We start from the raw sequence: 51851 nt of genomic DNA on the forward strand, positions 1-51851 counted from the left end.
GGGCTACCCGTCAGTTGCTGTCCAAGATCATTGACGATTTCCAGCACATGCACCTTGCCATCGGCCAACTCCCAAGGCAGATCGATGCCAAATCCGTGGTCACTAGTGGCGCGGTACGCCAAGGCCTGGTTGTGCTCATTACATACCGCCCGACCAACCACTTGATCGCCTTCCCGTACCGTAACCTCCACATGTCGATCAGGTGCCTTTGGATCCCAGCACCAACCACCGACACGCAAGCCGCCTGTATGCCAAACCTGGGACGCAATCGAGGCACTGTCGTCACTGGGTGCTGCCGGGAGCGACAGTTGACCTTCCAATTCGAATGACTGGTTGGCGATGCGTGCGGTGATCAAGCATGCCTCGTCAAGCCAGCGCTGGCGCAATTGCACGGCAAAGCCATGGTACTGGTCGCCCATTGGCGCGTTAGGCTCATATTGGTCGGCGCGTGCCAGAGCAACGCTGGCTCCATCGATGAACACCTCGATGACAGGCCGGTTTTCCGGTTGCGTGTTGTCCATCGCCCAGCCGTGCAGTACGTCCCCCTGAAGGCCAAATATGGCGCCGCTGAAGGCGGGTAGGGCGACCGGCTGAGCCGTTTGCTTTTGATCCAGAAGGTGTTCGGTCATTGGAGCAGGCTCAGGGTGAAAGGCAAGGCGGTCAGGGCTGCGGCCCCTGTGTCGCTTGCCAACAAATTGGAGGGTGCGAACAGCGGTATACCCAGCTGGGCTGCCAAGCGAGGGGCCGCCCAGTCGCTGCCAGGATATTCAGCCAGGCTGAGCACAGCATCACATCCGGCGGCTTGGGCTCGCTCGGCCAAGGTGAAGCCATTCAAGTCGGGCAGCACATGAACGGAACCGGTGGCTTGCAGTTGTTTCAGCAGGGGGCCATCGCTTGGCGCAACCAAACGGATGGACAATTCCGCGCGTTTAATATGCCTTGCAACATCCAGCCAATGCTGGGCAATGCTGGCATCGCGCAGGCTGTCACCAATGACGAGTGATTGAGGCATATGCACAGTCAACCCGCTGGTTACCGCAGTCGCTTCTATTACTAACTTGGAATCTGGCAGCGCATCGCTGTAAACAGGTTGTAGCGCTGGCCATGGCAACTGAACGCTAGCCGCTTCGCGAGCAAAACGCCGCCAGTCATAATCACCCCGCGGATCGAGCAAGCGGTCGTCGTTGCACAGAATGCGGTACGGAATGTCCAGCATTGCCGGCAGATCACATAAGCCAATCGGGCAGCGGGCAAGGTTCTGGAACAACATTGCCTGCAATGGCAGGCTGCGCAGGCATTCGACCAAGTGAGTGAAATCGCCCGGCAGTTCGTACTCCAGATTCAGAGGCAAGGGGCACAATGGGGCGGTCAGCACTACCCAAGTTCGATGACTGTTGTGGTGATAAGCCAAGCTGAAAGCGGCATCGTCATTTGAGCCATCGTGAATGAAGAGCGTTCTGTCCTCACCCATCTGCCAACTGAGATTTCGCTCGCTCGCCGGTTTACGTACCAAGTGCTCTAGGCGCGCTTGCTGTAAAGCCTGGCGTGCAGGCTTGATAGGGTCGCGCAGGCAGAATGCTTGATAGCTGCTGGATGCGTCGGGGTAGCGTTGGCGCAAGGTTGCGTTGTTCACCGCCACCCGCATTACCTTCTCGGCACCGAACGAAATACCACCCTGGTGTGCCACAAACACGTTAGGCGCCCCCATGTGCCGCCAGCCGTGGCTGCGGGCGCGCAGGCACCAGTCGGTTTCTTCACCGTAGCCCCGTGCCAGGTGTACTTCGTCCAGGTAGCCTACCTGGTCGAGTGCGGCCCGCTTGATATAGAGGCAAAAGCCGCAGCCCGTCTCGATTTCAACGGGCGGGCTGGCCACCTGCCGGGCGAGTTCATCCAGTTCGGCCTGGGCCTTGGCGCTGGGCATTTCGTGGCAGATCTGGCTACGGGGGAAGCTCATCAGCTCGCCGTTATTGGTGAACGGCGTTACCGACGCAATGCGTTCGTCGCTATAAGCAACTGCCCGCAACCGATCCAGCCAGGCGCCGTGCACGCGGGTATCAGCGTTGAGCCACACCACGTCCTTGCTCGGGCTAAGGGCCATGGCGCGGTTCATGGTACGGATGAAACCGAGATTGACGGCGTTGTTGATCAACGTGATCTTGCCCTTGGCAGCAAGCACCTTGAGTGCCTTGGCCAGGGCAGGGACCGGCGTCTTGTCTTCGATAACCACCAGGCGGTGCGGGGTGCGGTTCAATTTGCGGGCGTCCAGCGCGCTGTTGATGCACTCCAGTGTTTCCTCAAGGCCGTTATAGACCGGAATCAGCACATCCACTGGGTTGTTTTCGCCGCCACCTACGCTAGCAGGCGGAACGAAGACCGGCATGGCGTAAACCGGGCTGCCTAGCAGGGGCATACCGTTGGCAAATTGAACGTGCACTGCAGGGGTCGGGTTAGGCACGCTCACCCGCAAACCACCATGGTTCGCTGGCAGCCCCGCTGCGCCAAGCAGCGGGTGGGCGGCGCTGGCAGTCGCGTTAATGCGAGCGCCATTGGCTTCAATCTGCAGCGCTGCGGGCGCTTGCAGATTCTGCAAGTCGATCGCCCAGCCCTGAATTTCCTTCTGTTCCGGCAGATAGCGCACAACACCAATAGTGCCCGGGGCGTCGCTTTGCGCCGCCAGCAGCTTGACTACCAACCCGAGCTCTTTACCTGTCTGGATATCGGGCAAGTGAGCCAGGATCGTGCGTCGCAACTCGGCAGGCGTTTCTGACCGGCTACGAGCCTCCCACAGGGTCAGCCGCAGCGCCAGATCGTTGGGTTGAAGTTTCCAGGCATTTGTAAGGTAGCGCGTGGCCATCTCGAAGTGGCCTTGCGCCAGTAGGCTGCGCCCCACCAACGCGTGAACGTCGGCCCGCTCGGGCAATGCCCTGGCGGCATTGGCAAAATATAAAAAAGCCAGCTCGGGCGTCTGCGGCAAGGCCGCGATGCCTTTCCATACGAGTGCTTCGGCCCGATACTCGGGAACCTGCAACGCACGTTCGAGTGCAGTTGCCGCCGCGTCATGCTCGTTGGCCTGACGGTGGCGGTGGAAGATGCCCATGAGCGTCTCTCGCCCATGGTCGAGTTGTCTGGACATAAGCTTGGCTTGGCTACAGATAATAAAAAGAGGGGCGACCCGAAAGTCGCCCCTTTGGCATATGCCCGGCCCTGAGGCCGGACATACGCAGCGCTACAGCAGGGCTAGTTACACTTGGCCGTGCAGTACAACGACGTTGTCGATGTGAGCGATAGCTTCGGCGGAACCAACGATGCCCAGAGCTACGTCGGCGTGGGTGCCGCCGTTCTCCAGTACAGCTTCCCAAGCAGCTTTGCCAGCGTCGTCAGCAGCACGGCCGGTAGCCGACTGGTACAGAGCGTCAATGAAGTCGCTGTTGGACTTGTCGGTAGCTTCAACCGAACCAACGATGCCTTTGGCAACGTCTGCGCGGCTGGTGCCGTTGAACAGCTGGGATACCCAAGCGTCCAGGCCAGCTTCGTCGGCTTCGCGGCCCAGAACGCTGGTGTACAGGTCACGGACGAAGTCGCCATTGGACTGGTCGCGGTCCTGAGCTTCCTCAGACACAGCGATAGCTGCAGCTACGTCGGCCAGCGAAGCGCCGTTGGCCAGTACAGCCTGCCATGCATCGGAGCCAGCTTCGTCAGCGTTGCGGCCCAGCAGGGTGTTGTACAGGTCGTTGATGCTGGCTTCGGTAGCAGCACCGCCGAACTCGGCAGAGTTCAGGAACTGGTTGGCGATGTCAGTCAGCGAAGTACCTTCGTTCACCAGGCCGGTGAATGCCTTGGCGCCTTCAAGGTCAGCGTCGCGACCCAGGATGCCTTGGTACAGGCGCAGGGCTGCTGCTTCTTCGTCGCTGTGAGCCAGGGCTACAGTGTCACCGTTGGCGAACGACAGGAACTCAGCGTTGCTGATAGCAGCGGTCTGGTTGCCGGTCAGGTTCACGGTGAAGTTGTTGCCGACTGCGAAGTCATAGTCTTCGGCAGAGCCGTCCAGTTGAACAACGTCGTAACCTTCGCCAGTGTTGACGATGTCAGCGTGGTCGCTGCCGCTCAGGATGACAGTGTCATTGCCCGAACCGGTAGTCACGTTGTTGTTGCCAGCACCAGCGATAACTACGTTGTCGCCATTGCCGGTAACGATGGTGTCGTTGCCGTCGCCAGCGTCGATCAGGGTGTTCTGGTCGCCTTTAACGGTGATTACGTCGTCACCGTTGCCGGTAGCTACTACCAGTTCGATAGCCGAGGTGTCGACCGCAGCCAGTGCGAAGGCTTGAACGTCGGCAGCTGGGGCAGCAGCTTGGCCTTCCAGGTTCACGATCAGGTTGGCGTCGCTCTGCAGGTGGTAAACGCTGGCGCCAGCAGCTTCAGCTGCGGCCAGGTCCAGTACCACGGTGTCGCCTTTAACGCCTTCAACAGTGCCTTGAACGATGCTGGCAGCACCGGATTCTGGCAGCTGAACGGTAGTGCCGGTGATACCAGCAACCGAAACGGTCTCTGCGTTATCCAGGTTCAGCAGGCTGTTGATGGCCTCGATGGTGGAGTCGGACAGGTTGGCGCTTTCGGCGGTCAGAGTAGCTTGTACGTCGCTGCTCGATACGGGATTATCGTATTGCATGGTGTATTCCTGTTACTTCAGGCCGGTTGGCCTGCTGCAATAGTAGTCTGCTCAGTTGCAGAGTTTTCCCACGGAGACTTAAGGCGGGCAGCGTTCATCTTCGTAACGGGGGTCAGGGCGATATGCAGCGCCACCAGCGGCTCGTTGCCGGTGGGGCCATGCATCATCTGATTGGCGACCAGGCGTTGTGGTTCGGCATTGCCGAACACCACAACGCCAGTCAATTCGTAGTGTTTGCGCAGAGGGCCGACAAGGCTGAAACCAACACACAGTAGTGGTAGGCCCTGCGCCTTGGCGCCGACGAACGTCCCCGTCGACACATTGCGACAAGGCCCTGAGCCAGCCACCATGCAGGTGTAGAGCAAATCTACGCCTACCGGTTTTTCAGCCCATTCGACGGCAAACGATTCAATGAAGTCTTCGGTACCGGGTGCACCTACCCAACCCTCATTGGAGGTTACCTCACCCGCCTTTTTCAGGTGGGCGGTAAGCGTGATGGGCAAGGGTTTGGCGCTGGCTGTAATGGCCTGGGCTGGCTCAGCAGTCGCGACAACGGCATAGGTGCGCATGATGGCCGGCGAGGTATCAATGCGGTCGATGCGAAGGTCGATCGGGTCGATCACTTCGTCGAACATGTGGTATTCGGTAATCAGAACGGTGGTTACACCACCTTTGACCCGAGCCACAATGGTGTCGCCCAGTTTGGTCAGCATGTTTTTGCTGACGCCCTCGGCGGGGAAGAAGTCGATGGAGCCTTTGCCCAATGGTGCTTGCTGTAGAGCGATGCACACCGGCTTGTCGGCAGGTGGCTGCGAGGCGTAGCGGAAGATGTACATGCCCGGCTCGAGCAGCGTAACCCGGGAACTGATTTTCAGGCCGTCAAGGGTCTGCGAAGGCATAGACATGGCGTTGTTAAGCTCCTTTTAAGCAAAAACACTGGTAGCTAACTTGCTCAAACCCGTGCGTGCACCAAGCGGCCGGTTAAGGCTCCCTGCGAGTGGCGAAGATGCCGTCCGAGGGAAGGGTTGTCAACCAAGAAATCTAAAAAAAATTTCATATCCTTCCGGAACTTAGCGCTGGCTTTCGCGCTCTCGAGGGGCTGGTTTTAGTACCCGACAAAAATAATAGGGTTACCCAGGCTGGAGAGAAATATCAGAAAAATCAGCAGCCTATCCAAAGCGCTACGCAGGTTTCGCCTCGGCCTGATTTTTTTGACTAAGCCTTTGCAGGAAGGTTTGACCTACTAGCCGTTTGTCGCCTTGTGTTGCGTCTGGCGAACGGTGGAGGTTCAGGGCCGGATTGCTCAGCAAACTTTCATGAATAATCGCGGCTGGTCGGGGAACGAGCTGGTTTCCGGATAATCTGAGAGCCAGACGTACCTATGCGGGTGTTACACTGCCTGCCGCTTCCGCCTTTCTCAGTATGGATACCATGAGTTCACAATCCGAAAATAATCTGCAAGCTGCCCTTAAAGCTTGTAAAAGCAGCTTCCTTTCGGTCGGTTTCTTCAGCTTCTTCGTCAACGCGCTGATGCTGGTGCCTACCTTCTTCATGATCCAGGTATCGGGTCGAGTCGTGCCCTCCAGCAGCACTTCAACATTGCTCATGTTGACGCTGATCCTGACCGTGCTGCTACTCACAATGGGGGCACTGGAGTGGGTACGTTCTCGCATCATGGTTCGTATCAGTAACCGTCTGGATGTGTTGCTCAGTCGGGATGTATACCGTGCAAGCTTCAAGCGCGCGCTGACCAGTGGTGGTGCGGATGCAACTGCGCAATCCTTGAATGACCTCACAGCCTTGCGCCAATTTTTTACTGGGCCAGGCTTGTTTGCTTTCTTCGATGCTCCCTGGTTTCCGATTTACACCATCGTGATGTTCCTCTTTCACCCGTGGTTCGGCTGGATGACGCTGGCGTGTGGTGCCGTTCTGTCGGTGCTGGCTGTCGTCAACCACCGTCTTACAGGGCAGGCGTTGGCTGCGGCCAACAAAGAGAACGTGGCTTCCAACGTGGTAACGACCAAGACGCTGCGTAACGCCGAAGTGATCGAGTCTATGGGTATGCTCGAGACGCTGATGAACCGGTGGGCTAAACGCCAACGCAACATCATGATGCTGCAGTCACAGGCCAGTGACAAAGGTGGGATCGTAAGCTCTACCTCTAAAACGTTCCGTATGTGGTCGCAGTCGATCATGCTGGCCATTGGCGCGTATCTGGTCGTTACCCATGAAATCAACCCCGGGTTGTTGATGGCGGGTTCGCTGCTGCTGGGGCGTGCGCTAGCGCCGATCGACCAGATGATCAGCAGCTGGAAAGGCTTTGTCGCAGCCAAAGTGCAATATGACCGCCTCAACAAAGTGATGGATGACCTGAACAATGAGCCTGAGCGTATGCCATTGCCTGCGCCAGAAGGCCACATCCAGGTCGAGAACCTGATCGTAGCGCCCCCTGGTGCCAAAGCTCCTGTATTGCGAAGCATCAGTTTTGTAGCGCCGGCAGGTTCAATCGTGGGCATCGTTGGCCCGAGTGCGGCAGGCAAATCCACGCTGGTGCGCGCATTGATGGGGATCTGGCCGCCGCAGCATGGCGTGGTGCGTCTTGATGGCGCCGATATTGCCAGCTGGGATAAACAGGCGCTGGGCCCGTATGTGGGCTATTTGCCGCAAGACATCGAACTGTTCGAGGGCAGCATCAGCGAAAACATCGCGCGGTTCGACAAGGTTGACCCTGAAAAAGTAGTGCAAGCCGCGCAAATGGCAGGTGTGCATGAAATGATCCTGATGTTGCCAGATGGCTACGACACGGTCATTGGTAGTGAGGGCGTGAACTTATCGGGCGGTCAGCGCCAACGGATCGGTCTGGCGCGCGCCATTTACGGCAACCCGCGCCTGATCGTGCTCGACGAGCCGAACTCCAACCTGGACGATGTGGGCGAGCGTGCATTGGGCGTGGCCCTGCAAAAGCTCAAGCAAACTGGCGCCACGGTATTTATCGTCTCTCACCGCCCCAATATCCTTACCCGCCTGGACCGTATTCTGGTAATGGCCGGCGGCACCATTTCGCTGTACGGCGAGCGCGATCGCGTTATCGCTGAACTGGCCGCCCAGCAAGCCAAGCTTCAGCAGCGTGGGGCGCAAGCGGCGGCTGCCCAGGCGCCTGCCACTGCGCCAACTGCTCCACCCGCGCCAGATGCTGCCCCTGCTGGGCCGGCGGCGGTTGTGCCCGCCACTACCAGTACTGGCGTTTGAAAGGACTTCTAGATGAGCAGTAAAGCAATTACAAATTTCGACCACAATTTCGATGACATGCCAACGTCGGACCGCGGTATACGCCGGATTGGTTTGACCATCGTCTTTGTCACCTTCGGCATTTTCGGTACCTGGGCGGCTTTCGCCCCTTTGAGCAACGCAGTGCACGGCACCGGCGTGGTCACCGTGCAGAACTATCGCAAAACCGTGCAGCACCTGGAAGGCGGTATCGTCAAAGAGTTGCATGCCCGGGATGGTGACCTGGTGAACAAAGGGGACCCGCTGATAGTGCTGGACGAGTCACAGCTCAGCGCTGAATACGAGTCCACCCGCAACCAGCTTATCGTTGCACGCTATAAAGAGGCACGCCTGCGCGCCGAGCGCGACGGCCTGGCGTCGATCCCTTCGGTGACGATGGAGGGCACCGACTCCAGTCGTGCCCAGGAAGCGTTGGCCGGGGAGCAGCAAGTGTTCAAGGCGCGGCATGATTCTTTGCAGGGCGAAATTTCTGTCAACCGCGAGCGCATCCAGCAAATGCAGCAGCAGATTGCTGGCTTGAACGACATGATTCGCACCAAGACAGGCCTTGAGAAGTCCTATTCGGGTGAAATCAAGCAACTGAAAGAGTTGCTGGCGGAAGGGTTTGTCGACAACCAGCGGTTGCTGGAGCAGGAGCGTAAGCTTGACATGCTCAAGACCGAAGTGGCTGACCACCAGTCCAGCATCACCAAGACCAAGTTGCAGATTGGCGAGACCGAACTGCAAATCGTGCAGTTGAAGAAGAAGTTCGATGCCGATGTTGCCAAGGAGCTTTCCGACGTACAGGCTCAGGTGTTCGACCTGCAGGAAAAGGAAGCAGCGCTTCGCGATCGCCTTTCCCGCGTAGTTATCCGTGCCCCTGAAAGCGGCATGGTGCTGGATATGAAGGTGCACACCATTGGCGGTGTCGTCAGTGCCGCAACGCCGCTATTGGATATCGTGCCAGCGCAGTCCGAGCTTGTAGTAGAAGCCAAAGTAGCCCCGCGGGATATCGACCGGCTGGAATTGGGCAAAACTGCGGACGTCCGCTTCTCGGCTTTCAACCAAGCCACTACGCCGATCATCGAGGGTAAGCTGACGCGCATTTCGGCGGACAGCCTGGTTGATGAGCGCTCGGGCGATCAGTACTACCTGGTGCGCGTTAAAGTCACCGAAGACGGCATGAAGAAACTGGCCGGTCGCAAGCTGCAACCTGGCATGCCGGCCGAAGTCTTGATCAATGCAGGCGACCGCACCATGCTGCAGTACCTGCTGAAACCGGCGCGCAACATGTTCGCTGAATCGCTGATTGAGGAATGATCGTGCTGCGTTTGCTACCGGGAGTAATATTGTGCATGGTCGCCTGGCAGGCGGTGGCCGTGGAGGGGAGGGGTGGCGAAGGCGTTGCTCCGAAGGGCGTGTCGGCTTCTACTTATGCGTTGGACCTGGCCGGGTTGTACCGGGAGGCGCGCCTTGAAGACCCGCGGGTGTTGGCGGCTTACGCACGGGCGCGCTCTGCGAGTGAGCAGCAGCGTGCCGCGCTGGGTGGGTTGTTGCCCCAGGTGTCGGCCAATGCCAACTCCAGCCGCATTCTGCGGAAGAACGAACTCGAGCGCGACATCTACAACACCGAAACCTATTCGCTCAGCTTGACCCAGTATCTGTACAACAAGCCGGCTTGGGAGCGTTACCAGAAGTCCAAGAGCCTCAAGGCACAGAAGGGGTTTGAGGCGGAGGATATCTTGGCGGAGGCCACGGTCGACCTGGCCAAGCGCTACTTCGTAGCGCTGGCGGCAGACGACGAGTTGGCCCTGGTCCAGGCGGAGCGCCGGGCCACCCAGAAAAACCTTGACCGCGTCAGTAGCATGTTCGACCGGCAAATGGCCAAGATCACCGACAAGCTGGATATGCAGGCGCGAGTAGACTTTTTGCTTGCGCAGGAAGTGGAAGCGCGCAACCAGGTGCAGGTCAGCCGCGAGGCGTTGGCCGAGATTGTCGGGCGCCCGATTACCGAGCCGCTTAGCCGGGTTCGTAATGACGTGGCGTTGCAGGCGCCTACCCGCCCCTTGCAGAACTGGGTCACTCAGGCTATTGAAACCAACCCGATGCTCAAGTCGTACCAAAGTGGAGCAGACGCAGCCACAGCGGCGGTGCGCGAAGGCAAGGGTGAGCACTATCCGCAGTTGGGCCTGAGCTTGACTGCGCAGCAGAACGACCAAGGTTATGACAACACCCAAACGCCGCGCAGTGACAGCTATGTAGCGTCGCTGGGGTTGAAAATCCCGATCTACAGCGGGGGTTCCACTTCTGCTCGGGTGCGTGGGCTGTACGATGATCAGCTGGCAGCTGAAGAGCAGTTGGAGGGCGTGCGGCGCCAGGTGGTCAAGGAAACTACCACTGCCTACCTTACCGCTCAGGCCGCTGTCGAGAAAATTCGCGCCAACCGCAATGCGTTGTCATCGGCGCAGCAGTCCAGCCTGGCGGCGCAGAAGGCATTTTCTTTCGGCGTGGTCAATGCCGTGGATGTGCTGACCGCAGTTCAGAACGAATTCAAGGCCCGGCGCGACCTGCTGAAAACTCAGTACGACTTCATCACCAACCTGTTTCTGCTGAACCGCTGGGCAGGGGAGTTGACCGAGGAAAGCGTCCACAATGTCAATGTCTGGCTTAGCCCGGTGCCTGAAACCAGCCTGCCGGGTGGTGATGTGGCGCGGGTCAATGCGCGCGGCTGATTGAGCGCCCGACGGCAGGCAGCGGTCCACATGGGCCCCGCCTTCCGTTTCAGACCTTTCCTACACGCTAGATGCTGGCAAGCCATTGCGCGGGTACTTATCCTTTAGCTCATCAGCTAGGTCGTTCATCCGTTGCACCTTCCCCAAGGCGCTGGCCGGCAAGCCGTAAATGGCTCAACCCGCCACGCGGTTATTTTGCGAGTCGAGTCCTCCGTCCGACCTATGTATACTTCCGCATCAAATCTTTACACGCGCGGCAGGAACGGCCCGCGTGGTTCCATCATTTATCCATGCCCGCACGGCACTATCGGAGTTGGTTAAGTCGCATGAAAGCAATCGTTACGGGGATCACTGGTCAAGACGGCGCCTACCTGGCGGAACTGCTGCTGGACAAAGGTTATACCGTTTACGGCACCTACCGTCGCACCAGCTCGGTCAACTTCTGGCGCATCGAGGAGTTGGGTATCCATACCAACCCTAACCTGCACCTGGTCGAATACGACCTCACCGACCTGTCGGCCAGCATCCGTTTGCTGCAAACCACCGAGGCCACCGAGGTATACAACCTCGCCGCACAAAGCTTTGTGGGTGTGTCGTTCGAGCAACCGCTGACCACCGCCGAAATCACCGGCCTGGGCGCGGTCAACCTGCTCGAAGCCATTCGTATCGTTAACCCCAAGGCGCGCTTCTACCAGGCTTCCACCTCGGAAATGTTCGGCAAGGTGCAAGAAATTCCGCAGGTCGAAACCACCCCGTTCTACCCGCGCAGCCCTTACGGCGTGGCCAAGCTCTACGCTCACTGGATGACCATCAACTACCGTGAGTCGTATAACATCTTCGCTACCAGCGGCATCCTGTTCAACCACGAGTCGCCACTGCGTGGCCGTGAGTTCGTGACCCGCAAGATCACCGACTCGGTAGCCAAGATCAAGCTGGGCCTGCTGGACAAGCTTGAGCTGGGCAACCTCGACGCAAAACGTGACTGGGGCTTCGCCAAGGAATACGTTGAGGGCATGTGGCGCATGCTGCAGGCTGACGAACCGGATACCTTCGTGCTCGCCACCAACCGTACCGAAACCGTACGCGACTTCGTTACCATGGCCTTCAAGGCAGTTGGTATTGAAATCAAGTGGAGCGGCAAAGACGAAGCGGAGCAGGGCAGCTGCGCTGCAACCGGTAAGGTACTGGTTGTCATCAACCCGAAATTCTACCGCCCAGCCGAAGTCGAACTGCTTATCGGCAACCCGGAAAAGGCCAAGAATGTGCTGGGCTGGGAGCCCAAGACCAGCCTCGAAGAGCTGTGCCGCATGATGGTCGAAGCCGACCTGCGTCGTAACGAACAAGGGTTCTCGTTCTGATGCAAATGGCCAGCAAACGCGCACTCATCACAGGTATACACGGGTTCACCGGCCGCTACATGGCGGCAGAACTACGAGCTGCTGGCTATGAAGTTTTCGGCACTGGCAGCCAGCCCCTGCAGGCCCCTGACTACCGTCAGGTCGACCTTGTCGATGGGCCTGGGTTACGCGCGTTGCTGGCCGAACTGCAGCCGGATGTCATCGTCCATCTGGCTGCCATTGCTTTTGTAGGGCATGGTGCTGCCGACGCGTTCTATCAGGTCAACCTGATAGGTACGCGCAACCTGCTCAAAGCTATTGCGGCCTGCGGCAAAACACCTGAGTGTGTGTTGCTTGCCAGCAGTGCCAATGTTTACGGCAACGTTTCCGAAGGGCTGCTGAACGAGCAGACGCCGCCGGCGCCCGCCAATGATTACGCGGTCAGCAAACTGGCCATGGAATACATGGCCAGGTTGTGGTGCGATCGGCTGCCTATCGTTATCGCGCGGCCCTTCAACTACACCGGTGTTGGGCAGGCAGACAACTTCCTGCTACCCAAGATCGTCTCGCACTTTCGCCGCAAGGCCGAAGTGATCGAGCTTGGCAACCTGGATGTCTGGCGCGACTTCAGTGACGTGCGCGCGGTTGTCCAGGCCTATCGTGGCTTGATCGAAGCACGGCCGGTCGGGCAGGCGATCAATGTCAGCTCTGGTACAACCCATTCGTTGCGCGAAGTGATCGGGAAGTGCTCGGCTATTACGGGGCACCAACTCGAGGTACAGGTGAATCCGGCTTTTGTCCGCGCTAACGAGGTCAAAACCCTGTGTGGTGACAACGCAAAGCTGCGGGCCTTGTTACCTGGCTGGGAAACCCCGTCGCTGGATGAAACGCTGGGTTGGATGCTTGCTGATAAATGAAGCTTATCCTTTCTGTAGAGTCGGTGCGCTTTCCGCTCACCGGCATTGGGCGTTATACCTATGAATTAGCCTCGCGGCTGCAGCACGCTGAGGAAATCAGCGAGTTGCGGCTGTTTGCTGGTCGCAAGTTTTTGCCCGAACTGGTTTCACCTTCTGACCAGTCCGACGCTGTGCACGGCCTGAAGCGCTTTGTGCAGAAAAACGCACTGGCTGTGGAAGTGTACCGGCGGCTGATGCCCATTTTGCGCAAGCAAGCGCTGCGCGGGCATGAAGACTTCATCTATCACAGTACCAACTTTTACTTGCCGCCATTCGCGGGTCCGCGGGTCGCGACGTTTCACGATTTGTCGCCGTTCACTTGGGCGCACTGCCATACGCCGCAAATCGCGCGGTATCTGCAAAAGGAGCTTACGCAAAGCCTCAAGCGTGCAGATGCCTTGATTACCGTATCGCACTGCATGCGACAGGAACTGGCCGACTATTTCAATTGGCCGCTGGACCGGATTCACGCGGTACCCCTGGCCAGTTCACCACAGTTTCACCCCCGCAGCCCCGATGCCCTGCGTGAGGCTCTGGCCCGCCATGGCCTGCAACCGGGCGGCTATAGCCTGTTCGTTGGCACCATCGAGCCGCGTAAGAACATCGTCTCGCTACTGGATGCCTACAGTCGTCTGCCGCTGGCCCTGCGCCAACGCTGGCCGTTGATTCTTACCGGTTACCATGGTTGGCGCAGCGAAGCCATTCATGACCGTATCGCCCAGGCGCAGCAGCAAGGTTGGGCCCACTACCTCGGGTTCGTGGCCAGCGCAGACCTGCCTTTGCTGTTCGCCGGCGCGCGCCTGTTCACCTTCCCGTCGCATTACGAAGGGTTTGGCTTGCCGGTACTTGAAGCCATGAGCTCCGGGGTGCCCGTTGTGTGCTCCAACAGCTCGTCGCTGCCTGAGGTGGCAGGCCCGGCTGCGCTGATGTGCGCACCTGATGATGTAGAAGGGTTGACTGCATTGTTGCAGAAAGGGCTTGAGGACGAAGCCTGGCGGGCAACGGCGGTGCAGCAGGGCCTGTTGCATGCCGGCGGCTTCTCGTGGGAGCGCTGTGCCCAGGCAACGGTCGAGGTTTACAAGTCGGTCAGGGAAAGATGATAAAGGTTCTGCATTTTTTCAAAACGTACTATCCGGACTCCATGGGCGGTATCGAGCAGGTAATCTTCCAGATTGCCGAAGGGACTCAAGCCCACGGCGTTGAACCTGAAGTGCTCTACCTCAGCCCACGGGGCTCAGGGCGTGACGAACGCGTGGCCAACCACCGCACCCATCGGGCCAAGCTCGATTTGCACGTCGCCTCCACGGGCTTTTCGCTGTCGGCAATGAAGGATTTTGCCGAACTCGCCAGGCAGGCAGACATCGTGCATTACCACTTCCCCTGGCCGTACATGGATGTTGTGCACTTCCTGGCCCGGCTGAACAAACCGACCGTGGTCAGCTACCACTCCGATATCGTCAAGCAAAAGTGGCTGCTCAAGCTCTACCAGCCCTTGATGCGGCGGTTCTTTTCCAGCGTTGATCGTATAGTTGCATCTTCGCCGAATTACGCCGCGCATAGCCCGGTGCTGACCCAGTTCAAAGACAAGGTCGCCATAATTCCCTATGGTCTGGACCGGTCCACTTATCCCGCCGCCAGTGCCGAGAAGCTGGCCTATTGGCGGCAACGCCTGGGCGAGCGTTTTTTCCTGTTCGTTGGCGCCTTGCGCTATTACAAGGGCCTGGATTATTTGCTGGAAGCCGCGCGTATCAACGGCTTGCCGGTGGTGATCATGGGGGGCGGCTTCCTTGAGCATCAGCTGAAGCAGCAGGCGGCGGAGGCGGGGTTGCACAATGTCCAGTTCCTGGGCGGGCTGCCGGATGACGACAAGGCGGCGTTGCTTGAACTGTGCTACGCCTTCGCTTTCCCGTCCCACCTGCGTTCGGAGTCGTTCGGCATCTCGCTGCTGGAGGCGGCCATGTATGGCAAACCGCTTATCTCCTGCGAAATGGGATCGGGCACCACGTTCATCAACCTGGCCGACGAGACGGGGCTGGTAGTGCCTCCACGCGATGCCGCAGCGCTGGCGCAAGCCATGCAACGGTTGTGGGACGATCCGGCCATGGCCCAAACCATGGGAGGGCGGGCGTTGCAGCGCTATGAGCAGGTATTCACCGCATCGGCCATGGCGTCTGGCTATGCCGAACTCTATCGTAGCCTGCTTTAGCTGTTCACCCGCGCAGCCAAGCAGCAAGTCCGGTCGGCCATTGCGGCACCCAAGCGCGTTGCACGGTGGTGGATCGGGCAGTGGTTGCGCCCTGGCAATTTCCGTTTAAACCTGCGCCCCGTTGACTCGAGACAGAGCTATATGGAAAAACGCACGATACTCGTTACAGGTGCAAGCGGCTTCATCGGCAGCGCGCTATGCCGTCAGCTGGCCAGTAACGCGGGCTTCGATACCCGAGCCGCACTGCGTGGCAATGGCCAGGCGCCCGTTGCGGGTGCGCAAGCGGTGCGCATCGCTGACCTCGCCGCCAGCACCGACTGGGCTGCAGCACTGGCCGGTGTCGATACTGTGGTGCATGCCGCTGCCCGGGTGCATGTCATGAAGGAAACTGCCAGCGACAGCCTGGCCGAGTTCCGTCGGGTCAATGTCGAGGGCACGCTCAATCTGGCCCGCCAGGCCGCTGCCGCAGGTGTAAGGCGCTTTATCTTCATCAGCTCGGTCAAGGTCAATGGTGAGCTCAGCCAGCCAGGCAAGCCGCTGCATGCTGATGATGTGCCGGCACCGCAGGATGCCTACGGGCTGTCCAAGCTCGAAGCAGAGCAGGGGTTGCGCCAGCTGGCAGCGACTACCGCGATGCAGGTGGTTGTGATTCGCCCTACGCTGGTCTACGGGCCGGGGGTCAAGGCCAATTTCCATAGCATGATGCGTTGGGTGCAGCGTGGTGTGCCACTGCCATTCGCAAAGCTCGACAACCGTCGCAGCCTGGTGTCGGTGGCCAACCTGGTCGACCTGATCATTACCTGCATTGACCATCCAAACGCCGCCAACCAGACCTTCATGGCCAGTGACGGGGAAGACGTTTCCCTCAGCCAGTTGCTGCATGCGCTAGGTCGCGTGCTGGGGCAGCCGGCACGCCTGCTTCCTGTGCCGGTGGGGGTGTTGCATGGCGCAGCGCAGTTGGTGGGGCGGCGGGACCTGGCCCAGCGCCTGCTCGGCTCACTGCAGGTGGATATCGCCAAGAACCGGCAGTTGCTCGGCTGGTACCCTCCCTACACGTTGGAACAAGGACTGAAAATGACCGCTCAATCTTTGCTGGAAGCGCGCCGCCCATGATCTGGCTCGTTTTGGCGGCAGGCGTGGCAGCATGGTGGATGACGGCAGCGCTGCGGCGTTATGCGCTGTCCCGTAGCCTGATGGATATCCCCAATGCTCGTAGCTCACATACTCTGCCTACGCCGCGCGGCGGCGGCTTGAGCTTTGTGGTGGCTTTCCTGCTGGCAGCGCTTTGTATAGCTCTTACGGGGCATATCGCACCTTACGTGGTAGTCGGGGTGCTGGGCGCCGGGGGGCTTGTGGCGGTGATCGGCTTCATGGACGACCACGGGCATATCGCTGCGCGCTGGCGCCTGTTGGGCCATTTTGCGGCTGCGGCCTGGGGCCTCGCTTGGCTGGGGGGCATGCCGCCCATCAGTGTGTTTGGCTTTACGCTGGCCCCCTTATGGCTGAGCAGCCTATTCGGCGCGCTGTACCTGGTATGGCTGCTGAACCTCTATAACTTCATGGATGGTATCGACGGCCTCGCCAGTGTCGAGGCCATCTGCGTTTGCGTGGGGGCCAGCCTGTTGTACTGGGTAACCGATCATGCTCATCACGCCTGGCTACCCCTGTTGCTGGCTGCGACGGTGGCTGGCTTCCTATGCTGGAATTTCCCCCCTGCCCGCATCTTCATGGGTGATGCGGGCAGTGGTTTCCTCGGTATGGTGCTGGGCCTGCTGGCGTTACTGGCAGGTTGGGTAAACCCGCTATTATTCTGGGGGTGGTTAATACTTTTGGGTGTGTTCGTGGTGGATGCCACATTTACCTTGGTTCGGCGTTTGCTGCGCGGCGACAAGGTTTACGAAGCGCATCGCAGCCATGCTTACCAGTACGCGACCCGCCACCACGGCAGCCACCGCACAGTCACCTTGGCCGTAGCGGCCATCAACCTGGGTTGGCTGTTACCCGTTGCTATGGTGGTCGTGGTATTTCAGCTCGATGGTGCACTGGGAACCTTGGTGGCCTACGTACCTCTGATAGGGTTGGCGTTAATCTATAAAGCAGGGGAAAAAGAATAGGATGAGCAAGCTCGCAAGGCATCCAGCAGGGGAAGCTACCCTGCGCCTGGCCCCTGAAACGCCGCCGGCAGTCATTCGCAGCCTTTTTGCGCTGAGGCATGCCAGATGAGCGCAGCGAAGAACAGCAGGGTGCGTGAATACCTCGTTAACCTGTCCAGGCGGCAAAAACGCCTGGTGCAAGTGTGCGCCGACGTGGTGTTGATCTGGCTAGCATTGTGGTTGTCGTTCATCGTGCGCCTGGGCATCGATGAGATGTACAACCCTATAGTCGAGCATCGCTGGCTGTTCATGGCTGCACCGGTGGTGGCCATTCCGCTGTTCATTCGCTTTGGCATGTACCGGGCGGTAATGCGTTATTTCGGTAATGACGCCTTGGTCGCGATCATCAAGGCGGTCACCCTGTCATCGCTGATATTGGCCGTGGTTGTGTATTGGTACAGCAACCACCAGGTCCTCGTCCCTCGGTCCATCGTGTTCAACTATTGGTGGTTGAGCATGGTGATCATTGGCGGGTTGCGCCTGGTCATGCGCCAGTACTTCATGGGTGACTGGTTTACCGGCGCCCATCAGATACCGTTCGCCAGCCGCGATGACGGCTTGGTCAAAGTGGCTATCTATGGCGCCGGTACGGCCGGCAACCAGTTGCTTGCAGCACTGCGCATGGGCCGTGTGATGCGTCCGGTGGCGTTCATCGATGACGATGGCGATCTGGCCAATCGGGTCATTTCCGGCTTGCAGGTCTACAAACCGAAGCATCTGCAGCAGATGATCAAGGAAACCGGAGCGCAAGAGATCCTGTTGGCCCTGCCTTCCGTGTCGCGCGCCCGGCGCAAGGAGATACTGGCCCTGCTTGAGCCCTACCCGCTGCATGTGCGCAGCGTGCCGGCCTTTGCCGACCTGGCCAGTGGCCGGGTCAAGGTAGATGACATTCAGGATGTCGACATTGCCGACCTGCTTGGGCGGGACCCAGTGCCAGCCCAGGAAGATCTGCTCGAACGCTGTATTTACAAGCAAACGGTCCTGGTTACCGGGGCAGGGGGCTCCATAGGCTCAGAGCTTTGCCGCCAGATCATCGGGCTCGGGCCTACTACATTGCTGCTGTTCGATCATAGTGAGTACAACCTCTACGCGATTCTTACCGAACTGGAGCAGCGCATTGCACGCGAATCGCTTTCGGTGAGGCTGTTGCCCATTCTGGGCTCAGTGCGTAATCAGCAACATCTGGCAGATGTGATGGCGACCTGGCGTGTAGCCACTGTCTATCATGCGGCCGCTTACAAGCATGTGCCGATGGTTGAACACAACATGGCCGAGGGCATTCTGAATAATGTCTATGGCACGCTCTGTACGGCGCAGGCGGCTCTGCAGTCAGGCGTCGCGAACTTTGTGCTCATCTCCACCGACAAGGCAGTACGGCCTACCAATGTAATGGGCGGCACCAAGCGGCTGTCGGAGTTGATTTTACAAGCCCTCAGCCGCGAGACGGCTCCCGTGTTGTACGGTGACAGCAGCAAGGTTGCGCGAGTCAATAAAACCCGCTTCACCATGGTGCGGTTTGGCAACGTACTGGGGTCCTCTGGCTCGGTGATACCGTTGTTTCACAAGCAGATCAAAAGTGGTGGCCCGATCACGGTTACGCACCCAAAAATCACCCGCTATTTCATGACTATCCCCGAAGCTGCCCAGTTGGTCGTGCAGGCCGGGGCTATGGGCCAAGGCGGGGACGTCTTCGTTCTCGACATGGGCGAGCCGGTGAAAATCGTAGAGCTGGCCGAAAAAATGATTCACCTGTCGGGCCTTAGCGTGCGTAGTCCAGCGAACCCCAGCGGCGATATCGCAATTGAGTTCACAGGGTTGCGCCCGGGGGAGAAACTGTTTGAAGAGTTGTTGATCGGTGACGACGTTTCTCCTACGGTTCATCCCATGATCATGGTGGCGAATGAAGATTATGTAGGCTGGGAATTTTTACGTGAACGTCTGGGTGTAATGCTCAACGCTGTTGCCGTTGATGATTTTGCCCGTATCCGTCAATTACTGAGGGAATTGGTCAATGGCTACGCGCCATCAGGTGAAATTGTCGACTGGATCTACCAGCAACAACAAAAAAGCTAATTGCTGCTTTTCGGTCTGCGCCGTGCCTTGCTGAAGGGTAACCAGGTCATTCATTCTCCCGTTACCGAATTCATGACGTTGAACCCTCATGCCATCGCCGCAGATTGCCGCGTGCCGCGTGTCGGTTGTTGAAGCCTACATGCTGGAAAACAAGATCCGTGCCCTGGTAGTGGTGGGGCCCGGCGGCGCCATGGTCGGTGTTGTCGAGATTTTCGACGGCAACCCTGGGTCTTGATACTAGGCCGCTTCTAACGCAGAAGCGGCCTAGTTCATCATCGCAGCTTAAACAATGGTCAACGGCGGGAACGACTTGACCAGATCATCGAGCGCCTTGATTTGCGCGAGGAAGGGTTCCAGCTTGTCCAGTGGCAGGGCGCTGGGGCCGTCACACTTGGCTTGATCAGGGTTAGGGTGGGCTTCCAGGAACAGGCCGGCCAGGCCCACGCCCATTCCCGCACGCGCCAGCTCTACTACCTGCTCACGCCTGCCCCCGGAAGCCGCGCCGGATGGGTCACGGTTTTGCAGGGCATGGGTAACGTCAAAGATGATCGGCAGATCTTCGCAGGTGCGTTTCATGACGCCGAAGCCAAGCATGTCCACGACCAGGTTGTCGTAGCCCATGCACGTGCCCCTGTCACACAAGATCAGCTGGTCATTACCCGCTTCCTTGAACTTGTGCACGATGTTCTGCATTTGCGACGGGCTAAGGAATTGCGGCTTTTTGATGTTCACTGGCTTGCCGGTTTTGGCGAGGGCGACCACCAGGTCTGTCTGACGGGCGAGGAAAGCCGGCAGCTGCAGTACATCGACCACTTCCGCGACCGGGGCCGCCTGGTAGATTTCATGAACGTCGGTGATGATCGGTACGCCGAACTCGGCCTTCACCTTTTCGAAGATCCGCAGCCCTTCTTCCATGCCGGGGCCACGGTAGGAGTGGATCGATGAGCGGTTCGCTTTATCAAAGCTGGCTTTGAACACATATGGGATGCCCAGCTTCTGTGTGACGCGCACGTATTCGGCACAGGCGGTCAGCGCCAGGTCTTCAGACTCGAGAACATTGATGCCGCCGAACAGCACAAAAGGAGCCGAGTTGGAGCATTCGATGGTGGAGTTGATCTTGATCATTTTTTACTCGATAGGCCCAGGGGCAGCCATTGGTTACATGGCAAAGGAATTGTGGTCAGCACGCCCTTGCTAACAGTGGATGGGCTGATTCTACAGCCTTTCTCCTGCTTTTTGAGCAAGGGCGGGTAGGGGAGCTTCTGGCCGGCCCTTATGGGTTCAATTTCGGTCAGAGGTGTCGTCGCATTTGACCACTGAGGCAAGGCGCTGGCTCAGGGTATTTACCCCCGCCTTGCTGGCAGCCTGAACGACAGCGCCGAAGAGGTTTCGACCCATTCCTGCCAACCTAGTGAGCGATATCCATCGGGCCTGAAGTGGTTGGGCGGATAATCGCGACGTCAACATGATAATTGGCATGCTCGGTGGAGCGAGCATCTGTACGCAGGGTTGCACTCAACACGACTTCTTGCTGACTGTTGATGTCTGCCAGGTAATGCTGAAACTGATGATCTTTCACCAGGATCAGCACCACGCACTGCGCGCCGCTTGCAAGTTGGTCTTTCATCTCTGCCTGGCTGAATGCAACTGCTACGTTCCGCTGGTAACTCTCAACCAGATCGCGCGTTACAAGGGTGTCCAGCGTCAGTGCCCCAGAGAGCCCACGGTGATTGGCTAGCCTGGACGCGGTCAGCACATGCCCACACATTTGCAGAAACAGCGACTCGTACCACTCCACAGCTCTACCCCTGCATCAAAAGACCAGTATAGATACCGTAAATTGCTTGAGCTTTCTACAAAGCATCATTCATCGGCATGCCTGAGTGATGGATGCACTGGGTGCTTTCGGCTGTCCAGGTTGCTACTGAGAACAGTCAAGGTGTAGCTGGGCGTTGGTGATCGTCTTCGTGGGCACATGCCGTAGGAACATGGCCGCGCAGATGTGGGAGGGGGTAGTTGAACGAGCGGAACTTGATGACAATATTTCTACCCTGGGCCTGTATCGGCGGGTCAAGGTTCGTGTGCGGTGAAGTGACCGCTTTTCGAGCGTAGGCAAAGTTGGTCGACCTGCTGACCAATTCGGTAATCAATTGTCCCGGTTTGTGGGTGTTTGGCTGCGGGAGTGGACGCTAGAGTGGTTAGCACAGCCGAAGGAAACCGGCTGCTGTAAAAGACCAACCCAAGGAGTGTTCACCATGCGTAACAACGTTCTGTCGTACCTGCTGCTGCCGCTGTTCGCCAGCCTGTCCTTTTCCCTCAGTGCCGCCCCGGCCAATACGGCAGCGGTTGCCGAACCGGTGCCGATAGTCAGCCAGCAGCAGGTGCAGCAGCCGCAACGGCTGGACCTGAACAAGGCCGATGCCCTGACCCTGCAGAAGGAGCTTAATGGCATTGGCAAGGCCAAGGCCGAGGCTATTGTGGCCTACCGCGAAGCGAACGGGCCGTTTGCCTCGGTGGATGAGTTGCTGGAGATCAAGGGGATAGGCAATGCCCTGCTGGAGCGCAACCGGGACAAAGTGATGGTGGAGTAACTGCAGGAGGGGCAGGGGTCATGCCAGTCAGTTAAGTAATTTGGGGCCGCTTTGCGACCCTTCGCGGGCACGCCCGCTCCCACAGGGGATCGCGCATTTCTTGAGTTCAGCACCTCAACGTGTGGGAGCGGGCGTGCCCGCGAAGGGCTGCAAAGCAGCCCCAGTAACGCTTAACTAACAGGCATTAGCCCCCAGCCCCGGGCAACGGCGGGCCGTCTCAGCGATCCCGCGCATCCTTGGCATCTGCCTCGGCGTTGCGCTCATGCACCTTGCGCAGTTGCTCATCGGTAAGCGGCAGTTTCTTGGCCGTGTCGCGCAACATCATCAACCCGCCGACGATGGAGCCAAGGGCTATGATGAGGATCAGCCAGGCATACCAGGGCATTGTCGTTCTCCTTTGATCGGGCCATGGGCAACGCTTGTGTAAAGTTTGAGCAATTACCCGTTCCGTTGGTTCAATTATAGGTGCCGGCCCGTGCTGGGCCAATTCCGTGACCTGCGGGCCCCAAAGCCCGCGCCACTTCGTTTACAATGCGCGCCGTTTTCGACTTGCCAAGAGACCCTGCCATGTCCGCCTGCCAGACGCCCCTGATCGTCGCCCTGGATTTCCCGACCCGTGATGCCGCCCTGAAGCTGGCTGACCAGCTTGACCCTGCGCTGTGCCGGGTAAAGGTGGGCAAAGAGCTGTTCACCAGCAGCGCTTCGGGCATTGTCGAAACCCTGTGCGCCAAGGGCTTCGAAGTGTTCCTCGACCTCAAGTTCCACGACATCCCCAACACCACGGCCATGGCGGTAAAGGCAGCGGCCGAAATGGGGGTGTGGATGGTCAACGTGCATTGCTCCGGTGGCCTGCGCATGATGGCGGCCTGCCGCGAAGAGCTGGCCAAGCGCAGCGGCCCGCAGCCGTTGCTGATTGGCGTGACCGTGCTGACCAGCATGGAACGTGAAGACCTGGCCGACATCGGCCTGGATGTAGACCCGCAAGAGCAGGTATTGCGACTGGCGGCATTGGCGCAGAAAGCGGGCATGGACGGGCTGGTTTGCTCGGCGCTGGAGGCACCAGCCTTGAAGGCGGCGCACCCCGCGCTGCAGTTGGTGACCCCGGGTATTCGCCCGGCGGGTAGCGCGCAGGATGACCAGCGCCGCATCCTCACCCCGCGCCAAGCGCTGGATGCCGGCTCGGATTACCTGGTGATCGGCCGGCCCATCAGCCAAGCGGCAAACCCTGGGCAGGCGCTGTCAGCCGTTGTTGCCGAAATTCGCAGCTGAGTGCCGAGCCATCGTTGGGCTAAAGCCTTCCGCGTTAGGCGCTCTGTTCACATGCCTGTGTTACGGTCACATCGAGTAAGCAGCCCGTGAGTTCCCCACTGTTGTCGAGAACGTCAATGTCAGCCGATGTATTAGTCGAATCCCCGGCCCAGCGCTGGGGAAGGAAGGTCAACAGCTATGTTCTCCCTTTGGGTTGGCTGGTCATGCTCACGGGCATGTTCTGGGTGGGGGAACGTTCTCTCTACCACAAGCTGTTCTATATCCTGCTGGCAGTGCCAACCTTGGTGGCGCTGCTATTGCAGCCGGCAATGCTGAAAAAGCTGGCCGGCAATCCTTTATTCATCGCATTCCTGGTGTTTTGTGCGTACACCATGCTGAGCATTGCATGGTCCGACTCGGCCAACTCCGCAGGGAGCTTGCTGAAAAGGCCGTTGTACATCGCCATGGTGCTGCTATCGGCAGGCATGATCAGCCTGCATGCCCCGGCCCATCTTCAGCAGTGCGTGCGCATCGCTGCAACTCTGGTAGGGATAGCGGCGGCCCTGTACCTCGGCTATTTCCTGCTTTACCAACGGCCAGCGGGTGCCAGCCGGCTGGAAGGTTACGGGGCCCTGTACAACCCTCTACTAACCGCTCATGTGCTGGGCGCTTTCACAGCCGTATGGCTGGCGTACTGGTTCCAGGCAAAACGCGTGCTCGACCCGATGTCGCTGGTGTGGCTGGCGATCCTGGGCGCCACGGTAGTAGCCACAGGTTCACGGACACCTTTGATGGGCCTGGGCGCGGCATTGGCGTGGCTGATTATTGTCGGCGACCGTAAACGCGGGCTGTTGGCGCTGGCTGCGGTGTTGGTCGCGCTGCTGGGCATGGTGCTGGTCTACCCGGAGGCCGTCACGCAGCGGGGCTTGTCCTATCGCCCGGCCATTTGGCTGGAGGCGCTGCGCCAGATTGGCGAGCATCCATGGCTGGGGCATGGTTACGACGCGCCCATGACCGTGATTATTCCGGGCCTCGCGCAAACGCTTGCCGACCCTCATAACATCGAGTTGGGCGTGCTGTACGCGGGCGGGGTGGTGGGCCTGGTGCTGTGGATGACGATCTACAGCCTGGCCATGTACTTCTGCTGGAATTATCGCAAGCACCCTGGCGTAACGCTGGCTGCCACCTGGCTGATCTTCGGCTTTGTTTCGGGCCTGACTGAAGGCAGTGCATTCATGTCACGCCCGAAAGAGCATTGGTTTCTGATCTGGATTCCGTTGGCGCTGGTCTACGGCCAGTCACTGATCCATTGGCAGCGCGGCCGCGTTACTTAAGACCAGAGCAACCGCCACAGCCCGCGCAGGGTCTTGCGGTTCCAGTACCTGAGCGGGATTTGCGCAAGCATTTCCCGGCTCAGCGCTTTGTCCCGGTTGGCGTACTTCAATAGCATGGAGTTGCGGAATTTCATGCAAACCTGCTCGTACTGCGGATGGTCGCTGAACACTGCAAAGGTTCGCAGTACGTTATCAACCATGAAGCGGCCGTTCTTGAAGGTATTGGTGGGGTGGTCACGGTACTGCGCCAGTACTTCACCCAACACGTCGATGTAATAACCGGCCCGGGCAATCGACAACTCGATGTAAACGTCTTCCAGGCGGATATCCGGGTTGAAGCCACCTACCTTTTCCAAGGCCTCACGGCGCAGCATCAAAGTGGCTGCCATGGGCCCTGGCTTGCGGTCGAGAAACAAGTCGTCGAAGTCCAGGCGGCGGAAGGGCAGGTTGCGGTTGCGCTGCTCACGGGCACCCATCACCTTGCCGTCCTGGTCGATGGTTTCGATGTTGGCTGAGCAAATTCCCACCTCGGGCTTGCCCTGCATATACGCCACCTGGGTGGCGATACGGTGCGCAAGCATGATGTCGTCAGAGCCAAAAGGCACTATCAGGTCGCCCTTGGCTTGCGCGATCGCATCGTTGAGGGTGCGTGCCAGGCCCTGGTTGGCCTGCAGGCGTAGGTAGAAACCGTGCTGCTGCTGCAAACGCTTGAGCAATGCGGGGCTGTCGTCCTTGGAACCGTCATCGATCACCAGAAGCTCGATATTCTTGTAGGTCTGGTTGATGACGCTCATGATGCTGGATTCGATGTAGCGCGCATGGTTGTAAGACGCGATGATCACTGTCACCAACGGATTGTCAGTAACGGCGTGATTCTCAGAACACATTTCAAACCCCTAGCGTTGATCCGTTTTGTCTGACGCTTAGGTGCAGACTGCCTGTTTGCCCAGGCCTGAAGTGATGGTAATCCAATGTCTTGCTCAGGCTTTACCCATTCTAAATGAAGGGGCAACGAAGGGATACGGCAGGTATCGGACAGGCAAGGTCAACCTGTGAATCCGGTACGCCGATGGGGGCTGCAATTCGCGGCGCCAGCAGGGCCACGGGCGCCTGCTGAGCGTGCGGGAATGAGGGGGGGCTGTGCTGCGCAGCCCGGCGTGAAGCCAGGCCGCAACTTCCGGGGGCTGCGCATTCGGGTAGGGTTAAACCTTCAGCACCAACTTGCCGAAATTCTCACCGTTGAACAGCTTCAGCAAGGTCTCTGGGAAGGTCTCCAGCCCCTCCACCACATCTTCCTTGCTTTTCACCTGCCCGCTGGCCAGCCACCCGGCAATTTCCTGTGCGGCCTTGCCGTACTCCTTGGTGTGGTCCATCACCACAAAGCCTTCCATGCGCGCGCGGTTCACCAGCAATGCCAGGTAGTTGGCCGGGCCCTTCACCGCTTCCTTGTTGTTGTACTGGCTGATGGCGCCGCAAATCACGATGCGCGCCTTGAAGTTGATGCGCGTCAGCACCGCGTCCAGAATCTCGCCGCCCACGTTGTCGAAGTACACGTCCACGCCTTTCGGGCATTCGCGCTTCAAACCGGCCAGCACGTCTTCGGCCTTGTAGTCGATCACCCCGTCAAAGCCCAGTTCGTCCTTCAGGTACTGGCACTTCTCGGCGCCGCCAGCAATGCCCACCACGCGGCAACCCTTCACTTTGGCAATCTGCCCGACAATGCTGCCCACCGCACCGGCCGCGCCGGAAATCACCACGGTGTCGCCAGCCTTGGGCTGGCCCACTTCCAGCAGGGCGAAGTAGGCGGTCATGCCGGTCATGCCCAGCGCCGACAGGTAGCGTGGCAGCGGCGCTAGGTTGGGGTCGATTTTGTGCAGGCCCTGGGGCTCGCCGGTGAAGTAGTCCTGCACGCCCAGCGCGCCGCTTACATGGTCGCCGGGCTTGAAGTCCGGGTGGTTGGAAGCCACCACCTCGCCCACGCCCAGCGCGCGCATCACCTGGCCCAGGGCCACGGGCGGAATGTAGGACTTGCCTTCGTTCATCCAGCCGCGCATGGCGGGGTCCAGCGACAGGTACAGGTTGCGCACCAGCACCTGGCCTTCGCCGGGTTGCTCGGCAGGTACGGTCTCGTAGCTGAAGTCGTCTCGGCGCACGGCACCCACCGGGCGTTTGGCGAGCAGGAAGCGGCGGTTGGTTTGGCTCATGACGGGGTCCTTGTAGGCAGTGGAGGGAAACAGGGCTTCAATCTACCCTGTTGATGAAGTCAGGTGCTTAATATCACTGACAAGCATGGCAGCCCAAATGCTCATGTGATGATGCTGCCCCGCCAGCCAACGCCTGACTATGCTCTGAACCCCACCATACCGTCACAGGAGCGCGCGATGAGCATGACCTTTTCTGGCCAGGTAGCCCTGGTTACCGGCGCGGCGGCCGGCATTGGCCGGGCAACCGCCCTGGCGTTCGCCCAGCAGGGTGTGAAGGTGGTAGTGGCCGACCGCGACACGGTCGGCGGTGAAGCCACCGTAGCGCTTGTCCAGGCAGCGGGGGGCCAGGCGCTGTTCATTGCCTGCGACGTAACCCGTGACGCATCGGTGCGCCAGTTGCACGACGAGCTGATGGCGGCCTATGGCCGGCTCGACTACGCCTTCAACAACGCCGGTATCGAGATCGAGCAGCATCGCCTGGCCGATGGCAGCGAGGCCGAGTTCGACGCCATCATGGGCGTGAACGTGAAGGGGGTATGGCTGTGCATGAAGTACCAGTTGCCGTTGCTGCTGGCCCAGGGCGGCGGGGTGATCGTCAATACCGCTTCGGTGGCAGGGCTGGGCGCGGCGCCGAAGATGAGCATCTACAGTGCCAGCAAGCATGCGGTCATCGGCCTGACCAAGTCGGCGGCCATCGAGTACGCCAAGAAGGGCATCCGCGTGAACGCCGTATGCCCGGCGGTGATCGACACCGACATGTTCCGCCGTGCCTATGAAGCCGACCCGCGCAAGGCTGAATTCGCCGCGGCCATGCACCCGGTCGGGCGCATTGGCAAGGTGGAGGAAATTGCCAGTGCGGTGCTTTACTTGTGCAGCGACGGCGCGGCGTTCACCACTGGCCACTGCCTGACCGTGGACGGTGGGGCGACAGCGATCTGATGAAACCGACTTCAGCGCAGCTAAAAGCGACAAGACATAGCTATTTGACACTATTCTGACGTCAGGCCCTTGTTCAGCAGCAGGCAACGTTGCCAACCTTGGCCTTCGGGTAACCTCGCAAGCACAAGGGGAATGGGCAATGGGCGCGAGCAAGCATGGTGTGCTGGCCAACCTGGGCATGGCCCGTAAACTGGGGCTGGGCTTTGCCCTGGTGCTGCTGCTGACACTGGCGGTCGCAGCCATTGGTGTTGCGGCGTTATACAGCGTGGGCCAGCGCTTCGACAGCTTGCGCCAGCTGGCCCAGTTCAATACCGACCTGCTGCGCTTGCGCCAGCACGAACAGGCATTTGCCCTGCGTTCCGACCTGAAACAGGCCGAGGCGCTGCGCAGCGGCCTCAAGGGCCTGGCCGAGCGCGCCCGTACCCTGCCGGCGCTGACGGCGGCAGAGTCCGACCTGGCGGCCTACGGCCAGGCATTCGAGGCCTTCGTGCAGGCGGTGCAGGCCAAGGAGCTGGCGCTGGACATGGCCAGCTGGTCGGTGTCCAGCGTGGCCAATAACCTGGATGTGCTGCAGGCCGGCCTGGCCGACGATGGCGTGTACACCCTCAAGCAGTCCCAAGGCCAGCAGGGCGGCGAGTTTCTCGAGCAAGCCGGCCAGGTGGCACAGGTGTCACGGCTGATGCTGCAGGCCATGGACGAAGCGCGGGTGCGCCTGGAGCAAAGCCGCAAGGGCGAAGAGGGTGTCAGTAAAGAGCGCATTGCCCAAACCGTCGAGGCGGCCAGCCTGGTCGGCCAGCTGCAGGGCGCCGTTACCGATGCCGGTTACCAGAGCGTGCTGGGCGAAGTGGCGGGGCACATCGCCAGCTTCTCGGAAAAGCTCAACGAATACACCGACGAATTGGCCCGTGAACAAGGGTTGAAGGACCAGTTGCAGGCCAGTGCCGAGCAGGTCACCGGCCGCGTCGACCAAGCCTACCTGGCGCAGGAGCAGGCACTGCAGGGCGAGCTGCAGCGCAATGCCCTGGCCATTGGCCTGGCCACGGTGCTGGCGCTGTTGGCCGGCGTGCTGGCGGCCTGGTTGATTACCCGCGCGGTGGTTGGCCCGCTCAAGCATGTGATCGCCCGCGCTCAACGCATTGCTGCGGGCGAGCTGGCGTTCGATGCCCAGGCGCCGCGGCGTGACGAAGTGGGGCAGTTGATGCAGGCCATGCAGCAGATGGCCGCGGGGCTGGCCGGTATTGTCAGTGGCTTGCAGCAGGGCATCGAGCAACTGGCAGGCAGTGCCCAGGCGCTGTCGGCGGTGACCGAACAGACCAACCGTGAGGTGGGCAGCCAGAAAGAGGAAACCGAACAGGTCGCCACCGCCATGCAACAGATGACCGCCACCGTGCACGATGTGGCGCGCAACGCCGAAGAAGCGGCCCAGGCGGCCGAGGCGGCAGACGCCAAGGTCGGCTCGGGTCAGCAGGTGGTGCGCCAGAGCATGCAGCGCATCGAACAACTGGCCGCCGCGGCGGAAACCGCCAGTGCCGGCATCGACAGCCTCAGTGCCGAAATCCATACCATTGGCGATGTGCTGGAAGTGATCAAGAGTGTGGCCGAGCAAACCAACCTGCTGGCGCTGAACGCCGCCATCGAAGCCGCCCGGGCCGGTGAGCAGGGGCGCGGTTTTGCCGTGGTGGCCGACGAAGTGCGGGCCTTGGCCAAGCGTACCCGCCAGTCCACCGAGCAGATCGAGACCCTGGTGGCCAGCTTGCGCGGCAATGCGCAGCAGTCGGTGGCGCAGATCCGCGGCAGTGCCGAACTGGTGCGTATGGCGGTGGCTGATGCGTTGCACACCGAAAGTGCGCTGGGCAGCATTGCCGCGGCAGTGTCGTTGATTCAGCAGATGAACCAGCAGATCGCCGCTGCAGCCGAGCAGCAGAGTTCGGTTGCCGAAGAGATCAGCCGCAGCGTCACACAGATCCGCGGCAGTGCCGACCAGGCGGCCTTGGCCATGCAGGATAATGCCCGGTCAAGTGTGGAGCTGGCGCAGTTGGGCACCGACCTGAAGGGGATGGTGGGGCATTTCAGGTTGTAGCCCAGGTGGTTTCTGGCGATGGCATCAGGGTTGCCAGGTGCTCGCCGTAGCATCTTCAGCGCCTGTTAGATCGAGCGCCGCCCGCGCGGCGCTCGATCTAACAGGCGCTGCATATCTTCTGACAAACACCTGTCAGCCCTGATGCAATCCCTGTGGGAGCTGGCTTGCCAGCGATAGGGCCGGTACAGGCAATAATGACCATCAGGCCTTGCGCGGGTTAAGAATCACCAGGGCCAAAACCCCCGCCACAATCCCCCAGAACGCCGACCCGATCGAGAACAGGGTCAGCCCCGACGCCGTCACCATGAAGGTAATCACTGCCGCCTCACGCTCGCGCGCTTCGCTCATGGCAACCGTCAGCCCGTTCATGATCGAGCCAAACAGCGCCAGCGCCGCAATCGACAGCACCAGCTCTTTCGGCAACGCGGCAAACAGCGCTGCCAGGGTCGCCCCGAACACCCCGGCGATGCCGTAGAAAATCCCGCACCACACCGCTGCGGTGTAGCGTTTGCTGGGGTCTTCATGGGCATGCGGCCCAGTGCAGATGGCCGCGCTGATCGCCGCCAGGTTGACCCCGTGCGAGCCAAACGGCGCCAGCAGCAGCGAGGCAAAACCGGTAGCCGAGATCAGTGGCGAGGCCGGTACCTGGTAGCCGTCGGCGCGCAGCACGGCCACGCCAGGCATGTTCTGCGAAGTCATGGCCACCACGAACAGCGGAATGCCGATGCTGATGGTGGCGGCCAGCGAGAAGCTCGGCGTGGTCCACACCGGCTTGGCCACTTCCAGGTGGAAGCCGCTGAAGTCCAGCAGGCCCAGCGCGCCCGACAGTGCGGTACCCACCAGCAAGGCCGCCAGCACGCAATAGCGCGGCGACAGCCGCTTGACCAGCAGGTAGCTGAAGAACATGCCCAACACCAGCAGGGTACGGTGCTGCGCCGCCACGAAAATTTCGCTGCCGATCTTGAACAGGATGCCCGCCAGCAACGCCGAAGCCAGCGACGCCGGAATGCGTTTGACCAGGCGCTCGAAGCTGCCGGTCAGCCCGCACACCAGCACCAGCACCGCGCAGGTGATGTAGGCGCCAATGGCCTCGCCATAGCTGACCCCGCCCAGGCTGGTGATCAGCAGCGCTGCGCCGGGGGTGGACCAGGCAATGGTGATGGGGGTGCGGTAGCGCAATGACAGGCCGATACTGCACACCGCCATGCCAATCGACAGCGCCCAGATCCACGACGAGATCTGCGCAGTGGTCAGCCCGGCCGCTTGGCCGGCCTGGAACATCAGCACCAGCGAGCTGGTATAACCGGTGAGCATGGCGATGAAGCCGGCGACCACCGCCGACGGGGCGCTGTCTGCCAGGGGCCGCAGGCGTGCGGAAGTGGCATTGGTCATGAACAAAGTCCTTGTAAAGGTGTAAGCAGTTTTTTCAGACTACAGCCAGCAAGGTGGATCCTTGCCATACAGCGGCCATTGCTTTTAGCCGTACAGTCGCCAACTATTGGGCGCAATTGCAAAACTGCTTTGCAGGGAGGGGCGATGTACAAGGTTTATGGCGACTACCAGTCGGGTAACTGCTACAAGGTCAAGTTGATGTTGAGCCTGCTGGGCCGGCCGTACGAATGGCACCCGGTGGACATTCTCAAGGGCGAGACCGAAACGCCGGCGTTTCTGGCGATGAACCCCAATGGCAAGGTGCCGGTGCTGGAGCTGGAAGACGGCACTTACCTGTGGGAGTCCAACGCCATTCTCAATTTCCTGGCCGATGGCAGTACATTCCTGCCCAGCGAGCCGCGCCTGCGCACTCAGGTGTTGCAGTGGCAGTTCTTCGAGCAGTACAGCCACGAGCCGTACATTGCCGTGGCGCGTTTCATCCAGTTTTACCTGGGGCTGCCAGATGAGCGTATGGAGGAATACAAAAAGCTGCACAAGGGCGGCTACAAGGCCTTGAAGGTGATGGAACGCCAGTTGCAGATGACCCCGTACCTGGTCGGTGAGCAGTATTCGATTGCCGATGTGGCGTTGTATGCCTACACCCATGTGGCCCATCAGGGCGGGTTCGACCTGGCCGATTACCCTGCCGTTCGCGCCTGGCTGGCGCGGGTTGCCAGCCACTCGAGGCATGTGCCGATGGTGGGTTGACCGCTAACCTGTACCGGCCCCATCGCTGGCAAGCCAGCTCCCACAATCAATAAGTTGTGTATTGTTGTGTGGGAGCTGGCTTGCCGGCGATAGGGCCAGTGCAGGAAAGCTGAAACCTGTCAGGCCGAAGCAAACCGCTCATCCAGGTAGGCAATGATGGCCTTGGACTCATACATCCAGGTCACCTTGCCCGCTTCTTCAATGCGCAGGCACGGCACTTTCACCCGGCCGCCACCTTCTTGCAGGGCCTGGCGGTGCGCCGAGTCGTTCTTGGCATCACGCAGCGCCACCGGTACGTTCAGGCGGTGCAGGGTGCGGCGGGTCTTGACGCAGAACGGGCAGGCATGGAACTGGTACAGCGCCAGGCCCTTGGCCGCCTGGTCGACGCGGGCCTGGGCGGCGGCGTCGCGCTTGCGCTTGGCCGGGCGGCTGATCCAGTCTGCGAACACGATGACTTGGCCGAGGCCAACCCGCAGGGCTTTGACGATCATGGGCAACTCCTGAAATGCAAAAGCCGACCTGCAAGGGTCGGCTCGGGGTCTGCAGCCAATTACTTGATCAGGCTGAGGAACTCGCTGCGGGTGGCGGCGTTGTCGCGGAATTCGCCCAGCATCACCGAGGTGATCATGGTCGAGTTCTGTTTTTCCACACCGCGCATCATCATGCACATGTGCTTGGCTTCGATCACCACGGCCACGCCGGCGGCACCGGTAACCTGCTGGATAGCCTCGGCCACCTGGCGGCTGAGGTTTTCCTGAATTTGCAGGCGGCGGGCGAACATGTCGACGATGCGCGCGACCTTCGACAGGCCCAGCACCTTGCCTTTGGGCAGGTAGGCCACGTGCGCCTTGCCGATGAACGGCAGCATGTGGTGTTCGCACATCGAATACAGCTCGATGTCCCGGACCAGTACCATTTCGCTGTTGTCAGAGCTGAACAACGCGTTGTTGGTCACTTCTTCCAGTGTTTGCTCATAACCGCGGCAAAGGTACTTCATCGCCTTTGCAGCCCGCTTGGGCGTGTCGAGCAGGCCCTCGCGGGAGACGTCCTCGCCAAGCTGGCTGAGGATCTCGGTGTAGTTCTGTTCCAGGGACATGGATCTACCTTGGGAAAAAATCGCAAAAACGAAGGTTACGGCGGCGCGCGCGGCGCTGCAAGCGCGGCGTTACTCGTCGCGGCCTTCGAGCATGGTTCGCTTGAGCATCACATACACGGCACCGGTGCCGCCATGGCGGGCACTGCACGAGGCAAAGCCGAGCACCTGCGGGTGCTGGCGCAGCCAGGTGTTGACGTGGCTTTTGATCATCGGCCGCTTGCCGTCCAGGCGCGCAGCCTTGCCATGGGTCACGCGCACGCAGCGCACTTCCAGCTTGGTGGCTTCGGCGATGAAGGCCCACAAGGTTTCGCGGGCCTTCTCCACGGTCATGCCATGCAGGTCGAGGCTGCCCTCGAACGGGATCTGCCCCAGTTTCAGCTTGCGCAGTTGGGTTTCCTGCACGCCGTCGCGGCGCCACATCAGTTCGTCTTCGGCGCCCACGTCGATCACGAACTGGTCAGACATACCGTCGATGACCAGCGCCTTGTCACTGCGAACGGTCGCCGCCTGGCGCAGGCCGGCCAGCTGCTGGCGGTCGGCCTTGGGCTTGCCGACTTCGGCGCGGTCGTGGCGGATCGGCTTTACGCCGCGCACTTCGGCCTTGAACAGGGAAAAATCGTCGTCTTGCATGGTGCCTCCACGTGGGCGGCGTAGTTTACGCGACTGTGGGGGCTTTATGCAGCCAAACAAAACCCTCAATCATGCTTCTTCATCAGGTGCGGCGACAGGTTCAGCTCACGCCCGCGCCGCAGGCGAATGCGGCTGCGCCGCCACAAGCGCACGCCCAGCCACAGCAGCAGCAAACCAGCCACGGTAACGATGCTGGACAACGTCTTGTTGGCATTGAGTTCCTGCAGGGCAGGGTAGTTGCCGAGCAGGCCAGCGATGCCGGCCATGGCCAGCAGTACGCCCAGGGTCGCCAGCAGGGCGGACAGCCCGGCCGCCAGGCGGGCGCCCCAATTACGCGGTTGGCGCGGGCGCAGGCGCTTGGCGTCGAAACTGCCTTTGAGCTTCATTCCGCTCTCCTCTGTGGATATCCGGAATTCGACCTGCCGCCGCCCCTTGGGTTCCGCCCGGCAGCCGGGCGGTCGTGCCAGGGCCTCAGATCAGGCTGGCGGTAGGGGCCACGCAGGCGAAGTTGTCGGCCATCACGGCCATTTCGCACTGGTGAATCTGCGCGGCCGGTATAACCCCGTCCTTGAACGCCAGGTCGCGGGTTGCCGAAGCGTCTTCTACCAGTGTGCACCGGTAACCATAGTCTTTGGCGCGGCGCACGGTGGTGCTGACGCTGGAATGGCTCATGAAACCGCACACGATCAGGTCCAGGTGCCCCAGTTCCTGCAGCGTTTCGTGCAGCTTGGTGTTCTTGAAGGCATTGGGCATGCGTTTTTCGATGACGATTTCGCCCTCCAGCGGCTCCAGCCCTGGAATGAACTGGCCAGCGGGCCCCTGTGGGTCGAAACGGCCACCCACCGTGCCCAGGTGGCGAACATGGATGATCGGACGGCCGCTTTTGCGCGCGGCGTCGAGCAACCTGGCGATGTTGGCCACGGCCTCGTCCATGCCCGACAACTGCAGGGGCCCACTGAGGTACTCCTTTTGCGCATCGATGATGATCAGGCTGGCGTGGCTCAGCTTGGCCGGCGGGTAATCGCGGCCAGTGAGGCGGAACATCGTGGTTGGAACGGACATCAAGGGCTCCTTGGTAGGGCTTTTGTGCACCTATTCTCCCCTGCATTGGCGCCAATGGGAATGGTTGACAACGCAAGTGGCATGGTTACTGGCCTGTGGCTAGCCCGGCAACGCTGCGATGGAACAAATCTGTGCCCCAGGCTGTTAGACTTTTGTCCGTTCTGAATTAGGAGTACCCCGTGATCACATCCCGCCTGCGCACCCTGCGCGACTACATCCGCTGGGCAGTCAGCCGCTTCCATGAGCATGACCTGTTCTTCGGCCATGGTGCCGACAATGCCTGGGACGAAGCCCGTCTGCTGGTGCTGGGTGCGGTGCACCTGCCATGGGAGGTGGCCGACAGCTACCTGGACTGCATGCTCGAAGACGATGAGCGGGTGCGCCTGCAGCACCTGCTCAAGCGCCGTATCGAAGAGCGCGTGCCAACTGCCTACCTGTTGGGCGAGGCCTGGTTCTGCGGCATGTCGTTCATTGTCGACGAGCGCGTGCTGGTGCCGCGCTCACCCATTGGCGAGCTGATCGAAAAGCGCTTCGAGCCGTGGTTGGCCAACGAGCCGGCACGCATTCTGGACCTGTGCACCGGTTCGGGCTGCATCGGCATCGTCGCCGCCGACGTGTTCCCCGAGGCCGAAGTGGTGCTGGCCGACCTGTCGTTCCAGGCCCTTGAAGTGGCCAACCAGAACATCGAGCGCCACGGCCTGGACGCCCGTGTGTACACCGTGCAGGGCGACGGTTTTGCCGGCTTGCCGGGGCAGCGCTTCGACCTGATCCTGTCCAATCCGCCATACGTCGACGCTGAGGACTTCGACGACATGCCGGCCGAGTACCACCACGAGCCGGAGCTGGGCCTGGCCTGTGGCAATGATGGCCTGGACCTGGTGCGGCGCATGCTGGCCGAAGCGGCCGACCACCTCACCGAAAAAGGCTTGCTGATTGTCGAAGTGGGCAACAGCCAGGTGCATGTGGAGGCGCTGTACCCCGAGGTAGACTTTGCCTGGCTGGAGTTCGAGCGCGGCGGGCATGGGGTGTTCATGCTGACCGCTGAGCAGTGCCGCCAGCACCAGGAGCTGTTCAAGGGCCGCGTCTGATTCCGAGCGGGGCTGCTTTGCAGCCCATTCGCGGGCACGCCCGCTCCCACAGGTATATCACCGGTCCATGTGGGGGCGGGCAAGCCCGCGAAACAGGCAACGCGGTCTTAACGGGTTGCAATCCAGATCAGCAGCCCCGCCTGAAACACCGCAAACGCCACCAGGCACGTAATGGTAAAGCGCAGCCCGCCATCTTCACGCTGGTACTTGGCCACCCGCTCATCACGCTCGCGCAGCTGTGCGTCTTTTTCCTGCAACTGCTGGTCTGCCTGCTGCAGCAAACTGGCCGCATCAAGGATAGCCACCCGTTGCAGCCGTTCATTGCTCCAGGCTGCTTTCAACTGCCCCACAGGCATTTCCACGGTGCGGCCTTTCAGGTGTTGGGCGTCTTCGTACTCCACCTCGATGCCCACCCCACGCAGGCAGTGGTCACGGCGCAGGCGCGAGTCTTCGTTAAGGGCGTCCTTGTTCGGCAAGGGCATGCCCTCGACCTGGTAATGCGACCATTTGCGCTGCAACCACTGCGCGGCCTGGGCCAGCAGGAAGCGGCCGATGCCGCGGTTGACCGGCTCCAGCTGCAAGCCCTGGGCGTTGCCGATACGCACCCGGCGTTCGGCATGGTCCACGCGGATGTCCAGGCGGTTCTGTTCCTTGTGTACCTTCTGCCCAGGCAGCTGGATCTCCATGCGCAGCAGGCTGTGGGCCTTGTCATGGCGCTCGGCATAGCCGAACTGCACAAAGCGCAGCGGCCGGGCGCCGGTGCTGCGGTCGGTGGGCAGCGCGGCCAGGCGCAATAGCTGGAAGTGTTCGACCGGCAGGTCGGCCCAGGGCTGGGCGGGGTTGTCCTGGGGCTCTTCGGCCGGCTCTGCGGCGGCGGGGGCAATGGTCATCGGGGCTGGTCCTCGGCTATGCCTGCTGTATCGGCAGGCAGGCCGCAGACCTGAGGCCGTTGCCTCAGGCCGAAGGCAAATGCTGGATGAAGGTCACGATTCGCTCACCCAGTTCGCGGGCCAGGGGCAACTCAGGGTTGAGGTAGCTGTCGCGTTGCTGGCTCATGTCTTTGGGGCTGATACGCAGCATGTGGTTCATGCCGTCGATCAACACCAACTGCGCATCCGGCTTGGCTGCCTTGAGCCGTTCGGCGTCGGCCACGTCCACCTGCACATCGTTGCGCCCTTGCACGATCAGCGCCGGCATCGGCAGGCGGGCGAAGGCGGCGGCGGGGTTTTGCCGGAACAGGGTAATCAGGTAGGGCTGCACACTAGGGCGGAACACCTGGCGCAGCGGTGCCGGCACGTCCAGGCTGGTTTGCCCGGCCTGCAGGCGGTCGAGCAGGGCGCTGCCACCGGCCAGTTGCGCCGGCGGCAGGCGCTGGGCCAGCTGCTCGCGCAACACGTCGGCCATTGGCCGGCCGCTGCCGGCCAGGGTAATCACGGCGCTGGCCCCGGCCTGTTCGGCGGCCAGGCTGGCAATCAGCGCACCTTCACTGTGGCCGATCAGGATCAGCGGGCCAAAGCGCGGGTCGGCCTTGAGCTTGTGGCTCCAGGCGACCACGTCGGCCACATAGCGCTCCACGCTCAGGTCCCGCTCATCGGGTGCGGCAGGCTGGCTGGCAGCCACGCCACGCTTGTCGTAGCGCACGCTGGCAATGTGTTCGTTGGCCAGCAGCAGGGCCAGGCGCTTGAGGTTGTCGACCCTGCCCGAGGCCGGGTTGTTGCCGTCACGGTCGGTAGGGCCAGAGCCGGCAATGATCAGCACCACCGGCGGCGGTGTGGCTTGCTGCGGCAGCAGCAAACTGCCGTGCAGCACGCCCTGGCCGGTGTCGAGGTCGATGGGGCGTTGCAGCACGGTGGGGGCGGCGGCCTGGGCCAGGCCGGTACACAGCAAGAGGAACAGGGCGACAAGGCGCGACATCATGCGGTACTACATGGGGAGATGTGCGTTTGACCCAGTGTTTTGGGGAAGGTTCTGGGGGCTTGGCAGGTTTGGCCTCTTCGCGGGCATGCCCGCTCCCATAGGGGGCGATATCTGTGGAAGCGGGCGTGCCCGCGAAAGGGCCAGCACAGGCGATCAAACCATCTGTATACTGCCGCTTTCGTCCATTTCAGGCAGATCTCGCGGAGCGTCCATGTCCGGCAATACCTACGGCAAGCTGTTCACTGTCACCACCGCTGGCGAAAGCCACGGCCCGGCGTTGGTCGCCATTGTCGACGGGTGCCCACCGGGCCTGGAAATTTCCCTCGCCGACCTCCAGCACGACCTGGACCGGCGCAAGCCCGGCACCAGCCGGCACACCACCCAGCGCCAGGAAGCCGACGAGGTGGAGATTCTGTCCGGCGTATTCGAAGGGCGCACCACCGGTTGCTCGATCGGCCTGTTGATCCGCAACACCGACCAGAAGTCCAAGGACTACTCCGCTATCAAGGACCTGTTCCGCCCGGCCCACGCCGACTACACCTACCACCACAAGTACGGCCTGCGCGATTACCGCGGCGGCGGCCGCAGCTCGGCCCGCGAAACCGCCATGCGCGTGGCCGCCGGTGCCATCGCCAAGAAGTTCCTGGCCAGCCAGGGCATCACCGTGCGCGGCTACATGAGCCAGCTGGGGCCGATCGAAATCCCGTTCAAAACCTGGGAATCGGTGGAGCAGAACGCCTTCTTCAGCCCCGACCCAGGCAAGGTGCCGGAGCTGGAGGCGTACATGGACCAACTGCGCCGGGACCAGGATTCGGTGGGCGCCAAAATTACCGTGGTTGCCGAAGGCGTGATGCCTGGCCTGGGCGAGCCGATTTTCGACCGCCTCGACGCCGAACTGGCCCACGCACTGATGAGCATCAACGCGGTCAAGGGCGTTGAAATCGGCGCCGGTTTCGCCAGCGTGGCCCAGCGGGGCACCGAGCACCGTGACGAGCTGACCCCTGAGGGCTTCCTCAGCAACAATGCCGGCGGCATTCTGGGTGGCATTTCCTCGGGGCAGCCCATCGTGGCCCACCTGGCGCTGAAGCCGACGTCCAGCATCACCATCCCGGGGCGTTCCATCGACGTGGATGGCAACCCGGTCGAGGTGATCACCAAAGGCCGCCACGACCCGTGCGTGGGTATTCGTGCCACGCCGATCGCCGAAGCGATGATGGCCATTGCCCTGATGGACCACCTGCTGCGCCACCGTGCACAAAATGCCGATGTGCAGGTGACTACCCCGGTGCTGGGCCAGCGCTGATCTGCCTGCACCGGCCCCATCGCTGGCAAGCCAGCTCCCACAGGGTCACCACAAACCAGAACATTGTGGGCCACCTGTGTGAGCTGGCTTGCCAGCCGTCGGGCCGCTACAGGCCCCCAACAAGGCCGCCCCATGCAACCCATCCCTTACTGGCGCCTGTCCAGCTTCTACCTGTTCTATTTCGCCCTGCTCGGTTCCACCGCGCCGTTCCTGGCCCTGTACTTCGACCACCTGGGCTTTAGCCCGGCGCGCATCGGCGAGCTGGTGGCCATCCCTATGCTGATGCGCTGCATTGCCCCCAACCTGTGGGGCTGGCTGGGCGACCGCAGTGGTCAGCGCCTGCTGATCGTGCGCCTGGGGGCGCTGTGCACGCTGGCCAGCTTCTCCCTGGTGTTCTTCGGTAAAAGCTACGCCTGGCTGGCGCTGGTAATGGCCCTGCATGCGTTCTTCTGGCACGCGGTACTGCCGCAGTTCGAGGTCATCACCCTGGCCCACCTGCATGGGCAAACGGCACGCTACAGCCAGGTGCGCCTGTGGGGCTCGATCGGCTTCATCCTCACCGTGGTGGGGTTGGGCCGTGTATTCGAGTGGCTGAGCCTGGACATCTACCCGCTGGCGCTGGTCATCATCATGGGCGGTATCGTCGCCGCCAGCCTGTGGGTGCCCAATGCCCAGCCGGTGGAGCAGGGCGAGCGCAGCGCTGCCGGCGGCTTCCTGCGCCAACTGCGTGCGCCCGGTGTGATCGCCTTCTATGCCTGCGTGGCGCTGATGCAGCTCAGCCACGGCCCGTACTACACCTTCCTTACCCTGCACCTGGAACACCTGGGCTACAGCCGTGGCGCCATCGGTTTGCTGTGGGCACTGGGGGTGGTGGCCGAGGTGTTGATGTTCATGTGCATGAGCCGCCTGTTCGCCCGTTTCAGCGTGCAGCGTGTGTTGCTGGCCAGTTTCCTGCTGGCCGCCGTGCGCTGGCTGCTGTTGGGCAATTTGGCGGCCGAACCGGCGGTGCTGGTTTTCGCCCAGCTGCTGCATGCGGCCACGTTCGGCTGTTTCCACGCCGCCAGCATCGCGTTCGTGCAGGCCAGCTTCGGCGCTCGCCAGCAGGGCCAGGGCCAGGCCTTCTACGCCGCGCTGTCGGGTACCGGCGGCGCATTGGGGGCGTTGTATTCGGGCTACAGCTGGAAACTGCTGGGGCCCAGCTTCACCTTTGGTATGGCCAGTGCCGCAGCCTTGGCTGCAGCCGTTATCATTGGCCTTTGTTCGCAACCGACCAGGACCCGCCCCTGATGAGCATTCTCAGCGTTTTCCACACCGCCAGCCCGGCATTGCCGCACAAGGTGTTGACCCACCACGATGACATCGCCGCAACCCTGGCTGAACACGGCGTTCGTTTAGAACATGCCGAACCTGGTGTGCGGGTGCGCCCGGGCAGTGCGCAGGACGAGGTGTTGGCGGCGTGCCGCGCGTACCTGGACCAGCTGATGACCGCGCAGGGCAGCAAGGCATTCGTACTGCTCAACCGTGACGGCCAGGACCCCGCGCAGGTTGATGTGCGCGATGAACACGTGCATGACGCCGACGAGGTTTTCGCCGTGATCAGCGGGCGCGCGCAGGTGGGGCTGCGGGTGGGCGAGTGGGTGTATTCGGTGTTGTGCGAGAAGGGGGATCAATTGCACGTGCCGGCTGGCACGCGGCGCTGGGTGGAGCTGGGTGAGGCGCCGTTCTGCCTGGCCTTGCGTTTGTACGGCAGCGAGCAGGGTGCGCAAGCGAGGTTTACCGGGGATGTGAGTGCGCGGGCATTTCTGGGCATCGACGAGTTGTAATGCCTGCACCGGCCTCTTCGCGGGTAAACCCGATCCTACACGTGGCATCACGCATTCAGTGTAGGAGCGGGTTTACCCGCGAAGAGGCCCGTTCAGGCAGCACGACACTCAGCGGTAGGTCGGCAAGGCAAACCGTTGCTGGCTCTGCAGCATCGAGATCACCGGCAGCTCACTGGCCTGTTCAGCCAGGTCACGGCGGATGGCACTGATGGCCCACGACAGCTGCTCGGCGCTGTGCATTTGCCCATAGGTCAGTACGCGTCGGGTCACTTTGCCATCAGCCGCACGCAGGGTCAGCAGCACGCCGCCGTCCGGGCGAGCCTGGGTGGTCACTTCGTAGGCCGAAAATACCGAGACGAATTTTTGCTGAATAAGGTCCATAGCAACTCCTGGCTGTTGTGTGGCAGACATGAGTAGGTAGTTGCAGTGACCGTGCCAGAATCTGAATTCATGAAAAGTCCTTTAAATTCAGTGGCTTGCAATGATTTTGCAGAAGCGCTTCCGTGCAGCTTGCAAGGTCGTGCATTTTGCACAGTGCAATTTGCACGAAGCGGGCGGTGGCTATCGGCGCAATAGAATATGAACCTTTGACCGCAATTGCGTGCCTGACAAACACTTGGGCAATCATTTACGCAAGGAGGTTCCCGATGACCAGCCAAGCCGCACACGCCACCATGACCGATGACGAAACCGCAGCCTTTGCCGAGCAGGTGTTTGAACGGGCCCGCCAGGGCGATGCCGAGATGCTCGAGCGCTTGCTCGCCAGCGGCCTGCCGGCCAACCTGCGTAACCACAAAGGGGACACCCTGCTCATGCTGGCCAGTTACCACGGTCACCATGACGCAGTGCGTGTGCTGCTGGCCCACGGCGCCGACCCGCTGATTGCCAACGACAACGGCCAGTTGCCGATAGCCGGTGCCGCCTTCAAGGGCGACCTGGCAATGATCCGCCTTTTGCTCGAGCACGGCGTGCCGGTAGACGCAGCGGCCCAGGATGGGCGCACGGCGCTGATGCTGGCGGCCATGTTCAACCGCTGCGAGATACTCGATTACCTGTTGGCCGAGGGCGCCGACCCGGCGCGCCAGGACGCCCGCGGGGCCACCGCGCTGATGGCCGCGCGCACCATGGGCGCGGTGGATACCGCAGCACGCCTGCAAGTGCAGGCCGGCTAACGGCCTGGGGGCATTTGCGGCTATCCTTGGCGACTTTCACCCGCCGCAGGCCCCCCTCATGAAAACTCAGTTGCTCGAATTCATCAGCCTCATTGGCGCTGGCTGCATGCGCGAGGCCGACATCGAGCGCATCGCCGACGAGGCCGCCCAGGCTTACGCCGACCCGGCCGCGTTCCTTGCCGCCAACCCTGATATCAACTACGACGACACCTTCCCGATCCCGCTGGGCGAATGGGTGGTGCTGGGCAGCCTGCCGGACACCGTGGTGTTCCAGGCCGACAGCTACCAGGCGCTGTTCCAGCAGATCAGCGACTCGTTCGACAACAGCGTGCCGTTCACCCTCAAGCCCAAACAACTGGCCCGCACCGAGCCGCTGACTGCCTTGAACCGCATTCAGGTGCAGATGGGCGCGCTGAACAAGGAGGCTGGCGGTTATGTGCTGCTGAACTTCAGCCAATTGCTGGATGACGAGCTGCAGATGGTGATGGTGGGCCAGCACGACCTGGCGCGGGTGCTGGAACTGGGCGCCGAGCTGGGGATCAAGGTCGAGCCAGCCCTTGAAGCGCTGAAAGTTGCCGTGCATGCCTGAGGGCCTGTACAGCCAACCCAAAACTTCAGCCCAGCGCGGTATCCAGAAACATCATGACCGCAAACCCACCCATCAACCCTAGGGTCGCCGCCGTCTGGTGCCCATTGCGGTGTGTTTCGGGAATCACTTCGTGGCTGACCACGAAGATCATCGCCCCGGCCGCCAGGCCCATGCTGATGGGGTAGGCGAGGGCGAAGCCGGTCGAGATACCCAGCCCGATCACCGCACCCAGCGGTTCCATCAGCCCCGAACCAATGGCCACCAGTGCAGCCTTGAAGTTCGACAAGCCGGTAGCGCGCAAGGCCAGCGCCACGGCCAGGCCTTCGGGGATGTCCTGGATGGCAATGGCGCTGGTCAGCGGCAGGCCGATGTTCAGATCGCCGTTGGCAAAGCTCACGCCAATCGCCATGCCCTCCGGCAGGTTGTGCAAGGTAATCGCCAGCACGAACAGCCACACCCGGTTGATGCGCTCGGCATCGGGGCCACACGGGCCGGTGCTTTCATGCTCGTGCGGGGTGAAGCGGTCCAGGCCCAGCATCAGTAGCACGCCCAGGCCCATGCCCAGTACCACGGTGAACGCCGCCGCCGGGCCGCTGCCGGTGATTTCGCGGGCGGCGTCCAGCCCCGGCAGAATCAGCGAAAACGAACTGGCTGCCAGCATCATGCCGGCGGCGAAGCCCAGCATCACGTCCTGGGTGCGTGCGCTCACATCGCGCAGCACCACCGCCAGCACTGCCCCCAGTGCCGTGGCGCCGAACCCCGACAACCCGCCCAGCAGCGCCAGGTGCAGGTTGTCGGCATGGTCGCCGTTCACCGCGTTCCAGAAGCTGGCCGCCAGCAATGCACAAACCGCCAGCAGGCTCAGCGCCAGCCCGGCGCTGAGCCACGGGGCATTCACGACCTGTTGGCGCCAGGCGTTGCGCAGCGAGGGTGGGGTAGGGCTTTGGGACTGTGCGACGGGCATGCGGACCTCGGTTCAATGGCTGCTGGCAGTTTACTCAGGGACCTGCCGCCACCGCCAAGGATTCCCTTCTATTGCCGTGATAGCTGACTATGCTGTGCAGCACAGCCTCTGAAAGGGAGTCAAAGCATGGGGTCGACATTCAACAGCCTGGTTGGGCTGATCATTCTGGCGCTGGACATCTGGGCCATCCTCAACGTGATCAAGAGCGGCAGCGAGGTGGGCAGCAAGGTGTTGTGGATTTTGCTGATCGCACTGCTGCCCGTGGTGGGCCTGGTGATCTGGGCCATCGCCGGGCCGCGGGGGAATGTGCGGATCTGAATGCCTGTGCTGGCCCTATCGCCGGCAAGCCGGCTCCCACAGGCCCCCACAATGCCTGGGGCTGTGGAGACCCTGTGGGAGCCGGCTTGCCGGCGATAGGGCCGGAACAGACAAAAGCGGCAACACCCGCGTGACAAAATTTTCACATTGGTTTAAACAGAATCCGCACCCGCACAATGCTGCGTTGGCCCAGTGCCAACGCCCTCTTCGCAACCCGCAATCCTAGGACCTTCCCATTCATGGCTAACACGGACGCCTTGAAGCAACGGGGCGCGCGAGCACCGTTCTCGCCGACCCTGAAATCCCACCTGGCCTACACGCTGCTCAGCGGCCTGGTGATCATGCTGATGCTCAGCCTCGTGCGCCTGGCGCTGTTGGTCTACAACAGCGATATGGTCGGCGACACCCCTTACTCCACCGTCGCCGAAGGCTTCGTCAACGGCTTGCGCTTCGACCTGCGGGTGGTGGTGTACCTCAGCATTCCGCTGTTGCTGGCCATGCTCAGCCCGTGGGCCATGGCCCGGCGAGGGGTGTTCCGTTTCTGGCTGACACTCACCTCCAGCGTGGTGATGTTCCTTGGCCTGATGGAAATGGACTTCTACCGCGAGTTCCACCAGCGCCTCAACGGCCTGGTCTTCCAGTACATCAAGGAAGACCCGAAAACCGTACTGAGCATGCTCTGGTACGGCTTCCCGGTGGTGCGCTACCTGTTGGCCTGGGCTTTCGGCACCTGGCTGCTGAGCCTGCTGTTCAAGGGCATCGACCGCATCACCCGGGGCCAGGGAGCACAACGCGTGGCGCCGTGGTACAACCGCCTGGCCGTGTTCATGGTGGTCTTGCTGGTGGCCGTGGTCGCCGCCCGTGGCACGCTGCGCCAAGGCCCGCCGATGCGCTGGGGCGATGCGTTCACCACCGACTCCAACTTCGTCAACCAGCTGGGCCTGAACGGCACCCTGACCCTGATCGACGCCGCCAAGAGCCGCTTCGGCGAAGACCGCGCCAACATCTGGAAGCCGGTACTGGAGCAGGGCCTGGCCACCGAAACCGTGCGCAAGCAATTGCTGACCCCGAACGACACCCTGGTCGATGCCGACGAAGCTGCCGTGCGCCGCGACTTCCTGCCGCCGGCCGAGCGCACCCTGGCGGTCAAGAACGTGGTGGTGATCCTGATGGAAAGCTTTGCCGGCCACTCGGTCGGTGCGCTGGGTAGCCCGAACAACATCACCCCGTACTTCGACAAGCTGGCCAAAGAGGGCCTGCTGTTCGACCGCTTCTTCTCCAACGGCACGCACACCCACCAGGGCATGTTCGCCACCATGGCCTGCTTCCCCAACCTGCCGGGCTTCGAGTACCTGATGCAAACCCCGGAAGGCGGCCACAAGCTGTCGGGCCTGCCAGCCCTGCTCAGCGCCCGTGACTACGACGACGTCTACGTCTACAACGGCGATTTCGCCTGGGACAACCAGTCCGGGTTCTTCGGCAACCAGGGCATGACCACCTTCATTGGCCGTAACGACTTCGTCAACCCGGTGTTCTCCGACCCGACCTGGGGCGTGTCCGACCAGGACATGTTCGACCGCGGCAACGAGGAGCTGGCCAAGCACGATGGCAAGAAGCCGATCTATGCGTTGCTGCAGACCCTGTCCAACCACACGCCGTATGCGCTGCCCAAAGACCTGCCCGTCGAGAAGGTGACCGGCCAGGGCCGCCTGGACGAGCACCTGACCGCCATGCGTTATTCGGACTGGGCGCTGGGCCAGTTCTTCGAGAAGGCGCGCAAAGAGCCGTACTTCAAGGACACCCTGTTCGTGATCGTTGGCGACCACGGTTTCGGCAACCACCAGCAGGTCACCGAGCTGGACCTGGGCCGTTTCAATGTGCCGCTGCTGCTGATTGCCCCGGGCATTCAGGAGAAGTTCGGTGCGGTCAACCACACCGTGGGCACCCAGGTCGACATCGTGCCGACCATCATGGGCCGCCTGGGTGGCAAGGCCCGCCACCAGTGCTGGGGGCGCGACCTGCTCAACCTGCCTGAGGGCGACCAGGGCGTGGGCATGATCAAGCCGTCGGGCAGCGAACAGATCGTCGGCCTGGTACAGGGCGACCGCATTCTGATCGAGTCCAAGGACATGACCCCGCGCATGTACCGCTACCAGTTGGGCAGCGAGTTCAAGGCCGAGCTGATCGAAAGCCCCGACCAGCCGCAATTGCTCAAGCAGCTTGAAGCGTACATCCAGACCGCCACCAAGAGCCTGCTGGACAACACCGCCGGTGTGGTGCACGGCACGCCGAAGTAAAAGCTGGCGGGGTCAACCCGCTGCCACAGTGGCTGCGCCAGCCTCGAGTTGGCGCTACCCCTGTGGGCGGCCCTGGGTCGCGATGGGGGCCCCACGTTTCGGCGCCTGCCGCTTTCATCCTACTGAACATTCTCCCTGCCCCAAGGTCAGTTGTTCAGGCGCAACACACACCCTGTGTTCCTTGACTCAGAGGGTCCGTTAGATGAAAGAGTGGGAAGTCATTTTTGCCGACCAGAAGGGCGAACCGTCCACTCTGGTGTTGAAAGCCGAGCATCGTCCTAGCGAGGAAGAGGCGGCGAGGGCCATTCGTTCTCACCTGTTTCCGGTAATGGCCGAGCTGGACCTCAACGACTTCCAGGACCGCAGCATTTCCCCCACCGCACGCTGGCTGCGTGAGCACAGCGGCGTAATGATCAAAAGCATTGAGGAACAGCCCTAACCCATACGTTTGCGTGGTGCCTTGGCAGGCGCTACGCTGTCAGCAGGTGCTCGCCTATTATGCGGGCTGGCACCGCATACATTCGCGTCTTGCATCAGCTCGTACTGCCCGGCCGCTGCCGGCAGGTGCGCAGTAGCACGGAAAGTCTATCCATTGCATTATTCAGGAGGACGTTTCATGAGCAGCCAGAACGACGATATCAGCAGCAACGTCCTGCGCCAGATGAAAGCAGGCGGTTTCGACTTCACCCAGATCCACCCCATCGAGTTCTATGCCGTATTCCCCGACGAAGCCGGGGCGCGCCGTGCTGCCAGGCAGTTTCGCGGCGAATCGCTCAATGCCCAGGTGAAGGAGGGCGACGGTGGCTGGCACCTGGAACTGAGCAAGGTCATGTATGCCACCTATTGTGGGATTGGCGACTTTGAAGAGGCCTTCGAGCAGTTGGTGACGCCCTATGGCGGCGAGGTGGAGGGTTGGGGGGTCAAGCACGAGCGGCTCACGGCCTAGCAGCCCTGCGTGGCCATCATCTCAGGCACACCCGCGCCAGGCAGGGGCGGGTTTACCCTAAGCAGCCACTAACGCTTGCGCTTGGCCATATGCTGCAGATAGCCCAGTAGCGCATCCAGCTCCTTGTCGCTCAGCACGCTTTCGGCAAAGCCCGGCATCTTCGCCTGTGGCCACTGCCGCAGGCTTTGCGGGTCGCGGATCAACATGCGCAAATAACCCGGCTGAAAATACTCGGTAGGGTTGTGCGGCACATTCAAGTCCGGCCCAACCTGCGCATCCCCCGCACCGTTCAGGCGGTGGCAGGCCATGCAGTTTTGCTGGAACAGGGCAAAGCCCTGGCGTACCGGGCTGTCGGCGGGTAGCGTCGGGTCGGGCAGCAGTGCCGGGTACCGCTGCGCTACCGGGGCGAGCTGGCGCAAGGTGGCGATCTGGAACGGCCATTGCTCCGGGCGTATACCGCCGGCCTGCGCTGCTGTCCACACCAGGTAGAACGGCCCAGCGCTAGGTTTGCCTGCACCCAGCGGTGGCCAAGGCTGGTTGGGGTCTTCCACGGCCAGCCAGGCCTGTGCCGGGCCTTTCTGCAACAGCGGCGCAGCGGGCATTTCTGCGGCAAAACCGTCCAGCGCCACCGCCTGCAGGTGGTCGCTGGCGGTAACGCCAGGCAACAGCGCAGCCAACGGCACCGCCCGGTACTGCATGGGGCGTTTGTAGGCTACGTCCTGCTCGATGCGGATGTTCTGCGCTTGCGGGTGGCTGAGCAGTTCTTCGCTGCTCCACTGGCGCTGGGTAGCGCCGAGTTCAAGGTGCAGTTGTGCCGCCGACAGTGGCAGGCTCAGCAGCAGCGCAAGCAGGGCAAGGCAATGGCGCATGGGTACACTCCGACCAGAGAGGCCAGCAGGTTACCTGCGCACTGCCCGTAGACGCCACTGCTGTAGTCAGCCGAACAACCGTGTCAGGTTCGGCACGATCAGCAGCAATGTGGTGGCGAATAAAATAAGCCCGGCTTGGCGTATTTTCGAATGTCTGAACATGGCGGACCGCCTTCTTGTTGTTATTCCTGAGTACCCGTTGGCTTCCTTGTCGCGCTTCGGGTCGATCGCAGTAGCGTGGTGTGGCGCCTTTACTGCCTGCCTTTTGTTAGTGGATATACAACCAACAGTAGGGCGTGCGTTATCCATGTTCGAGAACTCTTTGTTCTAATTGTCGAGATTTTGAGGCCTCATGGCTATGAGGCCATGTGCCATCTCGCTAGCATGCTCTCGCTAGACGGTGGCGCAGCCATCCATGGCGCGCCGACAAAATGTGACCGTTCGTCAGTGCCGCCTACTTGCTTGTACGTGCCTTTCGCGTCAGGCTCTACAGCAGATTCCCACCCATGTCGTTCAGGACTAATCCTATGTCGTTACGCATCTGCATCCTTGAGACCGATGTTCTGCGGCCGGAATTGACGGCGCAATACCAGGGCTACGGCAGGATGTTCGAGCAGCTGTTCTCGCGGCAGCCGATTGCCGCAGAGTTTCGTGTGTATAACGTGATGAACGGCGATTACCCCGCCGACAGCGAAGTGTTCGATGCCTACCTGGTCACGGGCAGCAAGGCAGACTCGTTTGGTACCGATGCCTGGATCCAGACGCTCAAGGCCTACCTGTTGAAGCTTTACGCGCGTGGCGAGAAATTGCTGGGTGTGTGTTTTGGCCACCAGCTGCTGGCGTTGACCCTGGGTGGCAAGGCCGAGCGGGCCGACAAGGGCTGGGGCGTGGGCATTCACCGCTACTCGCTGGCGGCGCACGCCCCGTGGATGGACCCTGAGGTGTCGGAGCTGACCTTGCTGATCAGCCACCAGGACCAGGTGACCGAACTGCCGGAAGGCGCCACGGTCATTGCCTCCAGCGATTTCTGCCCGAATGCGGCGTATCACATCCGTGACCAGGTGCTGTGCTTCCAGGGCCACCCGGAGTTTGTCCACGACTACTCCCGCGCGCTGCTCGATGCGCGCCAGGAATACCTGGGTGACGAGGTGTACCAGAAGGCGGTGGCCAGCCTGGCCAGCGAGCACCAGGGCGACCTGGTGGGCGAGTGGATGTTGCGGTTCATCCAGCAGCCGGTCAGCAAACACGACGCGGCGTAATGGCCGGGGCTGCTGCACAGCAGCCCGATCGTGCCCCACGGCCGCCCCGGGGCTCAGCGCCCCATCATGTCCCGGACCATGCGCTGCTGCTCCATGATCTCGCGTTGGCGCTGGTCAATCTGCGAAGCCAGCGGGAAATTCCCGCCGGCCCGGCGCTTGGCGTAATCCAGCTGCTGGATCGCCTGGTCAAAGTCCCCCACCAAGGTGAAGTACTCTGCCCGCGCCCGGTGCAAGCCTATGGTATTGCCCGACAAACCGCGCACCTCGGCCATGTCGTACCACACGTCCGGATCATCCGGCCGGCTTTTCACCAGCTCGTCCAGCACTTTCTCGGCTTCGGCAGGCTTGTTCAGCTTCACCAGCAAATCGGCGCGCACCTGTTTCAGCGGGTAGTTGCCGGGGTATAGCTGCTGCATGCGCTCGGCGCGCTGCTGGGCATCGGCCAGGCGGTTGTTGGTGATGTCCAGGTCAATCTGCGCCAGGTTGTAGGTGATGTCGTTGGGCGCCTTGGCCAGTAGCGGCTTGAGCATTTCCCACGCTTCGTTCAGCTGGCCGCCCTTGATCTGCGCCAGGGCCAGGCCATAGCGTGCAGCATCGAGTTTGGGGTCTTCGTCGAGCTGGGCACGGAAGCGCTTGGCCGCCAGCCCCGGGGTGCCTTCATAGATAAGCGCCACGCGGGCGCGAATCAGCTGGTAGCGTGCGCTGTCTTCGATACCGCCCGGTGGCGCCTGGTCGGCGCGGTTGCGGGTGTCGGCGATCCGCGACTCGGTCACCGGGTGAGTCAGCAGAAATTCCGGTGGCTTGGCGTCATAGCGATACTGGCGGGCCAGGCGCTCGAACATGGTTGGCATGTTGCGTGGGTCGTAGCCGGCCTTTTCCAGGTTCAGGATGCCGATGCGGTCCGCTTCCTGCTCATTTTGCCGCGAGAACCGGCGCTGCTCCTGAATGGCCGCTGCCTGGGTGCCGGCGATCATGCCGATGCCGGCGTCGCCAGCGCCCCCCGCCGCCAGTACGATCCCGGCCAGCAGCGCTGCCATCATCGGCAGTTGCATGCGTTGCTGGGCCTCTACGCCGCGGGCGAAGTGGCGTTGCGACAAGTGCGCCAATTCGTGCGCCAGCACCGAGGCATATTCGCCTTCCGTCTGTGCGTTGAGGAACAGCCCGCCGTTGACCCCCACAATGCCCCCGGGCGCAGCGAAGGCGTTGAGCTCGCGGCTGTCGATGAGGATGAACTCCAGGCGCCGGTCCTGCAGCTGGCTGGTCTCGGCCAGCTTGTACACGCTGGTTTCGACATAGTCCTTGAGTTGCGGGTCGTTGAGCTGGTTGACCTGGCCGCGCAACAGGCTCAGCCAGGCGCGGCCGAGCTGGTGTTCCTGCTGCGGCGAAACGATCGCGGAGCTGGCGTCACCCAGTGATGGCAGGTCGTCAGCATGGCCGGGGAGGGCCAACAGGCAGGCCAGCGTCAGCAGGGTAGGGCGCAGTAGTTTCATGCACGAAGCTCGCGTCGGTGTCAAAGATAGCTACTGTAGCGGGCTCACACGTTGGCGACCAGTGGCGCTATCCTAGGCAGCCCTGCCAACAAGCAGTCTGGCAATGCCTTTGGAGACCCTGCGATGAGTGACACCCTGACCTGCGACGCCGTACTCGACGCCAGCGGGCTGAATTGCCCTTTGCCGCTGCTCAAGGCCAAGATGGAGCTCAACCGCCTGGCCAGCGGCGCGGTGCTCAAGGTGATCGCCACCGACACCGGCTCGCAGCGCGACTTCCGCACTTTCGCCACGTTGGCCGGTCATACCCTGCTGCAGGAAACGGCTGAGGCCGGCACCTACACCTACTGGCTGCGCAAGGCCTGAGTCTTTACCAAGGATCGTCAATGTTCAAAGTGCTTCGCGACTGGGTGCAGCGCTACTTCTCCGATGAAGAGGCGGTGGTGCTGGCGGTCTTGCTGTTCCTGGCGTTCACGGCCGTGCTGACCCTGGGTGGCATGCTCGCGCCGGTGCTGGCGGGCATGGTGCTGGCGTTCCTCATGCAAGGCCTGGTCAATGCCCTAGAGCGCTTGCGGGTGCCCACGCGGTTGGCAGTGATGCTGGTATTTGCCCTGTTCATGGGGGCGCTGGCGCTGTTCATGCTGGTGTTGGTGCCGCTGTTGTGGCACCAGCTGATCACCCTGTTCAACGAGCTACCGGGCATGCTCGGCAAGTGGCAGTCGTTGTTGCTGTTGTTGCCCGAGCGCTACCCGCACCTGGTGTCGGACGAGCAGGTGCTGCATGCCATCGAATCGGTGCGCGGTGAAATCGGCAAGTTTGGCCAATGGGCGCTGACCTTCTCGCTGTCCAGCCTGCCATTGCTGGTCAATGCCATGATCTACCTGGTGCTGGTGCCGATCCTGGTGTTCTTCTTCCTCAAGGACCGCGAACTCATCGGCCGCTGGGTCAGTGGCTACCTGCCACGCCAGCGCACCCTGCTGAACCGGGTGGGTAGCGAGATGAACCGGCAGATCGCCAACTACATCCGTGGCAAGGGCATCGAGATTCTGATCTGCGGCATTGCCACCTACATCGCGTTCATCAGCCTCGGGCTCAATTATGCC

The 51851-nt window shown here is 61.3% G+C and carries 51 protein-coding genes and 2 pseudogenes; 31 read left to right on the forward strand and 22 right to left on the reverse strand.

What is annotated here, in order from left to right; all coding sequences use genetic code 11:
• From APH30_RS05040 to APH30_RS05055, 4 genes and pseudogenes are all read right to left on the reverse strand, one after another.
• A pseudogene (locus tag APH30_RS05040) lies at positions 1-629 on the reverse strand (glycosyl transferase); the annotation flags it as partial.
• A complete protein-coding gene (locus APH30_RS05045) occupies positions 626-3097 on the reverse strand; it encodes a glycosyltransferase family 2 protein (protein ID WP_054911847.1) in 2472 nt (823 codons plus the stop codon). The gene APH30_RS05045 and the pseudogene APH30_RS05040, both read right to left, overlap by 4 nt.
• Before the next feature lie 144 nt (positions 3098-3241).
• Positions 3242-4669 carry a DUF4214 domain-containing protein gene (locus APH30_RS05050; protein ID WP_054911848.1) on the reverse strand — a complete coding sequence of 476 codons (1428 nt, stop codon included), beginning with the start codon at positions 4667-4669 and terminating at the stop codon, positions 3242-3244.
• 17 nt (positions 4670-4686) lie between these two features.
• Entirely contained in the window at positions 4687-5568 is an 882-nt protein-coding gene (locus APH30_RS05055; protein ID WP_054911849.1) for a hypothetical protein, read from the reverse strand.
• A gap of 532 nt (positions 5569-6100) precedes the next feature.
• Between APH30_RS05055 and APH30_RS05060 the strand changes: the two genes are divergently transcribed.
• From APH30_RS05060 to APH30_RS27530, 11 genes are all read left to right on the forward strand, one after another.
• Complete coding sequence (locus APH30_RS05060) at positions 6101-7918, forward strand: type I secretion system permease/ATPase (protein ID WP_054911850.1); 1818 nt, start codon at positions 6101-6103, stop codon at positions 7916-7918.
• Between the two features lie 12 nt (positions 7919-7930).
• Positions 7931-9256, forward strand: coding sequence for an HlyD family type I secretion periplasmic adaptor subunit (locus APH30_RS05065; protein ID WP_054911851.1), 1326 nt, complete (start codon positions 7931-7933; stop codon positions 9254-9256).
• On the forward strand, positions 9253-10668 hold the full coding sequence (locus APH30_RS05070; RefSeq protein WP_054911852.1) for a TolC family outer membrane protein: 1416 nt from the start codon (positions 9253-9255) through the stop codon (positions 10666-10668). The genes APH30_RS05065 and APH30_RS05070 overlap by 4 nt, the downstream gene beginning before the upstream one ends.
• Positions 10669-10994: 326 nt before the next feature.
• Positions 10995-12026: a GDP-mannose 4,6-dehydratase gene (gene gmd, locus APH30_RS05075; protein ID WP_054911853.1), complete on the forward strand. Its 1032-nt coding sequence runs from the start codon at positions 10995-10997 to the stop codon at positions 12024-12026.
• Positions 12026-12922 carry a GDP-mannose 4,6-dehydratase gene (locus tag APH30_RS05080; protein WP_054911854.1) on the forward strand — a complete coding sequence of 299 codons (897 nt, stop codon included), beginning with the start codon at positions 12026-12028 and terminating at the stop codon, positions 12920-12922. The genes gmd and APH30_RS05080 overlap by 1 nt, the downstream gene beginning before the upstream one ends.
• Positions 12919-14061 carry a glycosyltransferase family 1 protein gene (locus APH30_RS05085; protein ID WP_054911855.1) on the forward strand — a complete coding sequence of 381 codons (1143 nt, stop codon included), beginning with the start codon at positions 12919-12921 and terminating at the stop codon, positions 14059-14061. Before APH30_RS05080 ends, APH30_RS05085 begins: the two co-directional genes overlap by 4 nt.
• Positions 14058-15167, forward strand: a complete 1110-nt coding sequence (locus APH30_RS05090) for a glycosyltransferase family 4 protein (protein WP_029885246.1) — start codon at positions 14058-14060, stop codon at positions 15165-15167. The genes APH30_RS05085 and APH30_RS05090 overlap by 4 nt, the downstream gene beginning before the upstream one ends.
• A 141-nt stretch (positions 15168-15308) precedes the next feature.
• A complete protein-coding gene (locus APH30_RS05095) occupies positions 15309-16280 on the forward strand; it encodes an SDR family oxidoreductase (protein WP_054911856.1) in 972 nt (323 codons plus the stop codon).
• Complete coding sequence (locus APH30_RS05100) at positions 16277-17281, forward strand: glycosyltransferase family 4 protein (protein WP_054911857.1); 1005 nt, start codon at positions 16277-16279, stop codon at positions 17279-17281. Before APH30_RS05095 ends, APH30_RS05100 begins: the two co-directional genes overlap by 4 nt.
• A 105-nt stretch (positions 17282-17386) precedes the next feature.
• Positions 17387-19393 (forward strand): nucleoside-diphosphate sugar epimerase/dehydratase, encoded by a 2007-nt coding sequence (locus tag APH30_RS05105; RefSeq protein WP_054911858.1) that lies wholly within the window; start codon positions 17387-17389, stop codon positions 19391-19393.
• 88 nt (positions 19394-19481) lie between these two features.
• On the forward strand, positions 19482-19628 hold the full coding sequence (locus APH30_RS27530) for a hypothetical protein (protein WP_236184573.1): 147 nt from the start codon (positions 19482-19484) through the stop codon (positions 19626-19628).
• Between the two features lie 47 nt (positions 19629-19675).
• On the opposite strand, the gene kdsA is transcribed toward APH30_RS27530, so the two are convergent.
• Together kdsA and APH30_RS05115 are read right to left on the reverse strand one after the other, a co-directional pair.
• Positions 19676-20518, reverse strand: coding sequence for a 3-deoxy-8-phosphooctulonate synthase (gene kdsA, locus APH30_RS05110; protein WP_054911859.1), 843 nt, complete (start codon positions 20516-20518; stop codon positions 19676-19678).
• 283 nt (positions 20519-20801) lie between these two features.
• On the reverse strand, positions 20802-21191 hold the full coding sequence (locus APH30_RS05115; protein ID WP_232892666.1) for a hypothetical protein: 390 nt from the start codon (positions 21189-21191) through the stop codon (positions 20802-20804).
• Positions 21192-21648: 457 nt separating this feature from the next.
• Between APH30_RS05115 and APH30_RS05120 the strand changes: the two genes are divergently transcribed.
• The gene (locus APH30_RS05120) at positions 21649-21984 is read left to right on the forward strand and encodes a helix-hairpin-helix domain-containing protein (RefSeq protein WP_029885250.1); all 336 of its coding nucleotides are present in this window, start codon (positions 21649-21651) and stop codon (positions 21982-21984) included.
• Positions 21985-22201: 217 nt separating this feature from the next.
• Here APH30_RS05120 and APH30_RS27535 read toward each other — a convergent pair whose 3' ends face one another.
• The gene (locus APH30_RS27535) at positions 22202-22369 is read right to left on the reverse strand and encodes a DUF2897 family protein (protein WP_009685950.1); all 168 of its coding nucleotides are present in this window, start codon (positions 22367-22369) and stop codon (positions 22202-22204) included.
• A 182-nt stretch (positions 22370-22551) separates the two neighbouring features.
• Here APH30_RS27535 and pyrF point away from each other — a divergent pair, with 182 nt between their 5' ends.
• Together pyrF and APH30_RS05130 are read left to right on the forward strand one after the other, a co-directional pair.
• Positions 22552-23253 (forward strand): orotidine-5'-phosphate decarboxylase, encoded by a 702-nt coding sequence (gene pyrF, locus APH30_RS05125; protein WP_054911860.1) that lies wholly within the window; start codon positions 22552-22554, stop codon positions 23251-23253.
• 116 nt (positions 23254-23369) lie between these two features.
• A complete protein-coding gene (locus APH30_RS05130) occupies positions 23370-24566 on the forward strand; it encodes an O-antigen ligase (RefSeq protein ID WP_054911861.1) in 1197 nt (398 codons plus the stop codon).
• Here APH30_RS05130 and APH30_RS05135 read toward each other — a convergent pair.
• Positions 24563-25453: a glycosyltransferase gene (locus tag APH30_RS05135; protein ID WP_054911862.1), complete on the reverse strand. Its 891-nt coding sequence runs from the start codon at positions 25451-25453 to the stop codon at positions 24563-24565. The genes APH30_RS05130 and APH30_RS05135 overlap by 4 nt on opposite strands.
• A 315-nt stretch (positions 25454-25768) precedes the next feature.
• Positions 25769-26770, reverse strand: coding sequence for an NADP-dependent oxidoreductase (locus APH30_RS05140; RefSeq protein ID WP_054911863.1), 1002 nt, complete (start codon positions 26768-26770; stop codon positions 25769-25771).
• A gap of 177 nt (positions 26771-26947) precedes the next feature.
• Between APH30_RS05140 and APH30_RS05145 the strand changes: the two genes are divergently transcribed.
• The 3 genes and pseudogenes from APH30_RS05145 to APH30_RS29850 all read left to right on the forward strand — a co-directional run bounded on the left by APH30_RS05145 (position 26948) and on the right by APH30_RS29850 (position 29789).
• Positions 26948-27709, forward strand: coding sequence for an SDR family oxidoreductase (locus tag APH30_RS05145; protein WP_054911864.1), 762 nt, complete (start codon positions 26948-26950; stop codon positions 27707-27709).
• A 691-nt stretch (positions 27710-28400) separates the two neighbouring features.
• Positions 28401-28880, forward strand: a pseudogene (locus tag APH30_RS29845) (methyl-accepting chemotaxis protein); the annotation flags it as partial.
• Between the two features lie 204 nt (positions 28881-29084).
• Positions 29085-29789 (forward strand): methyl-accepting chemotaxis protein, encoded by a 705-nt coding sequence (locus tag APH30_RS29850; RefSeq protein ID WP_371262779.1) that lies wholly within the window; start codon positions 29085-29087, stop codon positions 29787-29789.
• 201 nt (positions 29790-29990) lie between these two features.
• On the opposite strand, the gene APH30_RS05155 is transcribed toward APH30_RS29850, so the two are convergent.
• On the reverse strand, positions 29991-31181 hold the full coding sequence (locus APH30_RS05155; protein WP_029887246.1) for a benzoate/H(+) symporter BenE family transporter: 1191 nt from the start codon (positions 31179-31181) through the stop codon (positions 29991-29993).
• A gap of 144 nt (positions 31182-31325) precedes the next feature.
• Between APH30_RS05155 and APH30_RS05160 the strand changes: the two genes are divergently transcribed.
• Positions 31326-31928 carry a glutathione S-transferase family protein gene (locus APH30_RS05160; RefSeq protein WP_054911866.1) on the forward strand — a complete coding sequence of 201 codons (603 nt, stop codon included), beginning with the start codon at positions 31326-31328 and terminating at the stop codon, positions 31926-31928.
• Positions 31929-32047: 119 nt separating this feature from the next.
• On the opposite strand, the gene APH30_RS05165 is transcribed toward APH30_RS05160, so the two are convergent.
• The 5 genes from APH30_RS05165 to APH30_RS05185 form a co-directional block, all read right to left on the reverse strand.
• Positions 32048-32419: a glutaredoxin gene (locus APH30_RS05165; RefSeq protein WP_009683233.1), complete on the reverse strand. Its 372-nt coding sequence runs from the start codon at positions 32417-32419 to the stop codon at positions 32048-32050.
• Between the two features lie 59 nt (positions 32420-32478).
• The gene (gene folE / locus APH30_RS05170; protein WP_054911867.1) at positions 32479-33024 is read right to left on the reverse strand and encodes a GTP cyclohydrolase I FolE; all 546 of its coding nucleotides are present in this window, start codon (positions 33022-33024) and stop codon (positions 32479-32481) included.
• A gap of 69 nt (positions 33025-33093) precedes the next feature.
• Complete coding sequence (locus tag APH30_RS05175) at positions 33094-33654, reverse strand: Smr/MutS family protein (RefSeq protein WP_009683235.1); 561 nt, start codon at positions 33652-33654, stop codon at positions 33094-33096.
• A 65-nt stretch (positions 33655-33719) separates the two neighbouring features.
• Positions 33720-34040 carry a hypothetical protein gene (locus tag APH30_RS05180; protein ID WP_054911868.1) on the reverse strand — a complete coding sequence of 107 codons (321 nt, stop codon included), beginning with the start codon at positions 34038-34040 and terminating at the stop codon, positions 33720-33722.
• An 85-nt stretch (positions 34041-34125) separates the two neighbouring features.
• Entirely contained in the window at positions 34126-34716 is a 591-nt protein-coding gene (locus tag APH30_RS05185) for a cysteine hydrolase family protein (RefSeq protein WP_009683237.1), read from the reverse strand.
• Between the two features lie 179 nt (positions 34717-34895).
• Between APH30_RS05185 and prmB the strand changes: the two genes are divergently transcribed.
• The gene (gene prmB, locus APH30_RS05190) at positions 34896-35804 is read left to right on the forward strand and encodes a 50S ribosomal protein L3 N(5)-glutamine methyltransferase (protein WP_009683238.1); all 909 of its coding nucleotides are present in this window, start codon (positions 34896-34898) and stop codon (positions 35802-35804) included.
• Positions 35805-35911: 107 nt separating this feature from the next.
• Here the strand turns inward: prmB and APH30_RS05195 are convergent, their stop codons facing one another.
• Positions 35912-36694, reverse strand: coding sequence for a hypothetical protein (locus tag APH30_RS05195; protein ID WP_009683239.1), 783 nt, complete (start codon positions 36692-36694; stop codon positions 35912-35914).
• A 64-nt stretch (positions 36695-36758) separates the two neighbouring features.
• Positions 36759-37721 carry an alpha/beta hydrolase gene (locus tag APH30_RS05200; protein ID WP_054890590.1) on the reverse strand — a complete coding sequence of 321 codons (963 nt, stop codon included), beginning with the start codon at positions 37719-37721 and terminating at the stop codon, positions 36759-36761.
• A gap of 211 nt (positions 37722-37932) precedes the next feature.
• On the opposite strand from APH30_RS05200, the gene aroC reads away from it, so the two are divergent.
• The 3 genes from aroC to APH30_RS05215 all read left to right on the forward strand — a co-directional run bounded on the left by aroC (position 37933) and on the right by APH30_RS05215 (position 40847).
• Complete coding sequence (gene aroC, locus APH30_RS05205; RefSeq protein ID WP_054911869.1) at positions 37933-39024, forward strand: chorismate synthase; 1092 nt, start codon at positions 37933-37935, stop codon at positions 39022-39024.
• Positions 39025-39156: 132 nt separating this feature from the next.
• Positions 39157-40311, forward strand: a complete 1155-nt coding sequence (locus tag APH30_RS05210) for an MFS transporter (RefSeq protein WP_054911870.1) — start codon at positions 39157-39159, stop codon at positions 40309-40311.
• A complete protein-coding gene (locus tag APH30_RS05215; protein WP_054911871.1) occupies positions 40311-40847 on the forward strand; it encodes an oxidase in 537 nt (178 codons plus the stop codon). Before APH30_RS05210 ends, APH30_RS05215 begins: the two co-directional genes overlap by 1 nt.
• A gap of 108 nt (positions 40848-40955) precedes the next feature.
• On the opposite strand, the gene APH30_RS05220 is transcribed toward APH30_RS05215, so the two are convergent.
• The gene (locus APH30_RS05220) at positions 40956-41228 is read right to left on the reverse strand and encodes a DUF3509 domain-containing protein (protein ID WP_054890614.1); all 273 of its coding nucleotides are present in this window, start codon (positions 41226-41228) and stop codon (positions 40956-40958) included.
• A 266-nt stretch (positions 41229-41494) separates the two neighbouring features.
• On the opposite strand from APH30_RS05220, the gene APH30_RS05225 reads away from it, so the two are divergent.
• Together APH30_RS05225 and APH30_RS05230 are read left to right on the forward strand one after the other, a co-directional pair.
• Positions 41495-42019: an ankyrin repeat domain-containing protein gene (locus APH30_RS05225; protein ID WP_054911872.1), complete on the forward strand. Its 525-nt coding sequence runs from the start codon at positions 41495-41497 to the stop codon at positions 42017-42019.
• Positions 42020-42077: 58 nt separating this feature from the next.
• Complete coding sequence (locus APH30_RS05230) at positions 42078-42608, forward strand: hypothetical protein (protein WP_009683248.1); 531 nt, start codon at positions 42078-42080, stop codon at positions 42606-42608.
• Between the two features lie 25 nt (positions 42609-42633).
• On the opposite strand, the gene APH30_RS05235 is transcribed toward APH30_RS05230, so the two are convergent.
• Positions 42634-43572 carry a ZIP family metal transporter gene (locus APH30_RS05235; RefSeq protein WP_054911873.1) on the reverse strand — a complete coding sequence of 313 codons (939 nt, stop codon included), beginning with the start codon at positions 43570-43572 and terminating at the stop codon, positions 42634-42636.
• A gap of 126 nt (positions 43573-43698) precedes the next feature.
• Between APH30_RS05235 and APH30_RS05240 the strand changes: the two genes are divergently transcribed.
• The 4 genes from APH30_RS05240 to APH30_RS05255 all read left to right on the forward strand — a co-directional run bounded on the left by APH30_RS05240 (position 43699) and on the right by APH30_RS05255 (position 47133).
• Positions 43699-43890 carry a PLDc N-terminal domain-containing protein gene (locus APH30_RS05240; protein WP_009683250.1) on the forward strand — a complete coding sequence of 64 codons (192 nt, stop codon included), beginning with the start codon at positions 43699-43701 and terminating at the stop codon, positions 43888-43890.
• Between the two features lie 239 nt (positions 43891-44129).
• Positions 44130-46187: an LTA synthase family protein gene (locus APH30_RS05245; protein WP_054911874.1), complete on the forward strand. Its 2058-nt coding sequence runs from the start codon at positions 44130-44132 to the stop codon at positions 46185-46187.
• Positions 46188-46389: 202 nt separating this feature from the next.
• Positions 46390-46626 carry a hypothetical protein gene (locus APH30_RS05250; RefSeq protein ID WP_009682021.1) on the forward strand — a complete coding sequence of 79 codons (237 nt, stop codon included), beginning with the start codon at positions 46390-46392 and terminating at the stop codon, positions 46624-46626.
• 177 nt (positions 46627-46803) lie between these two features.
• The gene (locus APH30_RS05255) at positions 46804-47133 is read left to right on the forward strand and encodes a ribonuclease E inhibitor RraB (RefSeq protein WP_054881731.1); all 330 of its coding nucleotides are present in this window, start codon (positions 46804-46806) and stop codon (positions 47131-47133) included.
• A gap of 68 nt (positions 47134-47201) precedes the next feature.
• Here the strand turns inward: APH30_RS05255 and APH30_RS05260 are convergent, their stop codons facing one another.
• Both APH30_RS05260 and APH30_RS28620 read right to left on the reverse strand, forming a co-directional pair.
• A complete protein-coding gene (locus APH30_RS05260) occupies positions 47202-48002 on the reverse strand; it encodes a cytochrome c (protein WP_054911875.1) in 801 nt (266 codons plus the stop codon).
• Between the two features lie 66 nt (positions 48003-48068).
• Entirely contained in the window at positions 48069-48311 is a 243-nt protein-coding gene (locus APH30_RS28620; protein WP_125854757.1) for a hypothetical protein, read from the reverse strand.
• Positions 48312-48529: 218 nt separating this feature from the next.
• On the opposite strand from APH30_RS28620, the gene APH30_RS05265 reads away from it, so the two are divergent.
• Entirely contained in the window at positions 48530-49261 is a 732-nt protein-coding gene (locus tag APH30_RS05265; protein WP_029887109.1) for an amidotransferase, read from the forward strand.
• Between the two features lie 53 nt (positions 49262-49314).
• On the opposite strand, the gene APH30_RS05270 is transcribed toward APH30_RS05265, so the two are convergent.
• The gene (locus tag APH30_RS05270; RefSeq protein ID WP_054911876.1) at positions 49315-50751 is read right to left on the reverse strand and encodes a M48 family metalloprotease; all 1437 of its coding nucleotides are present in this window, start codon (positions 50749-50751) and stop codon (positions 49315-49317) included.
• A 123-nt stretch (positions 50752-50874) separates the two neighbouring features.
• Between APH30_RS05270 and APH30_RS05275 the strand changes: the two genes are divergently transcribed.
• A complete protein-coding gene (locus tag APH30_RS05275; protein WP_009682015.1) occupies positions 50875-51114 on the forward strand; it encodes a sulfurtransferase TusA family protein in 240 nt (79 codons plus the stop codon).
• 20 nt (positions 51115-51134) lie between these two features.
• Positions 51135-51851 (forward strand): AI-2E family transporter (locus tag APH30_RS05280; RefSeq protein WP_054911877.1); only part of this gene is annotated, 717 nt, incomplete at its 3' end.

The organism is Pseudomonas sp. NBRC 111127, assembly GCF_001320345.1.
Lineage (GTDB): Bacteria > Pseudomonadota > Gammaproteobacteria > Pseudomonadales > Pseudomonadaceae > Aquipseudomonas > Aquipseudomonas juntendi.

Coding starts and splice junctions, on each gene's coding strand:
- APH30_RS05180 (WP_054911868.1), bottom strand. CDS start 34,040: ATGAAGCTCAAAGGCAGTTTCGACGCCAAGCGCCTGCGCCCGCGCCAA.
- APH30_RS05100 (WP_054911857.1), top strand. CDS start 16,277: ATGATCTGGCTCGTTTTGGCGGCAGGCGTGGCAGCATGGTGGATGACG.
- APH30_RS05065 (WP_054911851.1), top strand. CDS start 7,931: ATGAGCAGTAAAGCAATTACAAATTTCGACCACAATTTCGATGACATG.
- APH30_RS28620 (WP_125854757.1), bottom strand. CDS start 48,311: ATGGATAACGCACGCCCTACTGTTGGTTGTATATCCACTAACAAAAGG.
- APH30_RS05240 (WP_009683250.1), top strand. CDS start 43,699: ATGGGGTCGACATTCAACAGCCTGGTTGGGCTGATCATTCTGGCGCTG.
- APH30_RS05055 (WP_054911849.1), bottom strand. CDS start 5,568: ATGCCTTCGCAGACCCTTGACGGCCTGAAAATCAGTTCCCGGGTTACG.
- APH30_RS05155 (WP_029887246.1), bottom strand. CDS start 31,181: ATGACCAATGCCACTTCCGCACGCCTGCGGCCCCTGGCAGACAGCGCC.
- APH30_RS05230 (WP_009683248.1), top strand. CDS start 42,078: ATGAAAACTCAGTTGCTCGAATTCATCAGCCTCATTGGCGCTGGCTGC.
- APH30_RS05090 (WP_029885246.1), top strand. CDS start 14,058: ATGATAAAGGTTCTGCATTTTTTCAAAACGTACTATCCGGACTCCATG.
- APH30_RS05070 (WP_054911852.1), top strand. CDS start 9,253: ATGATCGTGCTGCGTTTGCTACCGGGAGTAATATTGTGCATGGTCGCC.
- APH30_RS05255 (WP_054881731.1), top strand. CDS start 46,804: ATGAGCAGCCAGAACGACGATATCAGCAGCAACGTCCTGCGCCAGATG.
- APH30_RS05135 (WP_054911862.1), bottom strand. CDS start 25,453: ATGTGTTCTGAGAATCACGCCGTTACTGACAATCCGTTGGTGACAGTG.
- APH30_RS05085 (WP_054911855.1), top strand. CDS start 12,919: ATGAAGCTTATCCTTTCTGTAGAGTCGGTGCGCTTTCCGCTCACCGGC.
- APH30_RS05195 (WP_009683239.1), bottom strand. CDS start 36,694: ATGACCATTGCCCCCGCCGCCGCAGAGCCGGCCGAAGAGCCCCAGGAC.
- APH30_RS05200 (WP_054890590.1), bottom strand. CDS start 37,721: ATGATGTCGCGCCTTGTCGCCCTGTTCCTCTTGCTGTGTACCGGCCTG.
- APH30_RS05275 (WP_009682015.1), top strand. CDS start 50,875: ATGAGTGACACCCTGACCTGCGACGCCGTACTCGACGCCAGCGGGCTG.
- APH30_RS05225 (WP_054911872.1), top strand. CDS start 41,495: ATGACCAGCCAAGCCGCACACGCCACCATGACCGATGACGAAACCGCA.
- folE (WP_054911867.1), bottom strand. CDS start 33,024: ATGTCCCTGGAACAGAACTACACCGAGATCCTCAGCCAGCTTGGCGAG.
- gmd (WP_054911853.1), top strand. CDS start 10,995: ATGAAAGCAATCGTTACGGGGATCACTGGTCAAGACGGCGCCTACCTG.
- APH30_RS05095 (WP_054911856.1), top strand. CDS start 15,309: ATGGAAAAACGCACGATACTCGTTACAGGTGCAAGCGGCTTCATCGGC.
- APH30_RS05050 (WP_054911848.1), bottom strand. CDS start 4,669: ATGCAATACGATAATCCCGTATCGAGCAGCGACGTACAAGCTACTCTG.
- APH30_RS05140 (WP_054911863.1), bottom strand. CDS start 26,770: ATGAGCCAAACCAACCGCCGCTTCCTGCTCGCCAAACGCCCGGTGGGT.
- APH30_RS27535 (WP_009685950.1), bottom strand. CDS start 22,369: ATGCCCTGGTATGCCTGGCTGATCCTCATCATAGCCCTTGGCTCCATC.
- kdsA (WP_054911859.1), bottom strand. CDS start 20,518: ATGATCAAGATCAACTCCACCATCGAATGCTCCAACTCGGCTCCTTTT.
- APH30_RS05120 (WP_029885250.1), top strand. CDS start 21,649: ATGCGTAACAACGTTCTGTCGTACCTGCTGCTGCCGCTGTTCGCCAGC.
- APH30_RS05220 (WP_054890614.1), bottom strand. CDS start 41,228: ATGGACCTTATTCAGCAAAAATTCGTCTCGGTATTTTCGGCCTACGAA.
- APH30_RS05245 (WP_054911874.1), top strand. CDS start 44,130: ATGGCTAACACGGACGCCTTGAAGCAACGGGGCGCGCGAGCACCGTTC.
- APH30_RS05045 (WP_054911847.1), bottom strand. CDS start 3,097: ATGGGCATCTTCCACCGCCACCGTCAGGCCAACGAGCATGACGCGGCG.
- APH30_RS05250 (WP_009682021.1), top strand. CDS start 46,390: ATGAAAGAGTGGGAAGTCATTTTTGCCGACCAGAAGGGCGAACCGTCC.
- APH30_RS05235 (WP_054911873.1), bottom strand. CDS start 43,572: ATGCCCGTCGCACAGTCCCAAAGCCCTACCCCACCCTCGCTGCGCAAC.
- APH30_RS29850 (WP_371262779.1), top strand. CDS start 29,085: ATGACCGCCACCGTGCACGATGTGGCGCGCAACGCCGAAGAAGCGGCC.
- APH30_RS05080 (WP_054911854.1), top strand. CDS start 12,026: ATGCAAATGGCCAGCAAACGCGCACTCATCACAGGTATACACGGGTTC.
- aroC (WP_054911869.1), top strand. CDS start 37,933: ATGTCCGGCAATACCTACGGCAAGCTGTTCACTGTCACCACCGCTGGC.
- APH30_RS05270 (WP_054911876.1), bottom strand. CDS start 50,751: ATGAAACTACTGCGCCCTACCCTGCTGACGCTGGCCTGCCTGTTGGCC.
- APH30_RS27530 (WP_236184573.1), top strand. CDS start 19,482: ATGCCATCGCCGCAGATTGCCGCGTGCCGCGTGTCGGTTGTTGAAGCC.
- APH30_RS05260 (WP_054911875.1), bottom strand. CDS start 48,002: ATGCGCCATTGCCTTGCCCTGCTTGCGCTGCTGCTGAGCCTGCCACTG.
- pyrF (WP_054911860.1), top strand. CDS start 22,552: ATGTCCGCCTGCCAGACGCCCCTGATCGTCGCCCTGGATTTCCCGACC.
- APH30_RS05210 (WP_054911870.1), top strand. CDS start 39,157: ATGCAACCCATCCCTTACTGGCGCCTGTCCAGCTTCTACCTGTTCTAT.
- APH30_RS05060 (WP_054911850.1), top strand. CDS start 6,101: ATGAGTTCACAATCCGAAAATAATCTGCAAGCTGCCCTTAAAGCTTGT.
- APH30_RS05145 (WP_054911864.1), top strand. CDS start 26,948: ATGAGCATGACCTTTTCTGGCCAGGTAGCCCTGGTTACCGGCGCGGCG.
- APH30_RS05265 (WP_029887109.1), top strand. CDS start 48,530: ATGTCGTTACGCATCTGCATCCTTGAGACCGATGTTCTGCGGCCGGAA.
- APH30_RS05105 (WP_054911858.1), top strand. CDS start 17,387: ATGAGCGCAGCGAAGAACAGCAGGGTGCGTGAATACCTCGTTAACCTG.
- APH30_RS05165 (WP_009683233.1), bottom strand. CDS start 32,419: ATGATCGTCAAAGCCCTGCGGGTTGGCCTCGGCCAAGTCATCGTGTTC.
- APH30_RS05160 (WP_054911866.1), top strand. CDS start 31,326: ATGTACAAGGTTTATGGCGACTACCAGTCGGGTAACTGCTACAAGGTC.
- APH30_RS05185 (WP_009683237.1), bottom strand. CDS start 34,716: ATGTCCGTTCCAACCACGATGTTCCGCCTCACTGGCCGCGATTACCCG.
- APH30_RS05175 (WP_009683235.1), bottom strand. CDS start 33,654: ATGCAAGACGACGATTTTTCCCTGTTCAAGGCCGAAGTGCGCGGCGTA.
- APH30_RS05215 (WP_054911871.1), top strand. CDS start 40,311: ATGAGCATTCTCAGCGTTTTCCACACCGCCAGCCCGGCATTGCCGCAC.
- APH30_RS05130 (WP_054911861.1), top strand. CDS start 23,370: ATGTCAGCCGATGTATTAGTCGAATCCCCGGCCCAGCGCTGGGGAAGG.